This window comes from Streptomyces sp. SP17BM10, from assembly GCF_036322405.1.
Lineage (GTDB): Bacteria > Actinomycetota > Actinomycetes > Streptomycetales > Streptomycetaceae > Kitasatospora.
The window spans coordinates 57,672-115,342 of the sequence record NZ_JAQYXB010000479.1 but is presented as its reverse complement, the minus strand read 5'-3'; the positions used below and the strand labels follow the sequence as shown (position 1 = coordinate 115,342).

Here is a 57,671-nt window from a genome sequence, read left to right as displayed (position 1 = left end):
GATCTGGTCCCGGACCTCCCGGAACGGGCCATCAGAGACCTGGGGAAGTCGACAGGCGATGGCAGGCCGCGCTCGAAGAGGCGCAAAAGCGCGCGGCAGAGCGGAAAGCGGGAGGAGAGACGGTCTGATGACTAGGCGGTGTCCTGGCTATCAAGAGCGCTGGGGCCAGGGACAGCCGGACGTGGCGACGAACACGATCGCTGCCGCTACCGCTCGAACGACGCTTTAACGCGCCGGCCCGGTCCCCTCCGGCAGGACGGCCACCACGAAGGCGACGGCCTCCTCCTGTGTCTCGAAGCGCGCGAGCAACTCGCTCCGGTTCCGGACCCCGTAGAACCCCCTCGTCGTGCGGCCAGATCATGTACCCGACCCGTGTCGTAGTCCCTCGCGCCGTGGTACTGATGGAGAACCAGAGGTTGGGGTGGCTGGTCACCGGCATCAGTTGGCGGAGCACCGGCTGGGCGTACGCGGCCGCCAACAGCGCATGCACCCGCGGGAACCGGTTCATCGGCGGCATGTGGATGCCGTCGAGCTTGAGGCACCACGCCAGCTCGACAGCACCGAGCGGCTCCCGCTCGTACGCGAGGGCCCAAGGGCGGAACTCGATGCACCGGGCCTGCTCCTTGGTCTCCTCGAGCCCCGTTCCACCGGTCCAGGCCACAGCCGCCCTGACCACCTCGGCCAGCTCCGCGGTCCGCCCTCCGGCGAGGCGCTTGCCGTTGCTCTGGAGGTACACCCAGAAGGCCCGACGATGCTCGTCGGCCGGATGCACCGTCACCCGTCGGCCGAGCTCCGCGTCGACGTACACCGCGATGCGGCTCCACTGCCCGTCCGGCTCTGGCAGGACGACCCCGATGCCTTCCGCCGCACGCCCCAACATCTCGTGGAACGTCCCGGCACCCCAGTTGCTCTCGCCGGACCCCACCCCGAAGCTCATCCCGCCAGTATGCCGCCGAGCGCATCGACGGTCCCAGTCGACCAGGTGCCGGTCCTCCCGGCTCCGGGCAAGGCGGCCCGGGAGTTCTGCCCCGACTGCCACATGGTCCCTGATCACCGACAGCGCATGGTTGATGGTCCGCGGCGCATACCCGGCACTGGGGTAGCGCTTGCCTGTGGTCGGGTTGACCCTGCCGGGAGCCGGACGGCCGGGCCTACGCTTGCTCGGCTTGCGGGCATGCTGCATCCACAGGACGAAGTCGCGGACCTCCGCCGGCTGGGCTCGGCGCCAGGGCACGTCGACGGCCGCGAGGAACCGCCACCAGCGCAGAAGATCTATCCCGTAGGAGCGATGACTCAGCGGGCTGCAGTCGCAGGCCCGCATGTTCCTCAAGAACGCGTTCACGACCGTCACCTCCTCCGGGTCTATAAAGAGAACGGTGTAACTCCCGATCAAGGAGAAGCACCTGATGAAGGAAGTGACCGTCTCGGCTGAAGCCGTGGAGGCCGTGCGACCGGTGGAGTTGCAGCCGGACGCGCTGGACGAGCAGTTGATCGGGCAGCTGCTGGACCGGGCCCGCGTGAGCGGACTGCAGCTCACCGGTGCCGGCGGCCTGCTGCAGCAGCTGACGAAGAAGATCCTGGAATCCGCCCTCGAAGGCGAGATGACGGACCACCTCGGCTACGAGAAGCACGATCCGTCCAGGGCCGGCAGTGGGAACTCGCGCAACGGCACCCGGTCCAAGAGCGTGCTCACCGAGGTCGGCCCGGTCGAGATCGAGGTTCCCCGCGACCGCGAGGGCTCGTTGGAGCCGCAGCTGGTCCGCAAGCGCCAGCGGCGCCTTTCCGGCGTGGACGAGATGGTGCTCTCGCTGTCCGCCCGCGGTCTGACACACGGTGAGATCTCCGCGCACCTGGCCGAGGTCTACGGCGCGGAGGTGTCCAAGCAGACCATCTCGACCATCACCGACCAGGTCGTCGAGGGCATGGCCGAGTGGCAGAACCGGCCCCTCGATCCGGTCTACCCGGTGGTGTTCATCGACTGCGTGCACGTGAAGCTGCGTGACGGCCAGGTGTACTGACCACGGAGGTTGGTGACAGGGTTCACGGCGTGGTGATCTTGAAATGAGTGAGGGCCTTCTGGCTCGGTGTGGATTGCGACATCTACCCGGCGACCAGAAAGGCCCTCATGCCACACCGTAACGCACCGCTGACCGAGACCGGACGCCTGCGCCTGGCCCGCTGCGTGGTCGAAGACGGCTGGCCGCTGCGACGGGCCGCGGAGCGCTTCCAGGTCTCACCGACCACGGCCAAGCGCTGGGCGGACCGCTACCGCGCGCTCGGCGAGGCGGGCATGAGCGACCGCTCCAGCCGCCCGCACCACAGCCCGCGCCGCACCCCGACCCCGGACCGAACGCAGGATCATCAAGGTCCGCGTCCTGCGACGATGGGGACCGGCCCGCATCACCTACCTCCTGCGGCTGAACCCGGCCACCGTCCACCGCGTCCTGACCCGCTACAAGCTTGCCCGCCTCGCGCACCTCGACCGCGCCACCGGACGACCGATACGACGCTACGAGCACGGCGCGCCAGGCGAGTTGGTCCACGTGGACATCAAGAAGCTCGGCAACATCCCCGACGGCGGCGGCCACCGGGTGCTGGGCCGCCCCGTCGGGAAGAAGAACAGCTCCGGCGCCGGCTACAGCCACCTGCACAACGCCGTCGACGACCACTCGCGTCTGGCCTACAGCGAGATCCTCGCCGACGAGCGCAAGGAGACCGCTGCCGCGTTCTGGACCCGCGCCCAAGCGTTCTTCGCCCAGGCTGGGATCAGCGTCCAGCGGGTGCTGACCGACAACGGCTCCTGCTACCGCTCCCGGCTATGGCGCGACGCCCTCGCGGCCGGCGGGATCACGCACAAGCGCACCCGTCCCTACCGGCCGCAGACCAACGGCAAAGTCGAACGCTTCAACCGCACCCTGCTCGACGAGTGGGCCTACGCCAGGCTCGCGCACCGGACGTCGCGACGGCCAACGGGCTGGACGTCGGTTCAGCGGGGCTCACCGAACCAACGTCCGAGCGCCGGTTCCAGGTCGTCCGAGCTGCCGGCCCAGCAGACATAGCCGTCCGGCCTGATGAGCATGGGTTCGGTGCAGGCACCTTGCCCCACCCGGTCCACTCGGTCCGACCACGGGCAGGTGACCTCGGCGAGCCCGTCGGCCGGATCGAGCAGGACACCGCGTCCGGACCGCAGCAGTTCGTGCAGCCGGGCCGGGCCGAGGTCCAGGTCCGGCGACGGCAGGCCGATGAGCGGATGCGCCTCGGAGCCCGGCATCGGATAGCGGATACCCATCCCGGACAGCACGTCGTCGAGACGGTACTGGACGTCCCGAAGCCGGGTCATGTCCGCGAAGAGTTCTTTGGCCGCCAGCAGATCCGGTTCGCGAGTGCCCTCCCAGTCCATCAGCAGGCTCTGCGCCTGGACGTTGCGCAGCACAGCGGCCGCGACCGGGTGCCGTTCCGCGTGATACGTGTCCAGCAGCTGCTCCGGTGCCCAGCCACGCACGGCGGCGCCGAGCTTCCATCCGAGATTGAGCGCGTCCTGCATCCCGGTGTTCATGCCCTGGGCACCGATCGGAAGGTGGATGTGGGCGGCATCGCCCGCCAGGAACACCCTGCCGTGTCGGTACTGCGCGACCTGCCGGGCCGCGTTGGTGATGCGGCGGGCGTAGCACAGTTCGAGCAGTTGCACCCGCGATCCGTACACGGTGCGCAAACCGTCGCGGATCTCCTCCTCCGTGACCGGGACCTCCCTGGCCAGCGACCGGCCCGGTCCGCCGAGGGCGAGCCTGCGCAGTGGCCTGCCCTGCGCGTCGGTGCCGAGCGGGAACACCTGCGCCCAGTGCCCGCCCTCACTCCACGCGTGCGTCGTCAACTCCTCGTCGCCGCTCAACCGCACGTCGGCGGCCACCACGGTCACCGTGCCCGGTCGACCGGGGAACTCCGCTCCCAACAGCGACCGCACCGTGCTGTGGGCGCCGTCCGCGGCGGCGAGGTAACGGGAGCGGACGCTTGAGCCGTCGGCGAAGGTCGCGGTGACTCCGCTCTCGTCCTGGGCGAGGCCGACCAGATCGCGGTCCCACCCGACGGCGATGCCGTGTGCGGCGAGGTGCTGCGCGAGAACCCGTTCGATCACCACCTGCGGCACGGACCGCCACGGCAGGCGGTGTCGGCCACGGGTGAGCGGCAGTGGGATACCGGCGAAGTGAGCGGTGCTGTCCTGGTGCATTCCCAGGGCCAGCAGCGGTTCCAGCAGGCCGCGCTGGTCGAGTGCCTCCTGGGTGCGAGACTGCACGCCACCTGCCTTGGACGACTCGCTGCGCCGCGAGAGCTTGTCGACCAGCATGGTCGACACCCCCGCCAGCCGCAGTTCGTTGGCCAGCATCATTCCGGTCGGGCCCGCGCCGACGACGAGCACATCGATGTCCATGGGTTCTTCTCCCTGCGTGTGTGGATCAGGACGGGGTCAACACTCCGCCGGCCGGGCCACTCGAGCCAGAAAAGCACTCGACTGCGTCGGTATCTGACTCTGAGTAGGGTGTTGTCGGTGGAATCCGACTACGACGAGCTGGATCGACACCTCGTGCACGCCCTGCAGATCGACGGTCGCGCCCCGTTCAGCACCATCGCCGGGGTTCTCGGCGTGTCGGATCGCACCATCGCCCGCCGGTACGCCCGGTTGCGGTCAACCGGGGCGGTCCGGGTGATCGGCGGGGTCGACCCGACCGCGCTGGGCGCAGTGGTGTGGTTCCTGCGGGTGCGCTGCGCGCCCGCCGCGGCGCTCCCGGTGGCCGAAGCGCTGGCCAGACGCCCCGACACGTCCTGGGTGAGCGTCACCTCCGGCGGCACCGAGATCACCTGTGCGGTCCGCGCCGAGAGCGAAGCCGACAGCGAGGCGCTGCTGCTAGCTAAGCTCCCCCGCACGCCCCGCGTGGAGGGAGTGACCGCGCACTCCGTGCTGCACACCTTCTACGGCGGCCCGGACAGCCTCATCGCCAGACTCGGCCCGCTGGAGGAGGAGGCGATTGAACGGCTGCGCCCGCCTGCGGTACCTCATCGACCGGGGCCGATGCGGCTCGATGACGGCGACCGGAGGCTGCTCGCCGCACTGGCCGTCGACGGTCGGACCGGGTTCGAGCAGTTGGCTGCGGTGACCGGCTGGTCACCGACGACGGTCCGGCGCCGGATGAGCGAACTGCGCGGGCGCAGGTTGCTGTACTGGGACATCGACGTCGATTGGAGCCTGTTCGGCGTCGGCACCCGCACCCTGCTCTGGCTCTCGGTCACCCCCGCGAAGCTGGCGCAGGCCGGTCAGGCACTGGCCGAGCATCCGCAGGTCGCGTTCGCCGCCGCCACGACCGGGCCGACCAACCTCTACGCGAGCGTGGTGTGCGCGAACCAGCGGGAGCTGTACCGGTACCTGACCACCCGAGTGGCCGCGCTGCCGGCCATCACGCACATCGAAACGGCACCGGTGATCAAGACCCTCAAGCAGGCCGGGAACCAGAGGTAGCCCCTGGGCAAACCGTTGTGAGCCCTGGTGGTTGAGGGAGATCCGGCGTTCGTGGAAGAGCAGTAGGGTCTCGCTCGGCCGTGGGGCCGGTCCGTAGCCGACGAGCCGTTCGAGAAGCTCGGCGACGGCGGCTGCGGCCGTTGCCGTGGTGTAGGCGACGATGGCGGGCTCGACGCCGGGCAGCGCTGGGGCGTAGCCCTCCTTGGCCAGCTGGAGCTATTCCTCGGCGGCGCGTTCTTGGGCGGCTGCCAGCGCGGGAGTGACCCGTCCGCGGCACAGCAGGCAGGCGGCGCCGGGGTGGAGGACGGTGATGTGGCTCGCCTGGCACCGGCACCCCCACTCCCCTGCCCGACGGCTCCTCCATCGCCGAGTACCATCAGCGCGTCGTCGCCGCGGTCCGCGTCGGTGGCGAAGCCGTCGCCCCTTCTACGGCCACCCGAATCCCTGACCCCTCAAGGGGTGCCGGAGCTGACGCTGTGAGACCGGTCCGCCTCCGCTCGGGGGCTCGGGAGCGGACCGGTCTCCCCCTTACTGTGCGGGGCCGTCCACCGTCGCGCCGCCTGGACTGGTCCGGATCGGCGCCGGCCTTCTTCCCCATAGACCGTGCGAGGCCGGGAGTAGCCCGGTCAGGGCGTGTCACCGGACCAGTCCCAGCGGCGCGGGTCGGCGGGCCGCGGCTCGTAGTGGGCTCGGCCGCCGGGTCCGAACGCGCCGATCTCCGTGGACAGTGCGGCTCCGTCGGCGAGGCGCTCGTGGTCCCAGCCGGTGACGTCCAGGAGGAGGCCGTCGAGCGGGCCGCCGACAAGCTCGCGGTATTCGTGTCCCAGGCGAGGGCCGGGGTTGGGGTCGTCGTGGTCGGTCCCGTAGACCCGGCCGCGCAGCAGTTGCTCGTCGTCCATCACGCCAGCGTCCCAGCCGGCACCGACAAAGTGGCCGCGACCGGAACGAAGCCCGTGCGGCCGGTACCGTGACCCGATGACCAGTCAGCCGCGCCGCCGCCCGCTTCACATCCGTCCGTCCGACGGTGTCGACGAACAGGTCCCGGACGCCACCGGCCGGCGCCGGCTGCCGGCCGAAACGCTGCAGGCCGTGACGGCGCCACCACAGCCGATCACGCCCTTCGTATTCGGGGCCCGACGGCCGTTGGCCGCTCCTGCTCGCACCGCCCCGGAGGAGGCAGCGCCGTAGGCCGTGGTCCCGCTCTGGGCCGCTAACGTGCGGACCTGCTCAGAGGCGGCGCAGGACCGCCACGGGGGTGGTCAGCCGGCGCCCGGCGTGGGTCTCCGCCACCCGGCCCGCCCGCCCGGGGACGGCAGTGGTGTCCATGTGCTCTGACGTCCTTTCCGTTGATCTTGACCCTAGCCTCGGGCGCTGACACCGGGCACGGACGGACGGCCGGCACCGCTAGCTGATCGGCACGCCGCGGGCCGGGTCTTGGCGTTCGCGCGCGCGGTGGTCAGCGCGGCGGGGCGCAGTGTGCCGGTGCCCCAGCGGTTGTTGGCCTTGTCGAGGACGGGTTCGAGGCGGCGCTGGTCTTCGATGGTGGGGTCGAGGGTGAGCTGGGTGTGGGCGTGGGTGGCGGGGGTGAGGTGGCCCGCGCGGGAGGTGAGGGCGCGGATGCGGGCGCGTTGGAGGCCGAGGCGGGTGTGGATGGCGCAGAGGGTGTCGCGCAGGGCGGGGGTGTGGTGGGTGGGTTCGTGCAGGGTGCGGGAGCGGGTGGTGGTGGAGCGCCGTGGCAGCCGCCCTGTACCGGTTCCGGATGGCCAGGGCCGAGCAGCTGCCACCGCTGCAGGCTATTCATCCTTTCTCCCGGTATTACGTTCGAAGACCACGAGGAACGGCGATACGTAGCCGCTTGCCTCAACAGGCGTCGCATGGCCCGTGAGGACCAGCGAAACGCCAGCTGCAAGCGCCGAGCAGTACATCACCGCCCGGACGACAGGACCTGACGGAAGCTGACCTCGCCTTGGGCGACGCGCGGGTGAGGTCGACGTCTCAGACATGCTGAACATGGTGTCCCCTCAGCCGGGTTGACGGTGCTGCCCACCTCACTGAACTTCCTGGAACTGCGCACGCGAACCAATGAAGGGTTCCGAGCTGCGCGTGACTCCCGGCGGCCTCACTCAGCAGTGATACCCGCGCGCGCCGGGCGTGACCTCCTGCCTGAGGACCCCACACGTGGCCAAAAGTCGGAGAGGAGCGACGAGACGTACGTAGATTCGACTGGCGTGGCTGGACGGAGTGCAGAGAACGGAGCGCGGGTGCAACGCGTCTTCCGCGTTGCAGCGTTGCACCCGCTCAGGCTCCTGACGTTGCTCCAGTGGTTGGGGTACTTCTCGGCATGGTGCAGCCGGATGCGCCACCAGGGGCGCAGCGGGGCGGTGGATCCGTTCGGGTAGGCCTTCGCGTGGACGAACGCGGTGCGCTGCTTCGGCACCCGCTTCGCCGCCCGCGCTACTTGGTCGTCGGCCTGGCCGTCGCCGTGCTCGCTGTGCTCCTGGCTCACCGTCCCTGCTGGCCCGCGCGGCGCCTGTATGGCGCTGTGACAGGTCATGGTCGTGCGGTGGTCGGGTTGGTGTCTTGAGACGCCTTTGCCCTGGCAGCACTCGCTTCGCGGGTTTGCGACGGGGAGAGGGATACTCCGTACGGGGTCTGCCGGAGCCGGCCAACGGACCCGGCTCCGCGCGTTGACCACGCATCCACGGGCCTTCCCTCACAATCAGGGTGATACATCACTACATGCTCCCAATTCGCACTGAAGGACCCTCGGTTTCCATGGATGTGCGGGGACTTCGGTCCCGGGGCCGCTTCGGGTGCAGCGATGTGCAGCGGGATCGGTCACCGCGCGGATCCGAGGCAACGGTGGTGCTGCATTCCAACCACGGACCGCTCATCACGGTCCGCTCCCCCATCCTCTGATTGCAAGGAGAGCGGTCATGCCCGACACGCCACCGGTAGAGCCATCCGCATGCCGTCCGCGCCCGTATCGACGAGGTCAGCGGGCCGTCGCCTGTGCCGGTGCCGCCGGTCTGGCCCTGGCCGGCCTGGCCGCGGCCGCCCCGGCCCACGCCGACACCCTGCCTCCCGGCTGCATTCAGACCAGCACCACCCCTGTGGCCACCTTCGAATGCACCGCCGGGCTGGCCCGGTACTGGGCCCTTTCCGGCCTCGACACCGTCGTCACCATCACGAACACCACCCAGGGCGCCCCCGGTATCAGCCACACCGGCACCCTCGCCTACACCGGCACCGGCACCTTCACCCTGAACGTCACCGGCGGCGACGGCGGTGCCGGCAGCGACGGCGGTAGCGGTAATGAGGGCCTCATCACCATCGCCGCCAGCGCCAACACCAGCACCATCACCGTCACCGGCGGTCGGGGCGGCGACGGCACCCCCGGCGTCAACGGAACCACCCCCGTCGTGGGCGCCGGCGGTAACGGTACCGCCGGCGGCAACGGCGGCGACGGCGGTCGCGGCAACCTCGGCGACATCATCGTCAACAGCGCCGCCGCCGACACCGCCGTGACCGCCATCGGCGGCAACGGCGGCACTGGCGGCGACGGCGGTGACGGCGGCACTGGCGGCAACGGCGGCAACGGCGGCCGTGGCGGCAACGCAGGCAACGGCGGCACTGGCGGCAATGGCAACAACGGCACCATCAACGCACCCGCCGCCATTGTGACCACCGCCGGTGGCAACAGCAGCGACGGCGGCCGCGGCGGCCACGGCGGCCACGGCGGCGACGGCGGTAGCGGCGGTGACGGCGGCAACGCAGGCAACGGTGCCGGGGGCCTCAGCGGCAACACCCGTACCATCACTGCCACCTCCGTGACCACCACGGGTGGCAACAGCGGCTTCGGCGGCAACGGCGGCACTGGCGGCGGCGTCGGCTTCCGTGGCGCCAACGCAGGCAACGGCGGTAGCGGCGGTAGCGGCGGTAGCGGCGGCAACGGCAGCAGCGGCGGGACGATCAACGCTTCCACCGACAACGCCAACACCGGCGGCATCGGCGGCAATGGCGGCTTCGGCGGCAATGGCGGCATCGGGTCGGTCATTAGCGGAGGCAGCAACGGCGGCAACGGCGGCAATGGCGGCAACGGCGGCAACGGCATCTGCCAGACCACCGTGCCTGCCAACGCAGTCAACGTCGGCGGCGTTGGCGGCGTCGGCGGCGTCGGCGGCTTTCGAAGCTTCACCACTAACGGCACCGATGGTACCGCCGGCACGGACGGCGCACCCGGCAAGCCGACCTGCTGACCTGCTGACCTGCTGATCGACGGCGGGGCCCAGGCCTGGTTCCCGTCCGGTCCTCCGCATCGTCATGTTCCCGGATCGACCCCGCGGGGCACCAGCTTCGGTGCCCCGGACCGGGGCCGGACCACGGCGGCTACCGCGGTTCCTCGTCCGCTGCCGGAAGGACGACGTGGCCGCCGAAGCGGTTGGCCAGGACGGCGTCCCGCTTCGCCTTGAGGACCCACTCCTGACGAGCGGACAGGTTGGGCTTCGAGGCGAGCACACCGCTGAAGCGCGCCGAGGAGGAGCAGCAGGCCGGCGCGGTGTTGAGGTGGGTCTGGAGGATCAGGTTCTGGAGGCGGCGGGCGGTGGGCAGCTCGCCGCGGCAGGTGTTGACGGTGAGGATCTTGCCGGGCAGCGGCTGCTCGCGGGTGGGCTGCCAGCGCACGGCGATGCCCAGGCCGTGTGGGCCGGGTTCCAGCACCGCGCCCGGGCGGCCGTCCCAGGCCCGGACGACCTCGATGTCGGCGGCCGCCAGTGCCTGGACCGTCCGGTCCCACAGCGAGGGGAGGCCCTCGGCAGCGGGGGCGGGCTGGGCGGTGGAGTGGTGGTCGAGCGGCGCAAGCTGGCCCTGGGGCAGTGCGGCCGAGCATACGGAAGCAGCTACGTTCATGAGCACGCCTGCTTGCGATGCGCCATGCTCCGACCCGACCCCGCCGAACGACCCCGGCTCATCGAGATCCGCGACAACCTCATCGACCGCATCGCCGAGGCCAAGCGGGAAGGCTGGCTCGGCGAAGTCGAAGGCCTCGAAACCAGCCTTGCTGGCGCCAACGACAAGCTCGTCCAGATGGACGCCGCCACAGCCCGCGCGCCGTCGGCGGTCGACCTCGGGATGCCCACCTTCGACCAGATCGCGGGGCGCGCCACCGACAGCCGACGGTCGACACCGTTCTCCAGTTCATGAGCGACAGGTCAAGCGTCCCAAGGCCCGCACCATGCGTCGATCGCTTCTCTGGAGCTGCCCGCCCAGGCGGCCGCAGTTCCGCGCGTATGTGGAAGCGCATCGACCCACCGTTCCCAGGGGCCGTCCGGAGAAATGAATTGCTCGGCATGACGTGTGCCCAACTGGGAATCCAGTCTCATGAGAGCCCCAAGGGCGGGTCCCTGGTCATACCGGCATTCCAACTGTGGAAGATAACGGTTCAAATAGGACACAAGGATGTCTGCATCGTCCTGGGTGCCGAACCGAGCGAGCGCAAAGCAGTAGCCCTGACCTGCATGGGTGAGTTCGCTGGCCAGGAGGAGGTCCCCGATGCGTTCACGCCATTCAACCGCCGGGCGACACCGACCAACCACGCTGCGGTCAGTCGGGAACGCCATTCATATCCAAGGAGTGCCCTGATCTCCTGGTCGCTCGCCTGGAGAGAATCAGCTTGCAGCGAATCTACGAAGGCAGCTCTCGCCTCCACCGCAAGGCGGAGGAAATTACCCCCCAGCAGTTCGAGGTATCGCCGTTCGCCAGCGACATATCGGGCCACGACGTGCCCCTGGCCGACTTCCTGAGGATGCTGCATGCTCATCGCCGCATCATGACCTACCCAGGAGACAGCCCCACCAGCGGGGTCCCAGAAGCTCCAGTCCATAGTTCGGAGAATCCGAGTCGCTGATCACCTGGCCGCGATCACTATCATGACCAGGCGCCTCACGCGGCGCTCATCACGCCGGACCGGTCAGCCAGCCTCGCGCGAAGCCCAGCGGGACTGACGGCCGACGCGGTCCCCACCGGGACCGCCCCCCGGGCTCGACCGCAGACCGGATGCCCGCATCTCAACTTTCCCACCGCTGTCACCGGCCCGTCAGCGGATTCGCCTGGTTCCGGGGCCGACACCGGGCACGCGGGCGATCGAGACGCGGCCCTCGGCTTTCACACAGCCGAGGGCCGATTCGTCCGGCGGACCACACACGACGACAGCGCGGCGGACCTCAGGGGCGGGTTCAGCTGTGGAGGTCGCAGCCGCCGCGGGTGCTGTCGGCGCAGGCCGTGCTCGGACTGCGTCTGGACCTCGGCCGGCGCGGTCATCGCGGTCCTCCGTCGCCTTCAGCCTCGAGCGGGCCGTCGGCCGTCGGTGCGGCGGCGGCTTCCTCGGCCTCGGAGGGCGGGAGCGGGCGCAAAGTGACGCCGTCCGCGATCACCCATGCCGAGGCCTTGTCCTCGCCCCAGCGTGCGAGGGCGATCCACGGCAGTCCGGGTCCGGGCCTGCGGCGGGCGGTGACCAGGGCCGAGGCCCATGCGCCGCCCACACGCAGCCAGGCCAGGCGCCAGCAGCGCTCGGTCTCCTCAAGTGAGGGTGGGCCGGCGAGCTCGCGCGGCACCACGACCGCGTCCCGCCACGTGCCGGAGTACGGCGTGGCCGCGGGGGCGGGGCCGGCGGGTTCGGGCAGTGGCCTGATCCGCTCCTCGTCGAACAGGAACCAGGCCCACCCCTCGCTGCCGACACCGAGGCCGTCCTGGGCCCAACACACGGGTGGCGGTTCCGGTGAGCGTGCCGCCCGCCTGGAGGTAGGCGACCACCCTGCGGTGGGTGCGCCTCCACTCCGGGTCGAGCCGCCACATCGGGTCCAGGGCGTCCAGCTTCGCCTGCTGCTCCTCGGCCAGGCCGGGGTCCTTGCGCTGGCGGTCCATCCGGCGGCCGATGTTGTAGTCGTCCAACACCGCCCTCTTGGGCGTGGCCAGGTCACCGTTGAAGTGGTGGTAGGCGGTCGCGTAGGCGAAGCCGCGCTCCCAGGCGTGGGCGGTCTTGCTCCAGATCATGCCGATGGCGTCCAGCTCGGAGCGCCGGGCCGGGCTCATGGCACCGGTCTCGTTGAGGTGGCGCTGGTTGCGCAGCCAGGTGCGCAGCTCGCGGTTGTCCTCGGTGTTCGGGGGGTCGAGGTGACCGTGTCCGCGGTAGAAGTCGGTGGCGACGCCGAGCATGTGCTCGAACTCCTGCTGCCGGGGGAGAACATGCGGAGCTTGAGGCTGCGCAGGATGTCGCCCCGGTGACGGGTGGCGTCGATGCGCAGCCAGGCGAGCGGCTCCTCTTCGGGCGTGGCAGCGTCGCCGCTCTCTGCGTCGTCGGCGTCGGTACGGCGGGAGTCCGTCTTGAGGACGTGGTCCTGCTGGCGGTGGGTGCGCAGGTCAGCGACGCGGCCGACGACCCGGGAGTCGACGCTGGCGAGCGCGCGCAGGACATGCAGCACCGGGGTGTAGGCGGAGGCGCTGACCGCCTGCTCGGCCTCCTCCTGCACCTGGGGGCCGGCCTGGCCGACGATGGCCGGGTCGGCGGTGGGCAGGTCGTCGGCTTCCTCGCCGTCCGCGTCGGGGCTGGGGATGTAGACCGGGATGATGATGTACGCCACCTTGCCCTCTTGGGGCTTCTGGCGGACGGCCCGGCCGAGGGCCTGGACGATGTCGACGACGGAGGTCTTCGGGTCGGCGAACACGACCGCGTCGACTGCCGGCATGTCGATGCCTTCGGCGAGCAGGCGGGCGTTGCACAGGATGCCGCACTCCTCGCCTTCCTCTCCCGGCGGGCTCGGGTGTCGGTGATGTCGGGTTGGATGAGCACGTGACTGTCTATGACGTAGCCCGCCAGCTCCCCAGCATCGCCGACCTGCGGGACAAGTGCCGTTCGCTGGCGATACTCGATGCGATCCTGAGCCCGGACTGGGAGGGCCGGTACTACTCCTTCAACGCCGGTTGGGCCGACGGTGAGGAGATGGCGTCGATGCGCAACGGGTCGGGAGACAAGTACTCGATCGTGTTCTCGGGGGCCGGGGCCTATGTGCGGGGCTTCGATCACGAATCGCCGATGAGCCCCTTCAGAAACGATGGCGAGGTCTGGCCGGGAGTGATCGACGAGGTCCCCGAGCTCTTCAGGCCCTTCGTCGAGGAGCCGGCGTTCACCGACGAGGACGACGTGCCGGTCGTGACGGCCTGCTTGTGGCGGGGGCCGACGGACGAGCGGTGGCATCACGGGACGATCGACTTCCCCGAGGGTGCTGTCGATCCTGACGGGGCGACGAGCCTGTTCGGCCTCCTGGTCGACCGTTCTCCGGAAGCCTTCCAGCGTTTCGCCGAGGACTACTACGAGGTCACCATCAACCTGGGGGCGGTGACCCAGGTCCATGCCTTGCGGCCGCTGAGCCAGGAACTCATATCGTTGCTGAACCCTGAGGTCAGCTTGGCGGACCTGGCCCAGGACATCTCCGAGATCGGCTATCCGCAGCTGGACCAGGAGTCGGTCTGAACGCCCTGCACGACGACAACGGCATCCGTGGCACCCTGGTACGGCAGGAGCCCCTGCGCCAGGTCCCCTTCGGGCCCACCCGCTCAGTCCCGTTCGCCGGCGGGCTGCTCCAGTCCGAACCCCGTCGCGCCCTGGCTGTCGCCGCAGGGGGCACGGTCACTGCGGCCGCCCTCGCCACCCCGGACAGGCTCGGATGGGCCATGGACCGGAACTACCGGGAATCCGGCCGGTTGAACGTGCTCACCCTGCCGAAGATGACCTACGAGTACTACCGCCTGGTGGACCAGCAGATCCTGCCGCGTCCCCGGCCCGTGGCGGCACCGCGTGGCGCCACCATCTTCGGCGGGATTCGCCTGGCCCCCGGTGCCAACCCGGCCTTCCCCCTCCAGGGCTCGCCCCGGGAGACCTCGCAGGACACCTTCAACCTCGACTGGTCGGCCTCGACTCCGGAGGCGGACGCCTATCAGGCGCTCGCCCGGATCTACAGCGCCTTCGGACTCCCCGGCCGCAAGAACCCCTACGTACGCGGTGAACCCGAAACTAGGTGACCATCACCCGAGCTGTGCCGAGGCGGACTTGCAAGCCCTCGGGAATGAATCTCAGGATCTCGTGGCTGTCGATCAAGCCGGGGTGGTCACAGCTGCCCGGCTCCGCTTGTGCAGTTTTGAGGGAGTGCCAGCAATATGACCGTCACACAGCCTGCCGCCGAGCGCGTGCGCGTCTCCGCAGAACCCGACTGGTACGAGTCGGCCGGTATCTCGCTCGGCGTCCGGGTCGGGAACTTGGTTTTCACATCAGGGCAGGCGCCGATCGATGCTCAGGGAGCCACGGTCGGGGCCGGGGACTTCGAGACGCAAGCCCGTCAGGCGCTCGCGAATCTGTCGACGGTCCTCACAAACGCGGGCTCTAGCCTCGCCGAGGTAGTCAAGGCGACCGTGTTCGTCACGGACATAGCGCAGCAGGACATCTTTGCCAAGTTGCGCGCGGAACACTTCCCGGACAAGCCTCACCCCGCGGAGTCGTTCGTAGAGGTCTCCTCACTCGCCAACCCTGAGTGGATGATCGAGATTGAGGCCATCGGACTCGTCCGGTGATGCCGGGTACTCACAGGCTCCTCGGCGGGTTTACTGACATCGGCGCTTCAGGGTGATGGTGGTGGGAGGTCGAGGGAGAGCCCGGTCCCGGCAAGGAAGCCGTCAAGGATGTCGGAGCGGTACTGCAGTCGTTTGAGGCGGTTCCGGACGAGGATTTCGAGTCGGTCGAGGGCGACGCTGGCGAGGTTCGCCAGACTTCGTTTGACGTGGGCCCACAGGTATTCGACCGCGTTCAGCTCGGGGGCGTATGCGGGCAGGACGAACACCGCGAGCCAGTCCCGTGCGCCGATCAGGTCGCGCATGGCGTGGGAGACATGGGTGTTCAGGCGATCCCACAGCAGCACGATCGGTGCCCTGACCAGGTGGTGTATCCCATCGATCAGGCTGATGTAGTCGTGTTCGGACAGGCATCGGCGTTCGCCCTTGCGGCCGCTGTGTCGCAGGACGCGGTGGCACAACCGGGTCCGCGAGCCCGGTCGCATCGCGAGCAGCCCGGCGACCGAGATCCGGCCGGAGCCCCGCCCGCAGACCTTCACGACCGGGGTGATGCCGCGCCGTCCCCACGTGCGTCCTGTGGGCGGTCTGCGGGTGAACCCGGCTTCGTCCTCGAAGCAGAGCCATCCGTCGCAGGCCGCCCGGGCGCTTTTACCTCCGCCCAAGTCGCCTCCCTCCACGCGGTGACGGCCCGCTCGTCGCGTTCCGCGGCCCGCCGCACGGGGACCTGCGAGGTGAAGCCGAGCCGACGCATCAGACGGGTGGCCCCCGAGGCGCTGTAGGACACGTGGAACTTGCGGCCGATCAGCGTCGCCACCCGCGCGCCGGTCCACACCTGGTCCTGGTCCCAGCCGTGCGCGGCCGGCCCCTGCCCGAGGTACTCGGCAAGCTTCTCCCGGCACCGGGCCGACAGCTTGCACCGCTGTCCACCCGGCCCCCGTGAAGCCAGCGCCCCGGCCCCGTCCTCCCGCCAGGCTTGGTGCCACTGGTAGGCCGACTTCGCGGTCACCCGCAACCTGCGGGCCACCTCCCCCGGCGGGACACCTTCGTCGAACAACGCGGCGGCCTCCAGTCGCAACGCCTCGCGGCACTGACGTGCCTTCGCCGTCAGCCCGCCCCCACCCGCATAGCGCATACCAACGGCATAACACTCAAATGATGGTCAGTCAGCTACACAAACAGGCCAATCACCTTGAAGCACCGAGGTCAGTAAACGCCAAGGTCAGAGGACGAGGGTGCGCCAGCCGCGGGTGATCTGGTCGTCCAGGGCAGTACGTTCGACGGCCTGTCCGGCCAGCAGGGCGAGCAACGCACCGCCGTCCGCCGGACGGGCACTCGCATCCCGGGCGAGAGCGCGCTCCACGACCGCCGCCAGACCGGGGTCGAGCGCCCGGACGGCCGCGAGCGAGTGGTCCTCCGGGCCGAACTCGACGATCTTCCGGATCACCGCCGGGCTGCTGGTCGCCGCGAACGGGCTCGCGCCGTGGGCCGCGCACACCACGCAGCAGCCCCAGGCCCAGACGTCCGCCGCAGGACCGATCGGTCCGTCGCCGAACTGCTCCGGTGCCATGTAGGTCAGCGTCCCCGGTCCACCGCCTGTCCGGGTCAGCCGAGTCGCGTCGACGATCATGGCGATGCCGAAGTCCAGCAGCTTCGGGCCCGCCGTCGTCATCATGATGTTGGCGGGCTTGAGGTCCCGGTGCACCAGACCACTGCGGTGCACCCCGTCGAGGGCGACGGCGAGCGCGAGGGCGAGCGCTCGCAGCGCCTCCGGTGAGCGGATCGGGCCCTGTTCACGCAGGTACGCCTCCAGCGGGCGGCCGTCCAGCAGTTCCATCGCGATGAACGGCGTGCCGTCCGCGAGCCCGGTGTCCAGGACCCGCGCCGTGTACACGCCCGGGACCATCGCCAGCACCTGCGCCTCGCGTTCGAAACGCAGCCGCAGGTCGTCGTCGTCCACCAGCTCCGGGTTGAGGGTCTTCAGCGCCACCTGCGTGGCGGACCCCTGGCGCCGGGCCAGGAAGACGGTGCCCATCCCGCCCGCCCCGATGCGTCCGAGCAGCTGGTACAGCCCGATCGCTCGCGGCTCGTGCGCCCGCAGCGGCTGGCAGGGGATCACCGGCACCACCGGCGCGGCGGCGTGAGCGTCCGGCTGCGTCGGGAAGGGAACAGGGACGGGCGCCTGTGCGCCGAGCGGAACGGTCTGCGGGGAAACGGCGGGACGGACCCGCGCGGGCGCGCGCAGCAGGGCACCGGTCGCGATCAGCGACACCAACTGCCAGGCGATCAGGCAGGCCAGCACCAGGAACGGCAGCACCAGGCAGACCGCCACCCGCGCCGCCAGCTGCCACACCAGCTCCCAACGCGACCGGGCGCTCTCCTGCGCGGTCAGCGGCATGCGCACGCGGACGGCGATCCACTGGGTGAGGAGCCAAGGAAGGAGCCACCCGATCGCCAGCACGACCCCGAGCTCCTGCGCGATCTCGGTGCTCGACGCAGGCATGGGCGTGAACAGCCTGGCCTTGTAGATCGTCGAGAACGGCCACGGCGCGTTCTCGACGAAGTTCATGGCATGGCAGTGCTGGCCGCCGAAGAGTCCCGGGATGAGGTTCTTGTAGGCCAGGGCCAGGAAGCCGGTGACGGCAATGGTCAGCAGCACGGGCAGCAACGGCTCGAAGCGAGCGGCCCCCTTCGGCCGTGGCAGTTCGGCGCCCGGCGGTGTGAACACCCGAGCCCGCCGACTGCGCAGGTGCGCCATGAACACCGGGATCGTCAGCACACGCAAGAGTAGCGCCGCGACCACGACCAGCAGCAACGGAACGACCAGGTACGGATTGTGGCTCCAGTCCGCCCACGCCGGCCCGAGTCCAGCCGGTATGGGCCCGCTGGTCCACTTCTCGTACTGGCACACGTCGTCCATCGCGACCTCCCCGTTCGTCGAGCTCCCCGGCCCGGGCCGGTCGGATCATACCGATGGCCTGATGTCCCGTCAGCGCGTCTCCGACGCCTCGGCAAGGCGGGATGGTCCGGGTAGTACGAGAGCGCGGCCAGAGACGGACCGTCCGGACCTGCTGCGCCCCGCTCCAGCCTGGTGTGGATTGTCGTGGGGATAGCAGTGGGGTATGCCTTGGAGTGGCAGTGGGTTGGTCAGGAGATGCGTCAGTTGGAATGACGAGGGCGAGAGTTGGGGTCACGGACCGCGACCGTCTCGGCGAGGAGACGGTCTGCCAGCTCCCGGCTCGCCGGGGAGAAGATCACGGCCGCGGCCGATGGTCGATGGTCAGTCAGAAGCCGTTGCTCTATCGATCTTGGCGGGAGTGAGTTCGAGTTCGCCGACTCGGTCGGGTGATCCTCTGGTCAGCTGGGCATGAAAGTGGGACCTCCCGCACAGCTCGTGGGTGTCGAATCCAACCGAGCAACAGGAGGCCCCCTGGGGCTGCAGTCTTCCGTGTCTGCCTCTTGTCGTTCAACTCTGCACCCCTGCCGTGCGATTGTCTCGCTCACCGGTTCGGGAATGCCGGGGACCGCCCGTACCCCTCCGACATGAGCGACGCGGAGTGGGCGGTCGTGCGTGACTCGATTCCCGTCCCTGCCTGGCCGGAGGGCCGGGGCGGGCAGCCGGACCGGCGACTACGAAGGCCGCACCGACCCCTCCGAGGCGGTGATCCGGTGGTCGATGAGCATGGTCATGAGTCGCCGGCTCGCCCGGCGAGCACGCTGAACATCCCCGGGCGTTCCTCCGCGAGCCAGCCGCGTGCGGCAAGGCGCTTCGCCTTCGACCGCACTCCCTCGACCTTCGCCGCGATCACCTCCAGCCCCAGTGCCGCCGCGAGCTGCCGACAATCCATCACCTCCCCGCTCTCCGCCAGGATCGCCACGAGCCGCCGGTAGTCCGGCGCCAGGCGAATCGAGACCGAGCCCTTCCCGCCACGTCTGCACAATCGATCCGGGCACCGCGCCGGCGACAGCGACCCGCGCCATCCGTTCACCGGCGGCCACGGCTGGCGGCGCCTCGCCGCCGGCGCGGGGCCCAGACAGGACTTCGGCCACCTTCTCGCGGGCGACCACCAGCCGCTCCCACACGGCCTCCGCCTCCCACAACTCGGTCGGAAGAGCCTCCACTTGCTGCTGAGCGGCACGCTCGCGCTCCTCCAACAAGCCCCATCACCGACGGCATCCAGCACCTCCACCGAAGAGACGACACGACACACGGTCTCTCCCGCCGAGGCGCCGATCTCATGCCTGACCAGCGGAAACGCACTTCTGACTATCGGAAAGGAAACGGCTTCTCAGTGTGCCCTCTCGCAATTGCAAGTGCCCGCTGTCCTGTTGCCGGACGGCTGCCTGACCCCCTGCCAGCGGGATGACAGCGGTCTGCCGGCGAGGTGCGGAACCGTCTGACATGTCGGGCGGTACACCGCGACCGAGGAGCGCGGACGACCGCCCGGCCCGTTGACGAAAGGGCTCTCGCGTGACTCGTACCTCCCCTCCCACCGGCCCGGTCGCAGGACGGCGCCGGCCCAGGGCCTTCTGCACCACAAACCGACGGGAGGTAGGCTCCTGGCGGCTCGTCGCCAGTGCCGCCGCGACCGCGCTGCTGGCCGCGGTGTGCCCGGCAACTGCGGTGGCTGCGCCGGACACCGTCCCGGTGCCGCGACTCGCCTGGGCGGCGTGCGCGGACGACTTCGAGTGCGCGACGGCCCGCGTCCCGCTGGATCACCACGACCCGCACGGCGCCGGGATAGACCTCGCCGGCACCCGGCGCAGGACCGGGCCCACCGGATCGGCTCACTGTTCTACAACCCCGGCGGCCCGGCCGCGGCCGGCACCACGGCCTTGCCCATGATGCTCGGGCAGTTCCCCGAAGAGGTGCGCCGGCGCTTCGACATCGTCAGCTTCGACCCGCGCGGCACCGGTGGCAGCGCTCCCGTCCGGTGCTTCGACGACCCGGCGGACGAGCAGGCCCTGCTGGCGGGCACGGCCGCCGGCTACCCCGAGGGCGCGGACCAGCAGCACGCCTGGGCCGACGCCTACCAGCGCCTGGCCCGGCAGTGCGCGGCCCGCAACCCCGATCTGCTGGCGCACATCTCCACCGCGAACGTGGCCCGGGACATGGACCTGCTCCGCCGGGCGGTCGGCGACCGGCAGCTCAGCTACCTGGGCACCTCGTACGGCAGCTACCTCGGCGCCACCTACGCCAACCTGTTTCCCGGCCGGGTCCGCGCGATGGTCCTCGACAGTGCCCCGGACCCGGTCGCCTGGTCGACCGGCCGCGGAGACCAGGCCGCCACCACGGGCGCCCTGCTGCGCAACGGCAGCGACGTGGCCACCGCCCGCGTCCTGGACGCCTTCCTCGACCAGTGCGGCCAGGCCGGCCCCCAGACCTGCGCCTTCTCCACCGGAACGGCCGCCGCGACCCGGGCCAGGTACGGCGAGCTGCTGCAGCGGCTGCGCACCCGGCCGGTCGCGTTCAATGGGGGGACCTTCACCGCCGGCTCGGCCGTGGAGGCGACGATCATCGCGCTGTACGCCACCAATCCCGTCGCGAAGCTGCCCATCGGCTGGACCGGGCTCGGCGCCACGCTCCAGGGACTCTGGAGCGCCACCGATGCGTCCGCCACGCAGACCGCACCGCTGCCGCCCGTCCTGCGCCAGTCTCCGGACCAGGCGCTCGCGGTGGTCTGCTCGGACAGCGCCAACCCGCCCGCCGCCGCCGACTGGGCCGCCCTGGCCGAGCACGCCCGAACCCGCTCCGGCGAGACCGGCCCGTACTTCGCCTGGGCCGACGAGCGGTGCGCCGACTGGCCCGCCCGCGACCGCGACCGCTACGACGGCCCGTGGGACCGCCGCACCTCCGCGCCGAGTACGCGGCCGAACGCGCCGGGGAGGAGGAGACGCCCGAGGACCGCGACGCGGCCCGGATCCGGCTCATGGTCTGGTACCTCGCGGCGCAGGAGAACTGCAGGACGGCTTCCTTCTTTGGCCATGCACTCGAAGGCGTGCTGGAGGAGACGCCGCCCGCGCCCGTCTTCGACGGGGCGAAGGCGGCCAAGTGGTGGTGCACCCGGGAGCTGGCGAACATCAAGGAGGTGGTCCGGCAGGCCACCCGGTCGTCCCATCCCGACCTCGCCTGGCGGATCACTGTCGGCCTGGCCGGATACGACACCCTGTGCTTCTGGACCGGGGAGACCGACGATCTCAGGGCCATGGCCCTGGACTCGGCCCGTGAACACGGGGACCTGCTCGGCCAGGCCTGGATGTTGCAACGGGTCGGCGTGGCCCACGGGATGGCCTACCGCAACCAGGAGGCGATCGCGGCGCTGCAGGCCGCCCTTGAGGTGGCCGAGAAGATCAGCCGCAGGGACATCGCCCTCGGCGCCCTGAGGAACCTCGCGGTCGCCCACAACCACGCGCGGGACGGTGCGGCAAGTCTCGCCTACGTGCGCAAGGCCGTCGAGCTTGAGCCCACGATCGCAGACGAGGGCCTCATCGTGGTGACCATGGCGGTCCCCCACCTGCTCAAGGAGGACTTCCTGAGGGCCGAGCCGATGTTCCGACGCGCGCTGCGGATCTGGCGCGACCACCGCAATCTCCACAACTGCGCGGTCACGCTCTCGAGCCTCGGCGACACGCTGCGGGGCCTGGGGCGTCGGGAGGAAGCCCTCGCCGCTCTCGCGGAGGCTCACGGCATCCAGGAGCAGCTGGGCAACAGCGGCGACCTTGCCGGCTGCCTCGTGACCACCGGCCGCACCCATCTCCACTTCGGCGATTGGAACGAAGCCCGGACCTGCTTCCAGCAGGCCTTCGACATCGCCTGCGAGTACGACCTCGGCGCGCTGATCGCCCAGGCTGGCGAAGGCCTCGCCGAAGTCGACCGGCTGCGCGCCGCCGCCGACTGCGCCGGGGGCTGACGCGAGCAGCCGCTCGGCACCGGCCGGGACCCGCACCCGGCGGTCGGGTGCGGGCCCCGGCTGACGGCGGGAGACCTCCCTCGGCGCCGGAGGGACGGGTCAGGACCCGTCGGACGGGCCTGAGCGCGCTCAGTCGCCGATGGGCCCGTCGGGGAGGCGGTCGGCGAGGTACGCCGCCAGGTCGGGGGCGTCCGGGGGCGAGGAGGTGACGGACCCAGACGCGGCGTTCGTATTCCATGGTCGGCAGTTCCCACACGCAGCCGGCGTACGGCGTGGTGTTGACGGCCCAGTGGGTGAGGTCGTCGTCGGGGCAGCCGAGGTAGGGCTCGCCGGCCGCGGCCGTGCGGGCGTGGACGACGTTGCCCCAGACCGAGGCGTACACGCAGAGGTAGAGGGCGCCCTTGCCCTCGTGGAGGACCAGCCAGCCGGCGGGCGGCATCTCGCCGTCGGCATCGGGGAGCATCGTCGCGGCGGTGGCGTAGGCGGCCTCGACGAGCGGGGCGGCCAGCGGGCGGCCGGCGTCGCGGGTGACGTGGTACGGCTTGAGCTGCCAGGCGCCGATCGTCAGGGGCGGCTGGGCCTGGACGTGCTTGTGGTGGAATGCCATACGGGGAACGTAGAGCGGACCGGCTGACATCCTGTGTCAGTCGTAGGGGAACGGGGGCACTTGCCGTGCGGGCGAGCCGACTGCTGTCGATCGTGCTGCTGTTGCAGAGCCGGGGACTGATGACCGCGGCCGCGCTGGCCGAGGAACTGGAGTGTCGATCAGGACGGTCTACCGCGACATCGAGGCACTGTCCGCCTCGGGCGTGCCGGTCTACGGCGAGGGCGGCCGCGACGGCGGGTACCGGCTGCTGGACGGCTACCGCACGCGGCTGATCGGGCTGACCCCGTGCGAGGCCGAGACGCTCTTCCTGCTGGCACTGCCCGGCCCGGCCGCGGACCTCGGGCTGACCTCCTACGCCGCGTCCGCCCAGCTCAAGATCGCCGCCGCGCTGCCCGCCGCGCTGCCCGCCGCGGTGGGCGACCACGCGGCGCGCATCGGCGCCCGGTTCCTGATCGACGGCGAATCCTGGCGCCCAGCCGCACCCGGCAGCGGGCAACTCCCGTTCCTCGCGCAGGCGGTGAAGGACGAGCAGGCGGTCGGGTGCGGTTCCGGGACCCCGGTGCCGACGCGGACAAGGTGTAGTCGCTGTCCCCGTACGGGATGGTCCTGGACGCGGGCGCCTGGCACCTCGTGGCGGCCCGGACACCGGGCGACGAGCCCGGCGTACTCCCGGTGGGCCCCCGGACGGGGCCCGGCACGTGGGTTGATCAGCCCTGCTGGGCGGCCTTGACCTTGTCGAGCTGGGCCTTAACCCACTTCCGGTCCGGCAATCGAGGTGTCGGCGAGGGCCGAGTCGGCCACCAGGGTGAAGGTGTCGCCAGTGCGGACGGCCGGGGACAGTAGTCCAGGCCTGCGGCGCGGTCGCCGGCGGCATGCCGGCCTTGGCGACCCGGCCGTGGCAGTAACTGCTGTCCACCGGGAATTCGGGCACCTGGAGGATCGCGCGCGTGCTGCCGGGCGTCGATGCGCGGCCACTCGAGGACATCGCGGCACTGGCTCGCCCGCTGATGCCCGCCGTCTTCCAGCCGTCCCGCTTGGAGGCGCCGGTGCCGGACGCCCGGGCCGTTGCTGTCACCGTCGACCCGGGCCCCTCCGATGGGTCGCTCCCGCAGGCGTGAAGGCGGTCGTCGCGGCCGGCGGAAAGCTGCGGTCATGCGGCGTGTTCGACGTACTCGAAGGTGACTCCACCAGGGTGACGCACGATGGCGTTGCGTCCGGTCGGCACCTGGTTGGGGCCGGAGAGGATTTCGCCTCCGTGGGTATCGACGAGTTCCTGCAGGCCGTCGAGGTTGTCGACGAGCACGGTGCTCTGCACGTCTCGGAACGGCGCGAGGGCCTCATCGGTGCCGGCGACGACGAGGAAGCCCCCGATGCCTGCCACCTCGACGCCGCTGTACGGGAACCGCATGCGGGTGTCCTCGCCCGTCAGTTCGCGCAGGGCGGGCAGCGCCCGGTCCATGTCGTCCACATAAAGCCGGGCCAGCGTGGCCAGTGTCTTCATCGTTCCACCCCTCAAAGATCAATTCGACTTTCTCGAACTGTCGAACTGTGGGGCATCATAGGCCGAGATCCCCAGGAGGAGGAAACGCATGCGCCCGCTGCCCCAGCCCCAGCTCGACGACGTCGAGATGGCGACCGTGCTGCACGCCCTCGGCGACCCCGTGCGACTGGAACTACTGAGGCGCCTGGCCGCGGACGGCGAGTCCACGTGCAGCCCGGAGGGCATCGCCGTGCCCCGCTCGACCCTGTCGAACCACTGGCGCATCCTGCGCGAGGCCGGCGTCATCTCCGTCCGCACGAGCGGCAAGACCCGGCTGGTCACGCTGCGCCGCGACGAACTCGACACCCGCTTCCCCCGCCTGCTCGACGCCGTGCTGGACGAACCCGCCCACGCGACAGCGTGACCCTCATGGACGAGAGTTGATCAGGAGCGGAGCCAGAGGCGGATCGCGGCGAGGGTGACCGCGCCGTGAAAGACGTAGCCCCTCTTTACTGACTTCGGCACGTCAGGGTGAACCGTCCAGAATCGCCTGACGGGCCCGTTGTGGTGGCTGTGTCCGATGGTGTGTGAGATATGCGGATGGGGGCGGTCTGACCGCCGCGGGACGGCTGCGCCGGGAGACGGTGCGGATGCAGGCGGCCGAGCTGTTCGAGCAGGAGGTCAAGCCGCCGGAGGTGGCCCGGCGTCTGCGGGTGAGTCCGAAGTCGGCTTACATCTGTTCCTGGTCGGCCTGGCTGGCTCCGGCGTCGCGGGCGTCGTAGAGGCGGCGGGCGACGTTGCCGGGCATCATATGGCTGATCATGCCGGGCGCGGGTCGTCGGTGGAGCCGCCGGCGGCGGTGTAGCCGAAGGTGGCGGACAGGTGGAGGGTGAAGCCGTTCTGTTCGGCGGCCTTGCGGACGCGCTCCTTGACCTTGGGCTGCCACTTATGCCGGACCTTGGTCTCGATGGCTTTGGCGGCGGCGGGTTTGGGGGCTGCCTGGCCCTTGAGCCAGCGCTGCACGGTGCGCTGGGAGACGCCGAGGTCAGCGCCGAGCTGTACGCCGACGAGCACTGGGCGACGGCGGGCAACCGGCACAAGGTCGGGATGAAGCTCAAGCAGGCCGCCCGCCCGGACGGCTCCGAGGCACCGACGGCCTGACTGGCATCGTCCGGTCTTCGTCCCCGGGCCTACAGGTGCGGGCCGACGCGCAGCGTGATCCGGCCCGGCGAGCCCGGCTGCTGGTCGGGTCGCCCGGGGTATCGCGCCCCGGGCGATGGCGCCGTGGCCGGGTTTCAGCGCTGGGTGATCTGGAGCAGTTGCTGCTTGGTCCATCCGTCGCCAGTCGGGGTCAGCGCGGTGATCCGGTCGTTGGCGAGGTCGACGAGAAGCCTCGGCTTGGCTGCCTCTTCGAGAAGGAGGACCTGGGGGTTCCCGTTGGTCTCCACGACGGTGCTCGCGCCGCATTGCAACAGGTGGTCGCGGAAACGGTTGACCGCCGTGGTGGCGTCGGCCAGGCGGAGTTTGAGGATCTGCTGGGTGAGGCCCTGGCCGGCACCACCTCCGGTGATGGTCGACTTGATCCAGGTGTCCACACCGGCCGCGCGCACACGTGCGGCGTTCAGGTCGTCGGATGCGCTCCACGGGAACTGTGCCGGGTCGCATGAGGTCGAGGGCGCGGCAGGGGCCTGCGGGCAGCCCGCAGACAGGGTGAGGGAGGCCTCGGAGCGCGTGTACGGGGCCGTGGACCAGACGCTCTCGGGGTGGAGCAGGTCTCCGTCCGGTGCGTGGTACTCGGCCGAGCACGCGATGGCCTGGGTGGTGGCGGGCTTTGCCCCGCCGGCGGGGTCGTCGTTGTCGCACGCGACGAGGACGGTGAGGGCTGCCAGGGTGACGAGTGCGGCCGGTGCGGTGCGGTGGTTCATCGGTCTCCCCGTGACGGGTTCGGGCATCGGTGGTGGTTGGTACGGCCCGAATGCGGCCGCACCCCGCACACGGGGTCATCAGGCGTTGTAGACCTCGGAGTAGCGCTCCGGTGCGGTGGCAGTGCCCCAGGACGTGCTGGTCTGACAGTTGCTGTAGGTGTGGACGATGCGGACGCCGAACCGGCGGTTGATGATGCCGTCGTTGTAGCGGACGGTCGTCCATGCCGGAACGTTCACCGTGAACGTATCCGTACTCGAGACCGTCGCCGACGCGGTCACGGATAGGCCGAGCGTGGCCTGGATCTCGGTCACCAGGACGTTTCCGCTCACCGAAACCTCGGCGCTGACGGTGGCGCTCAGCGTGCCGGTGTTGGTCCTGGCGATGGCACGGCTGATCGAGGCGCCTGAGTTGTTCGACACGGTGCCGCTGTCGTGGGTGCTCCAGTCCCAGCCGGTCTGCTCGTAGTAGCGGTTCGTCACCGGCTCGCAGTAAACACTGCTCTGGCCCGGGTCCACCCCGGTCGCGCTCGCCGGAGCAGCCCCCACGACCCCGGCCAGGACCGCACCCGCGAACACGCCGGCAACAGCCTTCTTCATCATCAAAATTTCCCCTCCCGATTTCCGCCCCTGGTTGGGGCGGACACATAGGACCCTAGGCAGCCGGGGATGCTCCGAGGGCAAAACTTGAGGAGCTTCTGAGATTGACATGCCAAGTAGCGTTCCGCCCTCCGTTTCAGTCACGGGGGATGCCGGTGACCGTGAACCCTCCGGGCGGGCACAATCGACCCAGGCACAGGCGAGAAAACGGCGGCCCGCACCAGGGGACGTCGTGGTACGCGAGACCTACATCGCGAGCGTCCCCCAGCGGCTCCCGGCGCTGCCAGCAGGCGCGGGCGGCGCGTCACTGTGACCGAAACCGGCTTCGGCGAGGAACCCGGCACCGCGCAGGGCCGGGCCCGGACGGGTGCCTGGTCGGGGCGTGGCGGGCGCTGGTGGCCCTCTCGGCGACGGGTGAAAACTGACCGCTGAACGGCGGATCAACGGTGACCCACCTCGCGATCGTCTGATCATCCTGATCTTCATTGAGGGTCAGGAGGAGAGGGTGATTTCCGTGGAGGACTGGGCTGAGATCCGCCGGCTGCACCGGGCGGAGCACATGCCGATCCGGGGGATCGCCCGGCACCTGGGTATCTCGAAGAACACGGTGAAACGGGCCCTGCCCACCGACCGGCCGCCGGTCTACCAGCGGCCGCTGAAGGGCTCGGCGGTGGACGCCGTGGAACCCGCAGTTGCTCAAGCAGACCCCCACGATGCCCGCCACCGTGATCGCCGAGCGCATCGGCTGGGAGCGCGGGATGACCATCCTCAAGGAGCGCGTGCGCGAACTGCGTCCCGCCTACCTGCCGGTCGACCCGGTCTCGCGGACCGTCTACCAGCCCGGTGAGCTCGCCCAGTGCGACCTGTGGTTCCCACCGGTCGACATCCCGCTCGGTTACGGCCAGTCGGGCCGCCCACCGGTGCTCGTGATCGTCTCCGGCTACTCGCGCGTGATCACCGCCCGGATGCTGCCCTCGCGGAGCACCGGTGATCTCATCGACGGACACTGGCGCCTGCTCTCCAATTGGGGAGCTGTCCCCAAGACGCTGGTCTGGGACAACGAAACCGGCGTCGGCAAGGGCAGGCTGACCAGCGAGTTCGCCGCGTTCGCCGGCCTGCTCGCCACCCGGGTGCACCTCTGCCGGCCCCGTGACCCGGAGTACGCGAGGCGGCTCAGGCCGTGGCGGGTCAGGACCCGGTGGACGGTTGAGGGTGCCAGTCCGAGGATCGGGCCGATCCGGGCGGGGCCGAGCTTGCGCTCGCGCCGCAGCCCGCAGATCGCACTCTCGGTCGAGGCCGTGTGCGGTGCGGTGTCGAGTGCGGTCGGCTGGAGCGGTCGTGCAGGCCCGCCTCGCCCTCCTGGCGCCACCGGCGGACCCACTTGTGGGCGGTGGCCCGGGAGATGCCCATCTCGGCGGCCACATGAGCCACCGGCCGGCCGGACCGGACCCGCTCGACCAGCAGCCGCCTACCGTGCACGGTCAGCCGGGCATTACGGTGTGACACGAAGACCTCCGTGTGTGGTGTGGAGCCTAGACACCTCCACCACACCGGAGGTCTTCGCCATGATCAAGCCCTACGGCCGTCAACAACGCTCGTGGTCAATACACCTAGGGCGCGGGTCCGCGCGGGCCCGCCGTCAGCGGAAACGACCCCGCCGCTCGAGTCCTGCTCCTGAAGCCGGCCGTCCCTGCGAGCGCCGCCTCTGCCCGGTCGACCGGCTGTGGCGGTGTGGGTCACGGGCTGAGTTTGGTGATCAGGTGCGTGAGTGCTTTTCCGGAGAGGTGGCGGCGGTGGGAGAGCTCGTTCCTGGCTTCACGCAGGGTGAGCAGGGTGGAGGTCTGCGGCGGGGTAAAGGCGAGGTGAGCGTTTGTCTTCGCCGAGTACAGGGCGCCGAGTTCGAGGGCCTGAAGCCGGGCGTCGAGGGGGGCGGATCCGCCAACGGTCCGGTCGGTGGCGTACATGCTGAGCAGTTGCTGGGGGGTGCAGCTCGCGGTGGGCAGGACCTGGGTGACCAGGGCGTCGCGGGCGTCGTCGATGAGCGGCAGGAGGGTGCGGCTCTGTGCCACCCACAGGAGCCTGTTCAGTTCGGTGTCGCCGCCTGGGGTGCACAGTTCGGCGGGGTGGGTGCGCAGTTGGCCTTCCCAGGCGTCGATGGTGCCGTTGTTCCAGCGCAGACGCAGGGCGTCGGGGGGTTGGTGGGCGTGCGCGCCGGTTCGGCGGGCGGGGGTGCGTTGTGCGGGCAGTACGAGGGGGCCTGGTGAGCACAGGGCGGTGAGGGTGGCGCGGAGGGTTTCGGGTTGCCCGTCCCAGCGGGCGGCGAGGGCTGCGGCGAGATCGAGGTAGGGGCCGCAGACTTCCACGATGGTGGCCTGGGTGAGGGCTTCGCCGATGCGGGTGCGGCCGGTGTCGCTGTGGGTGACGGTGCGGGCGGGCAGGGGCCGGTTGACGGCGGTGACGGAGGCGGTGTCGACGCGGCCGAGTGCTCCCCACCACCAGTGGACGGCCACGTCTGTGCGGGCGAGGTCGTCGGGGGCGGTGGCGGGCAGGCGGTCGGTGGTGGCGACGACGAGGAGTTTGGGGCGCTGCTCGGGTGCCAGACCGAGTGCTTTAGCGGTGGCGGGCAGGCGCTGCAGCAACCGGGCGAGGTCGTCGGGGTCGTCGTCGCTGGCGGCGTGGAGGACATAGGTACAGCCGTCGGCGTGGTGGGCGCTTAGGCGCCGGTAGACGTCGTCGGTGGGGTCGCTGTCGGCGGGGCGTGGGGGCAGGAGGCTCTCGAGTCGGGCTTCGAGGCTTTTGATGCGGTCGGGCGCGTGGCGGGGCCGGGGTGGGGCGGGTGCGGGGGATAAGGCGGCGGCGTCGCCGAAGGCGGCGGTCATGGCGTCGAGGAGGAAGGTGTCGTCGAGGTCGAGCTGCGGCGGCTGACCGGACCACAGGGGCGCGACGGGCTCGTCGTTCGGGTGCGCGGGATCGGGTGCTGGCAGGGCGCCGGGGGCAGGGATGCGCTTGTGGGGGGTGTGGTCGCTGAGGGCGGCGCGCAGCAGGTCGTCGCCGGTGGCGCTGGCACAGGTGGGGAGGATGAGCAGGCAGGAGTGGCCGGCGGCGAGGTCCTCGGCGATGCGCCGGGCCAGGTGGCGCACGCCCGGCAGTGCGGTCAGGTCGTGGGTGGCGGGTGCGGTGGCGTGGGGGCGGCTGGTGGTCACGCGCCGTCCGTGAGGGTGGCCAGTGCGCGGAAGGTGACGGGGTCGAGGGCGATGCCCTGGGGGTGCTCGTCGAGGACGCCGAGGCCGGTCAAGCGGGCGACGAGGTCGAGGATTCGGGATTCGGGCACGCCGATGATGCTGGCGATCCGGGCGGGGGTGTCGGGCTCGGGCTCGTCGAGGAGCTGGGTCCAGCCGGTCAGGAGCCGGGCGAGGTCCGCGTCGAGGCCGATGCGCCGCAGGTGGCCGCGGCTCCACTCGAGGCTTTCCGTCAGCGCCCGGACCTTCTCCAGGGCGGTTTCCAGCGGGGTGCCGGTGCGGGTGACCTGGTGGACGGTCATCTCGACGAGGCTGGGCCACCCACCGGTGGCCTCGACGAGCTGCCGGCGCTGCTGGGGGGTGTCGAACGGGCACTCCGGCCAGGCGCGCAGGCTGTCGGCGCTCCAGCGCTGCGGCCGGATCGCGTTGCCGATAACGTCGTTGCGGCCCAGTGCGGCGTCCGGGTGGACCAGCACGACGGCGCGGCGGGCGCCGGCGCCGGGCCCTTGCGTACCGCCTGCGGCGCCCAGGAGCTCTAGCGCCGCGCTCAGCTCGTCCTGGTCCCGGCCCCGCAGGTCCACCAGGAGCAGCTGGTCGTCCTGCTGCGGCGCGGCGAGGAGCTTCGCGTGGTTCGCGCCGCTCGCACGGACCACGACCGTGTTCCGCGCCGCCGCATAGGCCTCCACCGCGCTCACCACAAGGGCGGGTTCGAAGATGTCGCTCACGGACACGGCGCTCACCCCGGGCCCGGTGACGGCGGACAGCTGCTCCTCCGTCAGCGGGCTGTAGCGCTGGATGGCGGACCGGCCCTCGCCGACCATGCGGCGCGAGAACCTGGGGTTGTACTCGTAGGGGAGACGGAATTCGGTCTCCGTCAGCTCCAGTTCCAGCGCCTCCGGGGTCCCGAGCATGCTGACCACGTTGGGGCTGCGCACTGCGTACGACGGGTCGTCGCCGGGCTGGCGCACCAGCAGACCCAGGCCGACCATCTCCTGCAGGTAGATCTGCATCTGGCTGGCCGTCAGCTCGCGGAAGCCCTCGGGCCAGCGCTCGCGCGCCTCCTGGAGCAGCTCGGCGGGGCCGTAGCTGTTACGGTAGCCGTCCTCGAGGCTGCGCAGGGCGATCACGAGCGCCAGGACCCGGTAGCGGTCCTCCAGGTTGATCGTGATCCGCATGCGGTCCGCGATCTGGGCCCGCACGTGCGCGGAGGCGCTGACGCTGCGCAGGTCCGCCTCGGTCACCACGATCGGCCAGGTGGTGTCCTCCACCGGAGCGGAGCGGAGCGCGGAGACGAGCTGCTCGCAGAAGATCTGCACCAGCGACGCGAGGAAGTTCGTCGCGGCCAGCACCCTCCACACCAGCTCCGGGCGCTCGAAGACGAACCCGAGTGCGGCCATCGGCTCGACCACCAGGCGCTGCGCCTCGGCCGGGCTGAGCGGGCCGACGAGGACGTCGGGGCCGCCGTGGACGAGCGGCACGTTGGACAGGTGGCTGAAGCGCTGGACCTGGTGCAGGCCGGCGAAGACGACCTTGAAGCGGCGCTCCGTACTCTCCATGAGCCGCTTGAGGCGCAGCACGTTGGGGAAGGTGCCCTCGCCGCCGAGGCCGTTCACGGAACGCGAGTCGGCGGTGAGGAACGCGTCGGACTCGTCAAGCAGGACCAGCAGCCGGCGCTCCGGGTCGCCGGCGAGCCAGCGCTCGATGTGGCCGACGACCACATCTGGCGCGTCGTCGGGACGCTTGGCCCTGTCCGGCAGCACGCCGACGCGGCGCAGTTCTGCGGCCAACACCGGCCACAGGCGCTCGGCGGGCTCGGCCTGGCCGACGCCGTAGGCATTGAGGTCGAGGTAGACGGCCTTGTGGCGCTCGGTGGGGTAGGTCGCCTCGACGCGGCGCAGCAGAGCGGACTTGCCCAGTTGGCGGCCGCCGTAGAGGAACAGCCCGCCCAGCGGGTCGACGACCTGGGTCATCTCCTCGCGCCGGCCGTAGAACACCTCGGGCGGCACCAGGCCGGCGACGAACGGCGTGTAGGTGTTGAACGCGCTCCAGGGCAGGGTGACGCGCTGGGTGGCGCGGAAACTGCGCGGGTAGCGGGCGGCGATCCAGCCGATGACGGCGGGATCGACGACCAGGGCCTGGCGCATGCCGGTGCGGGCCCGGGCGACCAGGGCGCGCCGCGCGGCCAGGTCCATGGGGTACAGGTACAGGATGATCGTGGCGGTGCTGTCGTTGTCGTCGAGCAGGTCCAGGACGGTGCGCCCGACCTGCCGGTCGGAGACGATGACGACGTTGTAGCGGCCCTGGGCGCGCGAGCCGAGGGAGGCGACGTAGCCGGGGCGGGACTCGGTGACCCCGGCGGCGCGCAGGGTGGCGCGGATCTGACCCAGGGCGCCGTCGGCGTGGGCGAGTCGGGAGGGCTCCGCCTCCAGGCCGAGCAGCCGCAGCACCCGCGGCAGGTGCCGCTGCCACTCCTGGTTGCGGGTTGAAGAGTCGCACAGCGCCTCCCACGCCTCCAGCGCGGGCTGCACGCCCTCCGTCAGCTCGCTCCCGCCCGCGTAGTGCCGCGCCCAGGGACGGGCGCTGTAGCCCTGCTGGAGACGGCCGTCCTTGGGGTCGAGGCCCAGGCCGGTGGAGAACGCGGCCAGGTCCGCCCCCCAGTCCACGGTGCCCCAGTCGGGCAGCGGCTCACCGTGCTTGATCAGCGCCAGGTACTCCTCGGCGGTGGCGGTGTCGTGCAGCTCCAGGAGCTTGTCCACCTCCGCGCGCGTCGCCTCGTCAAGGTCGAGAGCGGCGAACTCCTCGTGGAGCTTGACCGCGTAGGCGCGCACCGCGGTGTGCATCCGCTCGGTCAGGGCGCCGATGTCCTCGATCGCCGGCCGGTACGCCCCGGCCGGACGGGGCTGCTCCAGGCGGGCGAGTTCGCCGGTGAGCTCGCGCTCGGTGGCGGGGTCCAGGGTCCGCTGGATGCGCAGCTCGGCCAGCAGCCCGGACGCGGCGGCGTGGTCGGCGCGCAGGCGCGCGCTCCACTCGCCATGGGCGGTGTCGATCGCCGCGGCGAGGTCGTGCGCGGGCAGCGTGTCGGAGGGCACCGCGGGAACGGCGCCCTGCGCGACGGCTGCGGCCAGGGCCTCGGCGAGGTGGACGTCGCCGAGGGCGCAGTGGGCCAGGGCGGTGACGTGCGCGTCGACGTCGTCGAGCAGCGGGAGCAGCGCGGCGGCGAATCCGGGCGCGTCGGGGTCGGGGCTGCCGTCCGGGTGGCGCGGCAGGCCGGTCAGGGCGAGCAGGGGCCGGCTGTCGGGCCGGTAGTCGCCGAGATCCTCGGGCAGGCCGTCCGCCCGGGCGGTGAACTGGTGCTCGCGGACGGGGGCGTCGCCGCGGAGCCACTGGCACAGCAGTTCCAACAGGGTGCCCTCCACACCGGGCAGTGGCTGGGCGGCCGAAGCGGCCGCGAGCGCCGAGCGCAGGGTCGCCGCGACGTCGAGCCGCGTGCCGGCCTGGGACGCCGCGATGTTGCGTGCCTGGTCGAGAAGGTCGCTGACGCTGGTGATCGCCCGCAGCAGCGACCGGCGCGCCTTGGCCTCGATGGGCTCGCGGGCCTGCCTAGGGTTGCGCACCAGCAGGTCGGCGTCGATGATCAGCCGGTCCGGCTCCAGCCAGGGGACCGCGGCGGCGGCGTCCTCGAGGGCGCCAGCGGCGGCTGCTCCATCCGCCCAGTCCGCGATCACCTGCAGGGTGCGGCCCAGCGGCTGGTCGGCGGCCGCGAGACGGGCCAGCACCTGGGTGGCCCGCTCGTAGCTGGTCCGGCGCCGGGGAAGGTCGGCCAGCAGCTCGCGGGCCAGGTCGCCAATCTGCTCCCGCGTCACCCCGGGGCTGGTGTGGACGAGCCAGCCCGGGGCCGGGCTGACCCGCTGGCAGTGCCGCACGGTGTTCACCGCGGCGTCGACGAACGCGGTCCAGTCCTCCGGCATGCCTGCGGCGTAGTCGGGCTGGTTGAGGATGTCGTTGGGCCAGCCCGCCGCGAGCCCGGCCCGCAGGGACGCGACCAGGGCAGCGATCTGCGCGCCCCGGTCGTCGCGGAACTCGGCCGCGGTGCGGTTGAAAGCGGACAGCACTGCGGTGCCGGACGGCTCGCTGGCGCACGCGAACGCCGCCTCCACGAACGCCATCGTCTCGGCACGCAGATCCGACTCGTCAGACCCTCGCGTGAACCAGTACGCCTCGGCCAGGCGCCGCTGGGAGATCAGGTCGGCCACCGGACCCGCCCCACCGCCGCTGCCGGACCACGGCAGGACCACCGGACGGGCGATGTCCCGCTCGGGCTGCTGGGTCGCCGCTCCGCTCTCGGCGGGCCCGAACGCCCCGTCCGCCGCGGCGCCGTCGACCGCCCCGGTCTGCGGGGCGGCCTCCCCGCTGGGCAGAGTGTCGGTTGCGGGTTCCGAAGCTGCACCAGCGTCCGCAGCGCCGGCCGCGGCACGCGCGTCGTCGCCAGCAGAGGGCGCTTCGTCCACCGGCCCGTCGGCGCTCTCAGCGGCCGGTGCGCTCTGCGTCCCGTCGCTGACCGCCAGCCTCTCGCCGCACGGCACCTCCGCCTGGGGGGCGAGCCCGGACAGCTCCTCCACCACTCCCACGCCCGCCGAGTCCGCCACATCCGCCATGTCTTTCGAGGACGCTGGGTGGTGAGCAGGGGCGTTCGGGGGAGCGGCCTGTGCCGGCACGACGCCCAGCGCCGCCAGCTGCTCGAGATAGTTGTCGCGGACCATCACGAGGGCCGCTCTGGCCTCCTCGTCGTCCTCGTCCGCCAGCAGCGCGTCGTACTTCGCGACGCGTCCGCTCAGGTCCGCGAGCCGCTGCTTGCGCAGCTCGGCCTCCCGCTGGGCCGACTCGACTATGGCCACCTCGCGGTCGAAGTCCTCGAACGTCCAGTCCTCGGACCCCGCAGCCGCATGTCCGACGATCTCGGCGAGCCGGCCCACCAGCACGCCCAGGGCCTCGTTGTGCGAGGCGAGAGCATGCGCCACATCGACCCGGACGGGCCGACCGGACTCAACCCTCTCAGCCGCCGCCCGCAGTGCGGCCGCAGTGTCGGCTGCCGTCCGCCGTAGCGCTGCCACATCGCCAGCGAGATCCCCTGCGGTCTCCACACGCACCCCTTCGTCACACCCCACGCGCTGGCGGCCCGCACCTGACATGCCAACAAAATCGCCCCAGTATCGCCAAGTTGTACCTGCGGACGTGCACCTTTTGACGATTCGCGCACGCTAGCAGCTCCCCGCCGGCGACGTGCCGAACTTCCGCGAACGTAGATCCTCGCCAACCACGCCGCGACCGTGGCCGAGTGTCACGAGCACGCCACCACCGTCGCCGAGCTCTACCGAGCCGCCTACGCGGCGGTGAACGCGTGACCTGGAGCTGGGAATACGTCCCCAGCGAGCAGCACGTCACCGTCAGCGCCCCGGCCGACTTCCTTGCCGTCGTCGAGCAACGGGCCGCCGAACTCGTCCGCGCTGCTGGGGTGCTCTACCTGGACGGCGCCTCCTACCAGGGCAGCGGCGAGCCGATGCGCTACCTCGACGTTGCCGGCGGCCTGCTCGCCTACTACGTCGTCCCGCGTCTGGAGCTTGTCGTCGTGTGCCAGCTCACGCCGCCCGTGTGACCCGGTAGGTCCTGCCACGACGACCAATGGCCGGGCCCTTCACGCTCGTCGACGTGAAGGGCCCGGCCATCAGCCTACGCACGCTTTTCAGCCCTCATACAGATTCCGCCCCCCTCTCGGCCCGGGAACCACGACCCTGGATAGAGGCAGGGGCGCCGATGGACCTCGCAGCCGGGCTGGACCATGCCGAGCACCGGGTCCCACCCGTCGAACCTGGCGGGTCGTGGAGCCGGCGCTGGGAAGCCGCAATCGGCGTGGCGCTGGCCCACCTCGTGGCGGCCACCGGCAACCGACCCGTGACCCTTCCCGCCGGCCCCGTCGCCGAACTGCTTGGCCACGCCGTCGGCCGGTACCTGCCAACCGGGCCCGAATCCCCTATCCGTGGGCCTGGTCGGTCCCGGGCTCCGCGGGCCACGCCCCCGCCCCGACGTCCGCCGTCCCGACGAGGACGAGTACAACCGCCCCCACCAGAGGCGCTGAAAGCTCCTCCTCCACCTTTAGCTGGTCGTCCAGGACGATGACCGGGCCAACCGCGTCCGGATCTGCGCAGGCCCGACATCGGCTGCAGGCTCTCGTCCGGCCCCTCCCCCAGGCCATCCTTGTCTTCGAAAATCCGGTCTCTCTCCGCCTCCGTCGTGGCCGGCGCCTCAATGTCCGCCCCGGGAACGTAAACGCCGTTTATGCACCGCGGATGACCGCGGACCGTGGACCCCCGGGTACTCCCCCACCAGGGCCTGGAGTCCTTCGCGCTGGCCATGGTGGGAGGTGCAGAGGTCGGCGCGCCCCGTGATCCTCCGCGCTGGCCCGTCGCCGAGCAGTTCGGCCACGCCATCGACCTGTACGAGCCCGCCGGGCCCGGTCCACTCTCCGTAGGGCTGGCCGGTCCCGGATCCCGCCAGCCCTCCCCCACCCCAGCATCTTCCTCGTCCCCCGCCACCTCCTCACCGGCGCGTCGTGGCGCCCGCCCGGCGATGAGTCGGCCGTGGTCCCCCTGGACAGCGGCGCCCGGTTCTACCTCACCCACCCAGCGAGATCCCGCAGAGACCCGTCTTCGGGATGCTCCTCCACGACGTCCTGCGCGACGACTACCCCCTGCCCAGCGCCCCCGGCACCCCCTGGAACCTCACGACGGCGCATTCAGGGACACTCTGGTCAGGTTGCCCGCGATCCGTGGCCCCCGATTGCGCCGGTATCACAACGCTGCGTGCTGCTCGTGAATGCGATGCGTGCCGACGGAACCACGTCGGTCTCCTCCGGCTACGCCGCCATCGCGGCCGGCGGCGGTTGACGCAGCGAGCAGCGGACCTTCCGCTTTTCCTGAGACGGCACGGTTGCGCGGGTCCGATGTCGGAGCCCACGGTTGCCGGTCATCCCGCGGCATAAACGGCGTTTACGTTCCCAGGGCGGTCGTCGCGGAGGCGGAGAGAGACCGGCTTCCCTGCGACGATGATCACGGCCTGGGGGATAGGCCGTACGAGAGCCTGCATCGGATGCTGGCGTGGGAGGGGAGCGGCCGAAGGGCGCCTCCTTGGATCCGCCGGCTGCCGCGGCCTGTGGCGATTCGTCAGCGATCGCGATGAGTAGACCTTTCCCTCCTAGCCCACGAAACCGCAGTAGCCCTCGGCGAGACTCCGCACGGCGTACATCCACGGCGACCGTCGGCGTCGGCCTCGCATCGCCGACTCCGGGACGACCAGGGTCAGAACGAGCCGGCGGCCTCCTCGCCTGCGTCACCCTGGATGCGCTCACCGGACCCCTGAGTCCGGCTCGGCGGAACCCCTATTGATCGGTTGCGTACCGTCCCGCCGGAATTGGGCTCGTCTATACACACCCGTTGAGGCACAGCACGGCCGCGCCCCGTCCCTCTCCGACCACGGCTTCGCGTTCCGTTCCCGACGCGTCGGCGACACCCACCTGACCCAGCCGCTCTTCCTGATCCACGACTGGCTGGACCTCTGGGAGTCGCTTCCCAGGAGAAGCGGAACCTTCAATGAGACCCCGTCTAGGCATGCTCCTCCCGCCCGCCCTCGGGCATAAGCGGCCGACTCCGTGCTCGGAAGGCGGGATGCGTGCGCGCGTCTCAGGCCGTGCCGCCTCTGCCGGCTCAGCGACTCGTACGGCACGGGTTCCACCGTGCCAACGCCCCAGAACGGCAGTCCCGCGCCTCAGACTAGTTGTCCTTCTGCGTTTCGGGTGCGCCGCTTTCGCTGGGCGCTGACCGACACCCGGGGGTGGCGACTGGCGCCTCTCGCGCCACAAGGCGGATACCCCGCGGTTGGCCACCGCTTGTACCTCCTCTGGGATCTGGCTGTCCTGTCCGCGCGACCTGTACATAAACGGCGTTCACGTTCACCGGATCCCGAAGTCGTTGACCACCGCTCCCGCGCCATGTAGAGGCCGTCAAGTCCACACTGCGGCCCGCACCGCTGAGGCGGTTCAGTTCAGCGGGGAAACCGACTCTTGAACCTGCCCCTTGGCCCGCCGGATGCGGCTGACCTTGGCGGCCTGACGCTGCGCGCCACCCGCTCCGCGCCGACCGCTTCGCCAACATCGGCCGCCGCTGGGCATCACGCCCGGCTCTCTGGGCCCGGGGCCGAGCCGGCGCATGGCGTCGGGGCACTGGGCGCTGGTCACGGCGGTGGCGGCCCGGACTTCTCCAGCCGTGACGGGATCGGTCACCGCCTGGTGCCTGGCGGCTTCCGGAGCGGCTGAGCCCGCGTCTGCTCGGCCATCGTTGATCGCTGGGGCATAAACGCCGTTTACGTGGACCTGCCCCGGGACGGCCGTGCACGGTCGGTGCCTGGCGGCAATCGGCAGGTCAACTCCACGTTCGGATACCCGGAGCATCGTCCTCCGTCGTGACGGCGACGGGCGGCGTGTCAGCTCGCCACGCTCGCGCGCCGCTCCCACGCGCCTCGACATAAACGCCGTTTACGTGCAGTGGGATCAGGTTGTGGATGACACACCGGCCCTGGTGTCACCAAATCAGCCACTAGCAACTAAGGTGACGCCATGGCATCTCCATACTCTGGTGGCGGCAGGGAAAAGGTGGCATCCAAGCTGCCGCCCTCGCTTCGTCAAGAACTCAAGACCCGGGCGGCCCAGCTCGGCATCGACATGCAGGTCGCCGTCACCGACGCCATCGAGCAGTGGCGCGCCCGCCCGGCCGACGACAACCCCGTGGTCGATACCGCCGGCGCCGAGAGCTGGAACACCTGGCTTCCCACCGGCCTCCCCGACGCGTTCAAGGCCGACTGCGCAGACCGCGACATCTCCTTCGTCCAGGGCCTCGCCCAGGCGATCCGTGTCTGGATCGACTCACACGGTGTCCCGCTCACCGACCTGACGATCCCGCAGTACACGCGTCGCTTCGTCGTGTGCAACCAGAAGGGCGGAGTCGGCAAGACCACCGTCGCCGCCGGCGTCGGCCAGGCCATAGCGCTGGGCCTTCCCCGCACCACCGGCGCCTCCGGCCTGCCCGAACTCGCCGGACTGCGCACCCTCCTCGTCGACTACGACCCGCAGGGTCACCTCACCTCTCAGCTCGGCGCCAAGCAGATCGCCCCCGGTACCGAGAGCCTGGTGACGCACATGGTCGAACGGGAGAGGACCACCGGGAGTCTTCTCGACCAGGTCGTCCCGATCGCGCCGGAGCTCTTCCAGGGCCGGCTGAGCCTGTTGCCTTCCAGCTTCGACGCCTTCCTGCTCGACTCGCGGCTCGGCTCGGTCCGCGGTCCCCGTGAGACCAGCCTCCAGCGCGCACTCGCCCCGCTCGAGCAGCACTTCGACGTCATCGTCGTCGACGCGCCCCCCAACCTCGGCCTCGCGATGGATGCCGGCCTCTACTACGCCCATCGCCGCAAGAACGAACCCGCCGGAGCATCCGGCGTAATCATCCCCGTCGAGGCCGAGGACTCCTCGGCCGACGCCTACGCCATGCTCGACAGCCAGATCCGCACCGTCAGCCTGGACTACGAGGTCGACATCGACCGCCTCGGACTTGTCGTCAACAAGTACGACAAGCGCAAGGGCTACGTGGCCACCCACTCCCTCGAGGAGTGGCGCTCGCTCGGCACACCGCCCGTCGTCGCCGTCGTCCCCGACCTCAAAGAGCAGCGCGAGGCCGTGCACCTCAAGCAGCCGCTGCTGATGTACGCACCCACGTCCGTCCAGGCGCAGCGCATGCGCGAGATCCGCAGGAGGCTCGGATGAGCATCGCCAAGAAGCTCGCCGGTGGCGGAGGCTCGTTCGGCTCGCTGGCGCAGGGCGAGCGCCGCCAGGACGAGGTCGTCGCGCGCAGCGAGGCCCTGGACGCGACGGGGCGGGTCCGCCGGTCCTCGGTCGCCCCCGTGGCCTCGGTCGTCTTCAACCCGCTCAACCCGCGTAAGACAATCAACGACGAGACGATCGACGAGCTGGCCGAGAGCATGAGCCGCGGCCAGATCGTCCCGGTGACCGTGGTCAGCCGGGGAGCCTTCCTCGATGCGCATCCGGAGCAGGCCGGGGCGATCGGCGACGCCGACTTCGTCGCGCTGGATGGCAATCGCCGTTTGAGGGCTGCGCAGCGGGCCGGGCTGGAGGTGCTGCGTGTCGACCTGAACGACGACCTCGCGGCCAGTGCGTCTGACCTGGTGGAGGCGGCGCTGGTCGCCAACATCCACCGGGAGGACGTGGCGCCGTTCGAGGAGGCGCAGGCGATCGAGCAGCTGGTGACCGACGTGTACGGCGGAAATCAGGCCGCGGTGGCGCGCAAGCTTGGCAAGTCTGCGGCCTGGGTCGGCCAGCGGCTGGCGCTGCTTCACCTGACGCCCGAGCTGCAGGAGCAGGCGAGCGCGGGGGAGTTGGCGATCGAGGAGGCCCGCAAGATCGGTGCGGCGGCGCGTGCAGGAAAGCTCACGGCCAGCGGCCAGCTGGAGCGGGCGGAGGCGGCGAAGAAGGCCGCGGCCCACAAGCAGGCGGTGAAGGCCGAAGCCAAGGCCAAGCGTGCGGCTCCGGCGCGACCGGGAGCCGCGTCCGATGCCCGGGCCGAGGCGTCGCCGTCGCCGCGGGCCGCCGGCGATGTAAACGCCGTTTACGCTGCCGGTGCGGAGACCGCGACTTCCGACGGCGGCCAGGAACGGGAGCGCGACGTAAACGCCGTTTATGCGCCCGCTGTCCCGGACCAGCGTGAGGCCCGGCCCGAGGGAGGAACGGGAGGCGGGCTCGGTCTCCCCAATTGGCAGGACCTGAACGGTGTCGCCGGATGGATTTGCAGATTCCTGACGCCGGACGAAGCGCGCGTTGTCGCCCAGACCGTGCTCAGCAAGGTCGAGGAGATCGAACAGAGCAGCGCAAGGGGCCACTGAGGTTCACGCTCGGGCAGGAGCCCGGTACCTGCCCTCATTGGTGGGTGCCGGGCTTCTGTCGTGCCTGGCGCTGTGGGCTTCGTCATTGCCACCACGGCCCGGGTGCTGCCGGCCGGGCTGGGCCACCAAGATCAGAGCCCCGTGCCGGCATGCCCGGCGGTGCAGGCACAGTGACGGCAGCCTTGTCACACGGCGTGTCTAGAGTGACCGGCAAGATCATTGGCACGTCGGACCGGGTTCTGCCCGGACGGATTGTGGGGGGATGACCTGGTGGAGCCGGGAGCCGGGGGAGCGGGCACAGTGGGTGATCCGTTGGCGGGGGTGGGGCCGCTGCGGTTCGGGATGAGCCCGCAGCAGGTCGCGGACGCCCTGCAGGGCGAGACCCCGGCCATCGCCGGGGACATCACCCGTTCCCGAAGGGCACCCCCTGGGAACGGGACGGGGACCCCGAGGAGTGGCGCGTCAACGAGGAACGCTTCGCCCGAGCTGGAGTCACCGCGCACGACTGGCACAAGGCCAACGGTCCCGAGCTGGCCGCGGTCACCGTCCATGGACGGACCGGGCCCCAGGTGCTGCTTGACGGCATCCCTCTGATCGGCAGGGCCCCGTCCAGCGCCGAGACCGACCTGATCCGGTACCTCGAGGACCACGGACCCGACCTCCGCTTCACTTGCGCCGGAGACTCGGGATCGAAGGGGCTCAACCTGTGGGTGCGCGCGGAGAGAGCCGGCGACGCCAGCGTCAGCGCCGCCCGGTTCTGCTTCGCGCACTGGGAGGAAGACAGCTGACCTCGAGAGGCCGTCCACCGACAGCACCGCCCCGCTGTCCCTGTACCTGGCGCTGAGCACCGTCCGGCGTATGCGCCTGTCGCAACACGCTCCGGGTACGCCAGCGTCAGCGAGCGTCCCGACGAAGCTCTCATGCGGCGGCGGAATCGGCCACCTGAGGCAAATGTGTCCTGGACGCGACAAGAAATTGGCCCCCGGAACGGGCCCTTCTGGCGCCTCGCAGGAGGTGGCCGGTATGCCGGGCTTCTCGACCCACTGGCAGGCCGCCAGCGAGGCCCACAGGGATTTTGATCATGCAGGCCGTTGCCGATCGATCAGGTGAGGGCCCGGAAACCGCCGACCCGGCACTCGTCGCACCGCCGCTGTCATCCTGGGCGTGATCTCATCGCCCCCCGCTGTCCGCCGCTGCTGACCTCGTCCTCCCGCGTTCCAGTCAGCGCCGGGCGAGCACCACGGCCGCAAAGGGCGGGCGATGTCAGGAGACCATCGGCGAGATCGAGGCGCTGCCCGCCGACGAGGTCGACGACCGGGACATCACCGTCGCGAGGCTGCTCGCCCAGGACGGCCGCCTCGACGATGCCATCACCGTCCTTCGGAAGATCCCAGGCCGTCAGGTCGCGACCGACCTCGCCACGCTGCTCATCCAGCAAGGCCACTGCGACGAGGTGATCGCCGTCATCCCCGGGCATCCAGGGACAGTGGGAGGAGGACCGGCGGTTCTGGGACGGGTTTTGGCAGCGCGGCCGGGCCGCCGAGGACGACGGCGGGTGCACCGACGACCCACCCTTTTGAGCCCGGCCGGGTGTGGTCCGTGCCCTGGTGCGCCGCGGTCCGGCCGACGGCACGCCGTCATGACGCGCCCGCTCGGACCTGCGGCTCCGTCAGCTGATGACGGGTCCGGCAAATCGCTTTCAATCGTGTTGTCCGCACCGATAGCGTGCGGGCCTGCATTCGCACACGTTTTCATTTCTCGGGGGACTCTTGTCTACGCCACCGCCCGCCCACCCCGTGACCGCCCCCGCACCGGCGGGGCAGCCGTATTACGGCCCGTCGTGCCGGTTCTGCGGCTCGGTGCCCGCCGTCGAGGCGACTTTCCGGGGGCATCAGGGGTTCCTGGTGATCATGCGGTTCCTGAAGCTGCAGGGCCCGTTCTGCCGTTCCTGCGGCATCGCTGTGCACCGAAAGATGACCGCGGACAGCGCCTGGCAGGGCTGGTGGGGCATCGCGTCCATGCTGATCAACCCGATCACGATGCTGGTCAACTTGCCCCACCGGGCCAAGGTCAACAAGCTGGGCGTGCCCGTCCCCGGCGCTCCCGGACAGCCAGCGGACCCGGGCAAGCCCCTGTTCCAGCGGGCAGCGGCCCTCGGGCTCCTGGTGCCGGTGCTCGTGGCCGGATTCATCTTCTACCAGGCCGGGAGTTCCCCCTCCTACGCCTCCACCGGTGACTGCGTGTACAACCGACACGTATCCACCGGCACGACCGACTCCCACGCGGACGTGGTGGTCGTGGGCTGCTCCGACCCGAAGGCCGAGGCCAGGGTCATCGCGCGGGAGAACGGCACCAGCGACGGCGAGGCCGCCTGCCGCACGTACGACGACGCCGACGCCTACTACACGCAAGAGGGCCCGGACCCGTACACCCTCTGCCTGCATTCCCTTCGCTGAACCACAGCTCGCCCCCGGCCGCCTTCAAGCGCGGCCGGCCACGGTGCGCGTTGGTGGGACGGCGTGGCTGCTGCCCGCAGATCGCGCCGACCACGGCCCTTTGCAGGCCCTCACGAAATACGTCACCGAGGACGGGGACAAGCTCGGCGCATGGATCGGACAGCAGCGCAAGTACTACACGAAGGGGTGGCTGCGCGAGCAGCACGTCACCGAGTTGGAAAAGCTGGGCGTGATTCGGGACGTCTACGACGCCCGCTTCTCCGGTGACCTAGCCGCCGCCCGCGCGTACAGGCCGAGCGTGGGCACCTGCGGAGCGCGTGGTTCACGGCGCGGCGCAAGGAGTACCGTGAGGGCAGCTTGCCGGACGAACGGATTCGGCGCTGCCGGTCATCGGCATGGAGTGGACGGTCCGCAAGAGGCCGCACGGCCGTCCCACCGAGAAGCCCCCAGGGCGGCGAACGGACAATCCTGATGCCCGTTACCTGGTCAGGACACCCTGCGCGGCCGGCTCTGTCTCGCCTCTACGCCTGGACCGCAAACGGCCAGCTGCGCTCCCGGATCTCCACCACGGGCAGCACTGCAACGCCCTGCAAAGCTTCGAGACTGCGGGCGGAACGGTGCAGCGGCTGTCCTTACCGGAGGCCGATGAGGCCCCAGCCGCGCACCTTAGCTCCGGCGACGACGTCGCCCTACTCGTGCAGGAGCGCGGCGGCGTCGTCGAAGGTGGAGGGCCGGCCGGCCCAGCCAGCGCACTCGGCGTCGAAGGGCGCGCGGAGTTCCTCCAGCCGTGGTGCGGCCGTCTCCCAGGCGCGGGCAAGGCCGGGAATCTCGTCCGGGGCGCAGAGCAGGAGCACCTGCGGGCGCCAGGGTGAGGGGTCGTCAGGGAAGCCGGCGGCCGGTGCGGGGCCGACATCTGGTGCCTCGGGGACGAGGGCGCCAAGGAAGTGGTCGAGGGCCGCCCGTAGGTCGGGAGCCGCTGATTGCCTGATGTCTTTCCAGGCGGCGGCCAGGCGCCAGTGAAAGCTGTAGGAGCCGGTGGTCCCGTACTGGTAGCGGGCGCACCACGCCGACTCCGACGGCCACACCCAGCCGTGGGGCTCAGCGACGGCGAGGGCGGGCGGGTCCGCATCGCTCCAGGGGACGGGAACGCGGTGTCGTCCAGCACGTCCAGGCGCTCTTGCGCTGGTATCCGGGCCAGCCGGTTCCAGTCGGCCATGACCACGGTGATGTCCAGTCCCATCCGCGCAGGTTAACAACCCGGTACGTGCGCCCGCGGCGGACATGTCGTGGACCCGAGACTTGCGCGCGACCCACACTGAGCTGACGGCGATGCCCTGCCGGACGTCCGCAGAGCCTCAGAAAGTGTTGGGTAATTGATCAACTGCCCGGCGTGAGGCTTGGACAGTGATCTTCGCGGTCACGTCGACAGGTGAGCGAGCCGCTCCTGCCGAAGCGGGACCTGCACCGGGCGGGCGGCTGTGGTGTCGGACGGTGTTGTAGCGGTGGGCCCAGCGGAAGACCGCCAGGCGAGCCTCACGCTCGGTGCTCTGGACTTGGCGGCCTTGAAGCAACTCTTGCGCGGCGCTCACCGCGCTGTTCCCGAGCCGACGGTGCCGCTGAGTCCTCGCACGCGAGCAAATGCATCAGGCCATTACGGGCAGCTTCCCTCCGGAACGGGCGCTGCTGGAACCACCGACGTCGAATCACCGGGCACGCCCGGCCACGATGCCGCCGAAATCGCTGGCACGTCACCCCCCCCGGACCGGTCAAGCCTTCGGGAGCGTTATCCCCAGCTCGAGCATGGCCGGCGAGGCTGGGCCGCCCTCGGAGCGCTCGGTCTTGTAGCCCTTGACACCCGGGGCGACGGTGCGTGGGTCGACAGCCTCGGAGGGGGCACCGGTGGAATAGAGGCCTTCGGGATCCTGGTCGCGATCGTGGGGCAGAAGCCAGAAGACGCGTCGGCGGAAGGTACCGGAGGCGCGGGAGGACTTGGCGTCGGGGCCGAGAGTCGCGTAGCCAACCATGCGGCCGTCGCGGTGGTAAGCGGGGCGGCCGCGGCGGGTGGTGAGCCGGTCAAGCGACTGGCGGACGTAGTCGAGGCAGGCGGTGTCTTCAAGCCAGACGAGGTCGGTTTCGTGGGCGAGCTCGGCCGGGTCGATCAGCGCGCTCACGCGTTCTGCTCCTCTGTTTCGTCGGTGATCAGGCCAATGCCCGGGTAGTACTTGCGGCTGTTGGACAGGACCATCTCCTTGGGAGAGGTCATACCCAGTGTCTCCCGAACTCGTGCGGCGAACGCACGGCCGGATACGGGATTGGCGCCTTCGAAGCCGCACCAGCGGGTGTAGGCGCCGAAGAGCTGGGACTGCTCGGCGCGCATGCCCTCACCGGTGGCGCAAGACTCCTTGAGGAAGCGGCCGACGTGGTCCTCGGTCTCGGCGTAGGCAGTGGTGGCGGTCTGGACGCGCTGGGGACCGGCTAGGTCCTTCTCGCCGGCAAAGTAGCGGCGGGCGCCGTCGATCAGCCAGGCGAGGATGCCCGGGCCCTCCTCGGCGACCAGGACGTGGGCCAGGTTGTCGATCTTGCGTTCCTCGGGGACGACCCGTTCGAACGGAATCAGCCGCATGCGGCGCCAGAAGGCAAATCCGCCGGTGCCCACCTCGGGACGGTGGTTGCCGAGCAGCCAGAGCTTGTGGGTCGGCTCGAAGGAGAAGAAGTCCTGGCGCATCCGACGGGCCTTGATCTTGTCGCCGCCGGTGAGGAGCTTGACCCGGGCCTCGTCGAAGCGATCGCCAGGCTTGAGCTCGGAGCAGACGATGATGCGGCGGCCGTGGAGTTCGGCGAGGTCGGTGGGGTGACCGTCGAAGGTCTTGGCCATGAGGAAGCCGGGCGGAGCCGCGTCCGCGTAGTCGCCGAGGAGCTGGATCATGACGTCCAGGAGGACGGACTTACCGTTCTTGCCCTGGCCGTAGAGGAAAGGCATGACCTGGGCGCCGACGTCGCCGCTGATCGAGTAGCCGAGCAGCAAGTGCAGGAAGTCGCGGGTCTGGCGCCCTTCCTTGTCGTCGCCGAAGGTGTCGGTGAGAAAGCGGTCCCAGCGTGGGGTGGGCATGCGGGCGGGGGCCAAAGTGGTGGATCGGGAGTGGTGATGGACCTTGGGGTCAGGCGCAACGACCGCACCGGTCCGCAGGTCGACGACCCCACCTGGGGTGCACAGGGCGTAGGCGTCGGCGTCCAGGAGAGCAGCGTTAAGGACCATTCCGGGGGCGGACTTGGCCTGGGCGAGCATGGCGTTCATGCCCGAGGTGGACAGGGCTCGCCGGCGGTGTCGGCGAAGGTCGGTGTTGGTATAGAGGCCGCGGGGGTCGTGGGTGGCGATGTTCTCGGCCATCTCACCGGCGGCCCACACGACGGTGTCGTCCTCGTCGAGCTGCCAGCGGTGGGTGGCCCAGCGGTACCAACCGATGCCGGGTACGTGGCGGTAGTCGCGTCCGTAGAGGTGGACGAAGAGCTTGGCGTTGCCGCGGTCGGAGAGGGAGTCAGGCAGAAGGCCGAGCGGGGTCGCCTCGGGGCTGCCGGTGGCCTGTACAGCCGCCTTCAGGGCTGGCTGGAACACACTGGCGGGCGCGGCGTCGAGGAGGCTCTCCTGGACGACCGTGCCGGGCCTGGGCGGCGGGGAGGGGCTGGGGACCGGGGGGTACTCCAGGATCTGCTGGGCTGCGACCACGGGATCGAAGACCGTCCTCTTGCCGGTGCTGTCGTTCATCCGCGCGCCTCCCTGACGTGCAGGGGCTGCCGGATGCCCGCGGCAAGGCCTGAGCGGATGACGGCGGAGCTGTGCCTGTACTGAGCGGGACGGGCCGTGCGGGCGGCGTCCAGAAGGAGCTGCTCAGCGGTGTCGTGGTTGAGGTGGCCAGCCGAGACGAGGCCTCCTGCGGTGAAGGCGGCACGGTTGAGCTTGGTGGTGAAGGCGGCTCCCTCCGGGGTGCTGGCGCAGTCGGTCACGTCCTGGAGGACGGTGTCGAGGATGCGCTCGACTCCTCGCTTCCCGCCTCCTGATGCCACGACGGCCTGTCGGCCACGGGCAGGGATGGCCGTCTGAAGGGCCTGGAGGGGCCTAGGAGGGCACTTGAGATGTCCGGTGCGAGTGAGCTCCTCACTGAGCCACTGAGGCAGCGGAGCGGGCGTTCTGGCCCCTGGGAGGACCTCGTACGTGCCGGCAGCTGTGACCGTGCCGGGGGCGACGATGTAACCGCCGTGCGCGCGGACGTCGACCTGCCAGGCAAGGGCTCTACCGCTAGAAGAGCCGGTGGAACAGGCGAACTGACGGTGGGTGTGGTCCTGGTACCAGATGTGCAGGCCGCCGGAGGGGGTCCGCACGCGCAGGGTGTTGGCATCAGCGGCCGGGTCCGGGGCACCGCGGAGAGCCGCCAACAGGGCGAGCGTGTGGTAGCCGTTCTCCAGGCCATCGAGGCTGACACCTTCGTGGATCGGGATGCCGGGCAGGATCCGGTCACGGGCCGGGACGGCGCTGGTGTGGCTGTCCACGTCGATAACGACCAGGCCTGCCGGGCCGCAGGCGACACCGGCCCCGAAGTCGGGGTTGGCGTGCCACCAGGCGGTGATGACGTCCTGGTCGAGGGTGGCGGCGTGGAAGCCGTGGCACCAGCGACCGGCCGCAGGGCAGGCACAGTCCGTGGGGGAGTGGGGGGAGTCCTGGCAGGGGGCACAGTTAGCGGGCGGCGTCTTGCGCCCCGGGGTCAGCGGGTGGACGGGCCAGCCCTGGGCGGCACACCAGCGGGCCACAGCCAGCGAGTCTGGCTGGCGGACCGTTCGGTCGCTCCCCACGGCCTTCGGCGCCGTCACGCTGGTCCCTTTCCCCACGATCGGTAGCTGCTCAAAAACTTGGGTCGCTCGCTGCGTCGCTTGGGGCAAACAGCCAGGTCAGAGTGCCGGTGAGTGCCCGATCAGCGACTGAAGCGACCGAAGTTCAGAAGATAGCTCACACAGACTAGCCGAGCGAGCACGCAGCGGCCGGGATCGGCTGGAGTCGCTGGCACCCCCCAGCGACCAAAGCCGGGGGCAGCGACCGAACAGTTCAGTCGCTGGTTTTGGGTGCTGAGCATTTTCGCAGGTCAGAGCCACTTTCCAAAGAACACAGCGACTGAAGCGACTGAAGCTCGGGTCTATAACGCACACACGCACACGCACGCACGCGGGAATGTCGTCATATACCTGACCTTGAGTCGCTTCGGTCGCTGATCCAGGGGCTACATGGGCTCTGACCTGGTCTTTTATCCAGCGACCGAAGCTCAGCTACTGAAGCGACTCAGTCTCTCCGCGGATCCTCTTCCGGCGTGTCGCGCCGGCTGCGGCTCCCTCGAGCGTCCCGACCTCAGTCGCTGAGTCGCTTCAGTAGCTCCGGTCGCGCGCCGCGTGAGGATGCTTTGGATGGCGTGTGAAGATGTCAGACAGCGACCGAAGCGACCGAACTTCCAGGGTCCGTTGTGCTCAACAGCCGCCAAAGGCCCGGCCCTACAGTGGCCGTCGCTTTTGCCCCTGGGACGCTGCTGGCCAGCGCCCTCAAGGTCCGCTACTTCAAGGGACGGCGAGCCTTCAGCTCCAGGCATCCCGTTTTCGCCGCAGACCGCCTCTAATAACGAGTAGTCGCACGATAGTGACGCGATCTTGATCGTGTGGGAGCCCCGCGTTTTGCGCGCTGGTATGTGGCGATGCTGGCCTGGCAGGATCGGCTCGTGATGAAAGCCTCGGTGACTATGCGCGAGCTTGTTGTCGGTGACTGTCACGCTGTACATGCCTTCGCCAGCCGGCCGGAGGCTTGCCGCTACCAGGCGTGGGGGCCGAACACCGAGGAACAGACGCGGAACTTCGTCCAACGCGCGGTGGATGCCCGGTTGCAGTCCCCGCGGACGCGATTCGTCTACGCGGCCTGCCTCGACGGTGAACCCGTCGGTATCGGCGAGTTGAAGGTTCGCAGCCTGGCCCACCGTCAGGGCGAGATCTCCTATCTCGTCCATCCTCGGGTGTGGGGTCGAGGCGTGGGCACAGCCATCGGTGGGGAACTTCTCGGCAGAGGGTTCGGGCTGATAGGACTGCACCGGATCTATGCGACCTGCGATCCTCGCAACGTCGCATCGGCCCGGGTGCTGGGCAAGCTCGGCATGACCCACGAGGGCCGGCACCGGCACACCGCGCGGATCCGGGACGGCTGGCGTGACTCCGACGTCTTCAGCATCCTCGACCAGGAATGGGCGCACCGGCTCGGGCCTGAATGATCGGGGTATCGGTGGCCAGGCTCCGGCAGCGGCCCTGGTGCCGGAGGGCGAAGAGCCGCGCGGGGTCATCTGGCGTGTGAAGTCAAGCTGGGCCCGCGCGGCCCGTTTCTGATTCTGCTCTGTGCGGGATCTCGAAGGAACACCTGGGTGCGCTGATCACCAAGTTGGCCGGGCCGTGGACCGCCGCCCGAGACTCTGAGCTTGCCAAACGGCGTGGCCATGGTCGACTGCGGGCGGCCGGGGCTGGGCCGGATCACCAGTTTGTCTTCGTGGACCGGGTGCTGGTGACCTTGGTGGTGCTGCGCTGGGCGCTGTCGCACAGGGTGCTCGCGGCGCTGTTCGGAGTCTCGCCCTCCATGATCGACCGGGCGGTCGGAGAGGTGCGCCCGCTGCGGGCCGCTCGCGGCTTCGCGGTGCCGGATCGGCCTGGGATCAGGCTCAGGACCCTCGCGGACGTGTTCGCCTATGCCCAGGCCGAGGGGATCACGCTGCGGATCGACGGTACCGAGGTGCAGGTACGCCGCCCGAAGGCGGGGCGGCTGGGCCGTAAGGCGTTCGTGTCGGGCAAGAAGAGGCAGAACACCGAGAAGGCCACGATGATCAGCGACGAGCAGGGGCGGGAGCTGTGGCTCGGGGCGATCCGCCCGGGCCGGATGCCCGCTGCCACCGCAGTACGCACCGAGGGCATCGAGGAGCAGCTGCGGCTGCACCCGACGGTGAAGGCCGAAGTCGATGCCGGCTATGCCGGCCTGGCCCGCGACTTCCCCGGCCAGGTCAGCGCCCCGCCGAAGAAACCATCGGCGGACGCCGGGTCGTCCGAGCGCAACTTCTACGACCGCGCGCCGCCGCCAATCCCAACGGCGGATCATGGTCGGGCACGCCAACGCAGAGATCAAGCAGTGGCGGTCGCTGCAACGCTGGACCGGCGAGCGCGACGACCTGCCTGAGGTCATCGCCGCAATCGGCGCCCTGGTCTCCGACCGCAGCGCCAAGCGCCCGACCCGCAGCAGGCCGAGCACGGAACTCGACCTCGTCCGCGCGACGGCCTGCTGATCCACCTCGAGCCGAACCGCCGTCTGCCGGATGCCCCCTTGGGGACACGGCCGTGCCTAAGGTCGAGGACTTCCTGAGGAGCCCGGCGGACCAATCGGGCGATGAGCCTGCGCCGCCCCGGTCCTGAGCCGACCCACCCATACACTGACGGTCTGTCGCACTCGAAGCTGCGACAGACCCTGCCGGCTTTCCCAAGTGCTGCCGCCGTACAGGGGCCGACAGCTCGGAATCCAGCTCTTCAGTCTGTGCGGCCAGCGACATCCCTTCCGTGACCGTGACAGGCGGCGTTCTGCGCCCAGGAAGCCCTCGAGGGTCTGCCGGTATCGGTGCCGTGATCTCGGACCCGCCGACCGGGGCGTCGGCGGGCGCTGCACTGCGAAGCCTGCCGTGTGGATGGGAGTCCTTTTCGCCCCGGATGGGAACCGGGGTGACCACGCTTGCGTCAAGATCTTTCGGAGTTGCCCCAGAGGACCGCCCTAGTGCGTCCTGGGGATGACGAGGCCCATGAGGCCAGCTGTAAATACTTTTGAATAATCGTCACTTCATGGGCACATGGGGCAGTGTCTGGATCTCGTGCCCGCGTTTTGACGACTGGAGGTCAACACAAGAGCAACACGACTCCCGCCTGATGGCCTGGACAACTCGTGGTCTTGTCGACAAATCGCAGGTGCCTGGCCTCTCGCCTGGCTAAAGGGACTGGCGTTCACCAGGGGGAGCGCGTCAGAATCACAGGGCACTGTGATGATCTAATGATCAATCAACTGGGCATGCGGAAGGCGCAAGGGGGACGTGGTGCGCGGCAGGATCTACCAAATCAGGACAGAAATGATCAAGCGATCGCATCGCACTACCGTGCAGGCCTTCGCCCTCGCGGGTGTCCTGGCGTTGGCGGCGACCGCTACCGCGTGCAGCAGCGGGTCCGACAAGCCCGTCGCGGCTGCAACGCCCTCGTCGGCCAGCCCGACCGCCGCGACTACGACGTCCGCAGCCCCGTCCCCGACGGCGGATCCGACAGCGAAGGCGACCACCGATGTCCTGGCCGCGTACAAGGCGTTCACCGACTATCAGGTGACGGCGATGACCACGGGCCACGCAGACATCAACAAGCAGAGCGCGGTGGCCTCCGGGGCTGCCTACCAGCAGCTGGGAGCCGAACTCTTCAAGCTCCAGCAGGCTGGGATCATCTTTAAGGGCACGCCTGTCAACCACCCGGAGATGACGGCGGTGGATCTGTCGGGAGCTGCGGGGAAGGCCACCTTGACGGACTGTGTTGACAGCTCCGGCTGGACTGCAGTCTTTTCCGCGACTGGCAACAGCGCTATGCCATCCGGCGCACCTACTCGCGTTCCTGTAGCTGTTTCGGCGGAGCAGATGCCTGATCACTCATGGCGGATCAGTCAGTACTCGCCGGACCGAGGGCGGACATGCTGAGGCGTCGGCTCGCGGCGGGCAGCATGACCCTGGGTGTGTCTGCTGCTGCCTTGATTTCGGCCCCCGCAGTCGCTGATGGCGGGCAATGCCCTCCAGGGATGGCGCCTGCAGGTGTGGCGTGCGTCTGGGTCGCAGACCCGGGCGCCCCCCCTGGGGGCAGTTCGGGAGGCGGGAACGGTGGGGGCAGTGGCGGGGGCTCTGGGGGAGGCGGCAGTGGTGGAGGCCCTGCCACCTGTACCTGGCAGGGGCAGACCGTCCCGTGTAACTCGCCTGACTGGGGCTGGTTCAACGCCCAGGACGGGTGTTACTACAATCTGATGAATCCACAGCCGGATCCCACCAACTGGGTGTGGGTGGGCCACCAGCCCGGTGACGGGGCCATCTACGGCCGTACCTGCCCGTTCGGTTACGAAGGTGACTCGGCGCCCAACGGTCCGGTATGGCTGCAGAACCCGCCTCCTGGCTTCGGCGGCGGCCCGACTCCAGCGCAGCTTGCGCAGGAGATCTTCGCCACGATGAAGTTCGACGTTCCCGACATCGGCACCGCGCCGGAGAAGGACGCGAAGGGCGTGATCGGGATGCCGGTTTGGCTCTGGGCGAAGTCGTCCCAGAAGAGCTGGGGTCCGTGGGTCGAATCGAAGTCTGCCGGCGGTCTGTCGGTCACGCTCACGGCGAAGGTGACGCAGATCGACTGGGCGATGGGCGACGGCGGCTCGCGTACCTGCACGGTGCCTGGTACCCCGTACACGCCGGACAGGGGGGCCGCGCAGTCGCCGGACTGTGGCTACCGCTACACCACGACCAGCGCGGGCAAGCCCGACGGCAAGTTCCAGGTCAGTGCTACGACGACGTGGGCTGTCCACTGGGAAGGCGGTGGCCAGCAAGGCGATCTGCCGGCGATCAAGAAGACCGCGAACACGGCGCTGACCGTGGGCGAGGTCCAGGTCCTCAACTAGTTCAGGTCCTCTCTGAGAGGTCCGCTCAGCTCCTCGGGTCGTAGGCCGTTCGTCGGCCCAGGCTCGGATTCTCTTACTCGTTACTCCTCGGGGGATGTAGCTCTTGAGCAGCACCGTCACCCGGCCTGATGGCGCAGGCGCGCCGGCCGGTCCTTCCGTTGTCGCTCCGGCGGCTCCGCCGCGCGCGCTGACGGCCCGGCGCCGTCGTCCGGCGCTGATTGGCCTGTCGGTGGCCTTGATCGCCGCTGGTGGTCTCCTTGGCGCCTTCGCCGTACTGACGACCGGGCAGCACAAAGCGGTCGTCGCGCTGGCGAAGCCGGTGGCCGAGGGCGCGGTGATCACCGACGCGGACCTGACCGAGGCGTCGATCACGCTGGACCCCGCCGCGATCAAGCCGATTCTCGCGGTCAACCGCGATGCGGTGGTCGGCAAGCGGGCGGCGAACAACCTGCACGCCGGCGCCCTGGTGACCAAGGAGGATCTGACCGACGCGCCGCTGATCGCCGCCGGGCAGCAGCTCGTGGGTGTGCTGCTCAAGCCGGGGCAGCTGCCGTCGACGCCGCTGACCCCAGGCACGGCGGTCTTGGTGGTGTCCACCCCGGGTGAGGACTCTGCCGCGGCGGCTGCGGCGAACGCCGCGAACGCCGCGCCGCCGTTCACAATGAAGGCCAAGGTGGTGCGGGTTGGCGACTCGGAGACCACCGGGAACCGCACGGTGGACCTCGCGGTGGCCGGCACCGACGGGCCTGCGCTGGCCGCCCGTGCGGCGACGGGGCGCATCGCGGTCATCGTCGCGGCAAAGGGCCAGGGCTGATGGCGGTCGTCACGGTCTCCGGCTGCACGGGTTCCCCGGGCGCCACGACCACCGCGCTGGCGCTGCTGCTTTCGTGGCCGCTGGAGCCGGGGCGGCGGGCGATCCTCGCGGAGTGCGACCCGGACGGCGGTTCTGTGGTGCTGGGGGCGCTGTCCGGGCGGACCCCCGGGTCGTACGGGCTGCGCAACCTCGCGGTGGCCGACCGGCAGGGGCAGCTGGGCGAGGCGTTCTGGCGTCAGCTGGTCGACCTGTCGGACCGCGGTACAGACCGGCTGCTTCTGCCGGGGATCACCGACCCGGCGCAGGCGGCCGGTCTGGCGTACACATGGGAGCGGCTGGCGGATTTGTTCACGTCGATCGAGAACGTTCTGCCCAGTCACGACGTGATCGTGGACCTCGGACGTTCCGGGGCGTTCGGCCTGGCATCGCCGCTGGTGCGCAAGGCGGACGTGCAGTTGGTGGTGGTGCGCGGCACCCTACGCGGCGTGCAGTCCGCGCAAGTGCGGGTGCGCGCGCTGCGCGAGGACCTGGAGGCCCACTCACCGGGGTCGGACGGCCTGGGTGCCGTACTGGTCGAGGCGGGACCCTATGGCGCCGACGAGGTGTCGCGCGAGCTGGGTGTGCCGGTGGTCATGACGCTGCCGCATTCGCCGAAGGCGGCAGCCGTGCTGTCGGACGGCGAGGAGGGCGGGCGCGGGTTCAAGCGCTCGGACCTGATGCGCGCGGCACGTACAGGGGCCGAGCGGGTCAGCGGCCTGGTCACCCAGCGTCGTGCGCGGCTGGCCCCCGTTCCCCGTTCAGATGCTCGGGGAGGACAGCCGAATGCTCAGCGGTAAGCCTCTCCACCCTGATCCGAGCGTGCAGCCGGTGCCGCAGGAGAGCGCAGCGGCGGCTGGTCCGTCCGCGCTGCCTTCAGGGCTGCGCTACGGGCCCGTGACAGCCGCTCCGGCGGCGACTGCCACGGCGACGCCGACACTGGTCACCCGCGCCCCTGCTGCCGCCCCGTCATTGCCCAGCTCACCCACGCCGACCGCGACGGCACCAACTGTCACCGCACCGGGTGCCGCCCGGCGTCCCGCACAGTCCGCCCCCCAGGCGCGCCGTGCCGCTCCGGTCGACGCCGTCGACCACGCTGTCGCGGCCCAGCTCAAGCGGCAGGTCGCCGACCGGCTCTCCCGGGAGCTGGAGCGCGACCCGTCGATGGACCAGGCGACTCAGATGCAGCGCGGCCGCGCGCTGATCAACGAGGCCGTGGCCGTGTGGGCGACCGCCGCCGCGGTCGACAGCGGGCTGCCCGTGCCGCCGGAGACCGCCCGGCGGATGTCCGGCGCCATCTACGACCTGCTGTTCCGCGCCGGCCGCCTCCAGCAGTACCTGGACGACGACCGCGTGGAGAACATCCTCGTGAACGGGTACGACCGGGTCTACATCGACTATGGCGACTCCCGGCGCGTCAAGGTGCCGCCGGTGGCGGAAAGCGAGGAGGACCTGCGGGAACTCCTGCGCGACCTCGCGCGTCGCAGCGGCTCGGGCGAGCGCACACTCTCCACCGCCAACCCCTTCCTGGCCCTGCGCCTGGAGGACGGCTCCCGCATGCAGGTGATCAGCGAAGTCACCCCGCGCACCTACGTGACGATCCGCCGTCACCGGGTACGAGACATGGACCTGAACGGCATGGTCGGACTCGGGTCGATCGACACCACCCTCGCCGCGTTCCTGGCCGCCCTGATCCGCGCGAAGAAGAACGTCATGGTGGTCGGCACCCAGGGTGTCGGCAAGACCAGTTTGCTGCGGGCGATGGCCCGCGAGATCCCCCCGGAGGAGCGGATCGGTACGCTGGAGACCGAGTTCGAGCTCTTTCTCCACGAGGACGACGGGCAGGAACGCCAGATCGTCCCGATGGAGGCCCGCGAAGGCAACGGCGAACGCGTCAACGGCCGCGCGGCCGGCGAGATCACGGTCGGCGACCTGATCTACCCGGCGCTGCGCATGAGCCTGCGCCGCATGGTCGTCGGCGAGGTCCGCGGCGCCGAGGTCGTGCCGATGCTGCGCGTCATGACCAACGGCGAGGGCGGGTCGCTGTGCACCCTGCACGCCCGCGAGCCGCACATGACCTTCGACCGCATCGCCGAGCTGTTCCTCGAGTACGGGCACGGCATGACCGAGAACCTGGCCTACCGCCAGTGCGCCAACGGCCTGGACTTCGTGGTGTTCGTGAAGATGATCGACGAGACCGGCATCGGCGGGCGGCGCCACCGCTTCGTCAGCCACGTGCTGGAGGTGACGGGCATGGGCGAGAACGGCCGCCCGTCCACCAACACGGTCTTCGGCCCGCGCCCAGAAATCGGCGAGGAGCGCGCGGTGCCCCTGATGCACCCCAGCTGCCTCGGAGACCTGATGCGCGTCGGTTTCCCCGCCGTCCTGCTGGACAACCCAGCTGGCACCTGGACCCGGCCGCTCGACCTGATGGTGAGGATGCCGTGACGCGTCTTCTGTTCGGCCTGGTCGCCGGCATGCTCCTCGTCGGTGGCCTGGTGGGCGCCGTCGTCGGCATCGTCGGCACCACGGCCCCACCCATGCCCGGCCCGGCCTCGCGCTTCCGTGCCGCCCTGACGTCCGGCGAGCGCGACGAACGCGCCCGCGCCCGAGCTCGCGCCCGGCTGCTCGCCTCGGCGGTGGGCGGTGTGCTGCTGTGGGTCGTCACCGGCTGGTTCATCCTCGGCCTGATCCTGGTGCTCGTGGTGGCGGGCCTGCCCTGGCTGCTCGCGTCCACGAGCAACAACAAGGCCCAGATCGAGAAACTGGACGCGCTCGCCGAGTGGACCCGGCGGCTGTCCGACGTGCTGATGCTGGGCATGGGCCTGGAACAGGCGATCATCTCCAGCCGCAAGACCGCTCCCGTGGTGCTGCAGGAGCCGGTGGGCGAACTGGCGGCACGTCTGCTGTCCGGGTGGCGCCCGGCCGATGCCCTGCGGGCGTTTGCCAACACCCTCGGCGACGCGACGGCCGACAAGGTCATCTCGGCGCTCATCCTCAAGGTGAGCGACCGCGGCCCCGGTCTCGCGCAGGCCCTCAACGACCTCGCAGACACCATCCGCGAAGAGGTGCGTCAGCGCCGCGACGTCGAGGCCGAGCGAGCCAAACCCCGCACCACTGTGAAGTGGCTGACGTGGATGACCGTCGGCATCGTCGTCCTCGGCAGCTTCGCCACCGACTATGTGCAGCCGTACGGGACGTTCCTGGGGCAGGTTGTTCTGGCGGTCTTGCTGCTCGGTTTCGTCGGCGTGCTGAGCTGGATGCGTTCGCTGGCCTCCTACAAGCCCACCCCGCGCTTCCTGATCGCGGACCCGCGTTCCAGCGTCAAGTTTCAGCAAGCCGCGGCTCCGACCGCCGGGCAGCCAGGTCCAGTTCAGGAGGTGTCCGCCCGATGATGATCAATCCGATAGCCGTGATCGGCGGCGCACTGGCCGGCGGCGGAGTGGCCCTATTCGTCCGAGCTATGGTGCGGCCCCAGCCGCACCTGGCCGCCACACTGGACGCCGTCAACAACCCGCGCGTCGTCGACACGACCGAGCTGACCCAGGACGAGCGCGTCGGCGCCTGGCTGGAGACACACCTCCAGCAGGTTCCCGGAGTGAGCATCCCCCGGACGAACCTGGCCCTGGTCGGCCAGAGCCCGGGCCGCTTCCTGCTGACCAAGGCGGCGCTCGCCTTCATGGGCCTGCTGATCCCGTCCATGCTGTGCGCCATGTGGGCCATTGTTGGGCTGACCATGCCGATAGCCGTG

General features: G+C 70.4%; 48 protein-coding genes and 7 pseudogenes (1 of these 55 only partly in view). 29 read left to right on the top strand and 26 right to left on the bottom strand.

Annotated features, from left to right (window positions below):
- Positions 1–31 precede the first annotated feature (31 nt).
- On the bottom strand, positions 32–1,342 hold the full coding sequence (locus PUR71_RS07435; RefSeq protein WP_329925541.1) for a DUF6193 family natural product biosynthesis protein: 1,311 nt from the start codon (positions 1,340–1,342) through the stop codon (positions 32–34).
- Between the two features lie 64 nt (positions 1,343–1,406).
- Between PUR71_RS07435 and PUR71_RS07430 the strand changes: the two are divergent.
- Positions 1,407–2,012, top strand: a pseudogene (locus tag PUR71_RS07430) (transposase); the annotation flags it as partial.
- Between the two features lie 113 nt (positions 2,013–2,125).
- A pseudogene (locus PUR71_RS07425) lies at positions 2,126–3,059 on the top strand (IS481 family transposase).
- On the opposite strand, the gene PUR71_RS07420 reads toward PUR71_RS07425, so the two are convergent.
- Positions 2,987–4,426: an FAD-dependent monooxygenase gene (locus PUR71_RS07420; RefSeq protein ID WP_329925540.1), complete on the bottom strand. Its 1,440-nt coding sequence runs from the start codon at positions 4,424–4,426 to the stop codon at positions 2,987–2,989. The pseudogene PUR71_RS07425 and the gene PUR71_RS07420 overlap by 73 nt on opposite strands.
- Positions 4,427–4,543: 117 nt before the next feature.
- On the opposite strand from PUR71_RS07420, the gene PUR71_RS07415 reads away from it, so the two are divergent.
- A complete protein-coding gene (locus tag PUR71_RS07415) occupies positions 4,544–5,509 on the top strand; it encodes an Lrp/AsnC family transcriptional regulator (RefSeq protein WP_329925539.1) in 966 nt (321 codons plus the stop codon).
- A gap of 626 nt (positions 5,510–6,135) precedes the next feature.
- Here the strand turns inward: PUR71_RS07415 and PUR71_RS07410 are convergent.
- The gene (locus PUR71_RS07410) at positions 6,136–6,408 is read right to left on the bottom strand and encodes a hypothetical protein (protein ID WP_329925538.1); all 273 of its coding nucleotides are present in this window, start codon (positions 6,406–6,408) and stop codon (positions 6,136–6,138) included.
- 76 nt (positions 6,409–6,484) lie between these two features.
- On the opposite strand from PUR71_RS07410, the gene PUR71_RS07405 reads away from it, so the two are divergent.
- The gene (locus PUR71_RS07405) at positions 6,485–6,697 is read left to right on the top strand and encodes a hypothetical protein (protein WP_329925537.1); all 213 of its coding nucleotides are present in this window, start codon (positions 6,485–6,487) and stop codon (positions 6,695–6,697) included.
- Between the two features lie 170 nt (positions 6,698–6,867).
- On the opposite strand, the gene PUR71_RS07400 is transcribed toward PUR71_RS07405, so the two are convergent.
- Complete coding sequence (locus PUR71_RS07400) at positions 6,868–7,293, bottom strand: DinB/UmuC family translesion DNA polymerase (protein ID WP_329925536.1); 426 nt, start codon at positions 7,291–7,293, stop codon at positions 6,868–6,870.
- Positions 7,294–8,445: 1,152 nt separating this feature from the next.
- On the opposite strand from PUR71_RS07400, the gene PUR71_RS07395 reads away from it, so the two are divergent.
- Positions 8,446–9,768, top strand: coding sequence for a hypothetical protein (locus PUR71_RS07395; RefSeq protein WP_329925535.1), 1,323 nt, complete (start codon positions 8,446–8,448; stop codon positions 9,766–9,768).
- A 130-nt stretch (positions 9,769–9,898) separates the two neighbouring features.
- Here the strand turns inward: PUR71_RS07395 and PUR71_RS07390 are convergent, their stop codons facing one another.
- Positions 9,899–10,417, bottom strand: coding sequence for a hypothetical protein (locus PUR71_RS07390; protein WP_329925534.1), 519 nt, complete (start codon positions 10,415–10,417; stop codon positions 9,899–9,901).
- 24 nt (positions 10,418–10,441) lie between these two features.
- On the opposite strand from PUR71_RS07390, the gene PUR71_RS07385 reads away from it, so the two are divergent.
- The gene (locus tag PUR71_RS07385) at positions 10,442–10,711 is read left to right on the top strand and encodes a hypothetical protein (protein WP_329925533.1); all 270 of its coding nucleotides are present in this window, start codon (positions 10,442–10,444) and stop codon (positions 10,709–10,711) included.
- Positions 10,712–10,719: 8 nt separating this feature from the next.
- Here PUR71_RS07385 and PUR71_RS07380 read toward each other — a convergent pair whose 3' ends face one another.
- From PUR71_RS07380 to PUR71_RS07365, 5 genes and pseudogenes are all read right to left on the bottom strand, one after another.
- Entirely contained in the window at positions 10,720–11,046 is a 327-nt protein-coding gene (locus PUR71_RS07380) for a DUF6000 family protein (RefSeq protein ID WP_329925572.1), read from the bottom strand.
- Entirely contained in the window at positions 10,950–11,321 is a 372-nt protein-coding gene (locus tag PUR71_RS07375; protein ID WP_329925571.1) for a DUF6000 family protein, read from the bottom strand. Before PUR71_RS07375 ends, PUR71_RS07380 begins: the two co-directional genes overlap by 97 nt.
- 502 nt (positions 11,322–11,823) lie before the next feature.
- Positions 11,824–12,270, bottom strand: a complete 447-nt coding sequence (locus tag PUR71_RS07370; RefSeq protein ID WP_329925532.1) for a hypothetical protein — start codon at positions 12,268–12,270, stop codon at positions 11,824–11,826.
- A gap of 106 nt (positions 12,271–12,376) precedes the next feature.
- Positions 12,377–12,679: pseudogene (locus PUR71_RS41175) on the bottom strand (helicase associated domain-containing protein); the annotation flags it as partial.
- The gene (locus tag PUR71_RS07365) at positions 12,595–13,287 is read right to left on the bottom strand and encodes a helicase-related protein (RefSeq protein ID WP_329925570.1); all 693 of its coding nucleotides are present in this window, start codon (positions 13,285–13,287) and stop codon (positions 12,595–12,597) included. The pseudogene PUR71_RS41175 and the gene PUR71_RS07365, both read right to left, overlap by 85 nt.
- A 68-nt stretch (positions 13,288–13,355) precedes the next feature.
- Here PUR71_RS07365 and PUR71_RS07360 point away from each other — a divergent pair, with 68 nt between their 5' ends.
- From PUR71_RS07360 to PUR71_RS07350, 3 genes are all read left to right on the top strand, one after another.
- Positions 13,356–14,036 carry a hypothetical protein gene (locus tag PUR71_RS07360; protein WP_329925531.1) on the top strand — a complete coding sequence of 227 codons (681 nt, stop codon included), beginning with the start codon at positions 13,356–13,358 and terminating at the stop codon, positions 14,034–14,036.
- A gap of 200 nt (positions 14,037–14,236) precedes the next feature.
- Positions 14,237–14,584 carry a hypothetical protein gene (locus PUR71_RS07355; protein ID WP_329925530.1) on the top strand — a complete coding sequence of 116 codons (348 nt, stop codon included), beginning with the start codon at positions 14,237–14,239 and terminating at the stop codon, positions 14,582–14,584.
- Positions 14,585–14,719: 135 nt separating this feature from the next.
- Positions 14,720–15,130, top strand: coding sequence for a RidA family protein (locus PUR71_RS07350; protein WP_329925529.1), 411 nt, complete (start codon positions 14,720–14,722; stop codon positions 15,128–15,130).
- Between the two features lie 47 nt (positions 15,131–15,177).
- On the opposite strand, the gene PUR71_RS41170 is transcribed toward PUR71_RS07350, so the two are convergent.
- From PUR71_RS41170 to PUR71_RS07330, 3 genes are all read right to left on the bottom strand, one after another.
- A protein-coding gene (locus PUR71_RS41170; protein ID WP_443077405.1) for an IS630 family transposase occupies positions 15,178–16,259 on the bottom strand; the annotation gives its coding sequence in 2 pieces (ribosomal slippage) (positions 15,178–15,771 and positions 15,774–16,259; 1,080 coding nt in all).
- 87 nt (positions 16,260–16,346) lie between these two features.
- A complete protein-coding gene (locus tag PUR71_RS07335) occupies positions 16,347–18,044 on the bottom strand; it encodes a serine/threonine-protein kinase (protein ID WP_329925527.1) in 1,698 nt (565 codons plus the stop codon).
- A gap of 766 nt (positions 18,045–18,810) precedes the next feature.
- Positions 18,811–19,002 (bottom strand): hypothetical protein, encoded by a 192-nt coding sequence (locus tag PUR71_RS07330; RefSeq protein ID WP_329925526.1) that lies wholly within the window; start codon positions 19,000–19,002, stop codon positions 18,811–18,813.
- A 964-nt stretch (positions 19,003–19,966) separates the two neighbouring features.
- On the opposite strand from PUR71_RS07330, the pseudogene PUR71_RS41165 reads away from it, so the two are divergent.
- Positions 19,967–20,350, top strand: a pseudogene (locus PUR71_RS41165) (alpha/beta fold hydrolase); the annotation flags it as partial.
- Here the strand turns inward: PUR71_RS41165 and PUR71_RS07320 are convergent.
- Positions 20,317–20,823, bottom strand: coding sequence for a hypothetical protein (locus PUR71_RS07320; RefSeq protein ID WP_329925524.1), 507 nt, complete (start codon positions 20,821–20,823; stop codon positions 20,317–20,319). The pseudogene PUR71_RS41165 and the gene PUR71_RS07320 sit on opposite strands and share 34 nt — an antisense overlap.
- A gap of 138 nt (positions 20,824–20,961) precedes the next feature.
- Between PUR71_RS07320 and PUR71_RS07315 the strand changes: the two genes are divergently transcribed.
- Together PUR71_RS07315 and PUR71_RS07310 are read left to right on the top strand one after the other, a co-directional pair.
- Entirely contained in the window at positions 20,962–22,035 is a 1,074-nt protein-coding gene (locus PUR71_RS07315) for a tetratricopeptide repeat protein (RefSeq protein ID WP_329925523.1), read from the top strand.
- 758 nt (positions 22,036–22,793) lie between these two features.
- Positions 22,794–23,372 (top strand): helix-turn-helix transcriptional regulator, encoded by a 579-nt coding sequence (locus PUR71_RS07310; RefSeq protein ID WP_329925522.1) that lies wholly within the window; start codon positions 22,794–22,796, stop codon positions 23,370–23,372.
- Positions 23,373–23,792: 420 nt separating this feature from the next.
- Here PUR71_RS07310 and PUR71_RS07305 read toward each other — a convergent pair whose 3' ends face one another.
- Positions 23,793–24,143 carry a VOC family protein gene (locus PUR71_RS07305; protein ID WP_329925521.1) on the bottom strand — a complete coding sequence of 117 codons (351 nt, stop codon included), beginning with the start codon at positions 24,141–24,143 and terminating at the stop codon, positions 23,793–23,795.
- Positions 24,144–24,231: 88 nt separating this feature from the next.
- On the opposite strand from PUR71_RS07305, the gene PUR71_RS07300 reads away from it, so the two are divergent.
- On the top strand, positions 24,232–24,546 hold the full coding sequence (locus PUR71_RS07300; protein WP_329925520.1) for an ArsR/SmtB family transcription factor: 315 nt from the start codon (positions 24,232–24,234) through the stop codon (positions 24,544–24,546).
- Positions 24,547–24,709: 163 nt separating this feature from the next.
- Positions 24,710–24,874: pseudogene (locus tag PUR71_RS41160) on the top strand (helix-turn-helix domain-containing protein); the annotation flags it as partial.
- Between the two features lie 67 nt (positions 24,875–24,941).
- On the opposite strand, the gene PUR71_RS07295 reads toward PUR71_RS41160, so the two are convergent.
- From PUR71_RS07295 to PUR71_RS07285, 3 genes are all read right to left on the bottom strand, one after another.
- Positions 24,942–25,196 (bottom strand): helix-turn-helix domain-containing protein, encoded by a 255-nt coding sequence (locus PUR71_RS07295; RefSeq protein ID WP_329925519.1) that lies wholly within the window; start codon positions 25,194–25,196, stop codon positions 24,942–24,944.
- A 221-nt stretch (positions 25,197–25,417) separates the two neighbouring features.
- Entirely contained in the window at positions 25,418–26,047 is a 630-nt protein-coding gene (locus PUR71_RS07290; protein WP_329925518.1) for a hypothetical protein, read from the bottom strand.
- A gap of 78 nt (positions 26,048–26,125) precedes the next feature.
- Positions 26,126–26,644 (bottom strand): hypothetical protein, encoded by a 519-nt coding sequence (locus PUR71_RS07285; RefSeq protein WP_329925517.1) that lies wholly within the window; start codon positions 26,642–26,644, stop codon positions 26,126–26,128.
- Between the two features lie 505 nt (positions 26,645–27,149).
- Between PUR71_RS07285 and PUR71_RS07280 the strand changes: the two are divergent.
- A pseudogene (locus tag PUR71_RS07280) lies at positions 27,150–27,804 on the top strand (DDE-type integrase/transposase/recombinase); the annotation flags it as partial.
- Here the strand turns inward: PUR71_RS07280 and PUR71_RS07275 are convergent.
- The 3 genes and pseudogenes from PUR71_RS07275 to PUR71_RS07265 form a co-directional block, all read right to left on the bottom strand.
- Positions 27,804–28,150: pseudogene (locus PUR71_RS07275) on the bottom strand (helix-turn-helix domain-containing protein); the annotation flags it as partial. The pseudogenes PUR71_RS07280 and PUR71_RS07275 overlap by 1 nt on opposite strands.
- 230 nt (positions 28,151–28,380) lie before the next feature.
- Complete coding sequence (locus PUR71_RS07270; protein ID WP_329925516.1) at positions 28,381–29,847, bottom strand: hypothetical protein; 1,467 nt, start codon at positions 29,845–29,847, stop codon at positions 28,381–28,383.
- Positions 29,844–34,901, bottom strand: coding sequence for a hypothetical protein (locus tag PUR71_RS07265; RefSeq protein WP_329925515.1), 5,058 nt, complete (start codon positions 34,899–34,901; stop codon positions 29,844–29,846). The genes PUR71_RS07270 and PUR71_RS07265 overlap by 4 nt, the downstream gene beginning before the upstream one ends.
- A 380-nt stretch (positions 34,902–35,281) precedes the next feature.
- On the opposite strand from PUR71_RS07265, the gene PUR71_RS07260 reads away from it, so the two are divergent.
- The 3 genes from PUR71_RS07260 to PUR71_RS07250 all read left to right on the top strand — a co-directional run bounded on the left by PUR71_RS07260 (position 35,282) and on the right by PUR71_RS07250 (position 40,881).
- Positions 35,282–35,536, top strand: a complete 255-nt coding sequence (locus tag PUR71_RS07260; protein ID WP_329925514.1) for a hypothetical protein — start codon at positions 35,282–35,284, stop codon at positions 35,534–35,536.
- A gap of 3,012 nt (positions 35,537–38,548) precedes the next feature.
- Positions 38,549–39,748: a ParA family protein gene (locus tag PUR71_RS07255; RefSeq protein WP_329925513.1), complete on the top strand. Its 1,200-nt coding sequence runs from the start codon at positions 38,549–38,551 to the stop codon at positions 39,746–39,748.
- A complete protein-coding gene (locus tag PUR71_RS07250; RefSeq protein ID WP_329925512.1) occupies positions 39,745–40,881 on the top strand; it encodes a ParB/RepB/Spo0J family partition protein in 1,137 nt (378 codons plus the stop codon). The genes PUR71_RS07255 and PUR71_RS07250 overlap by 4 nt, the downstream gene beginning before the upstream one ends.
- Positions 40,882–42,034: 1,153 nt before the next feature.
- Here the strand turns inward: PUR71_RS07250 and PUR71_RS07245 are convergent.
- Entirely contained in the window at positions 42,035–42,358 is a 324-nt protein-coding gene (locus PUR71_RS07245; protein ID WP_329925511.1) for a hypothetical protein, read from the bottom strand.
- A 496-nt stretch (positions 42,359–42,854) separates the two neighbouring features.
- On the opposite strand from PUR71_RS07245, the gene PUR71_RS07240 reads away from it, so the two are divergent.
- Both PUR71_RS07240 and PUR71_RS41155 read left to right on the top strand, forming a co-directional pair.
- Positions 42,855–43,337, top strand: coding sequence for an LppU/SCO3897 family protein (locus PUR71_RS07240; RefSeq protein WP_329925510.1), 483 nt, complete (start codon positions 42,855–42,857; stop codon positions 43,335–43,337).
- A 43-nt stretch (positions 43,338–43,380) separates the two neighbouring features.
- Positions 43,381–43,809: a helicase associated domain-containing protein gene (locus PUR71_RS41155; RefSeq protein ID WP_443077404.1), complete on the top strand. Its 429-nt coding sequence runs from the start codon at positions 43,381–43,383 to the stop codon at positions 43,807–43,809.
- Between the two features lie 217 nt (positions 43,810–44,026).
- Here the strand turns inward: PUR71_RS41155 and PUR71_RS07235 are convergent, their stop codons facing one another.
- From PUR71_RS07235 to PUR71_RS07220, 4 genes are all read right to left on the bottom strand, one after another.
- Positions 44,027–44,422 carry a hypothetical protein gene (locus PUR71_RS07235; protein ID WP_329925509.1) on the bottom strand — a complete coding sequence of 132 codons (396 nt, stop codon included), beginning with the start codon at positions 44,420–44,422 and terminating at the stop codon, positions 44,027–44,029.
- A gap of 681 nt (positions 44,423–45,103) precedes the next feature.
- The gene (locus PUR71_RS07230) at positions 45,104–45,508 is read right to left on the bottom strand and encodes a DUF6009 family protein (protein WP_329925508.1); all 405 of its coding nucleotides are present in this window, start codon (positions 45,506–45,508) and stop codon (positions 45,104–45,106) included.
- Positions 45,505–47,100, bottom strand: coding sequence for a DNA primase family protein (locus tag PUR71_RS07225; protein WP_329925507.1), 1,596 nt, complete (start codon positions 47,098–47,100; stop codon positions 45,505–45,507). Before PUR71_RS07225 ends, PUR71_RS07230 begins: the two co-directional genes overlap by 4 nt.
- Entirely contained in the window at positions 47,097–48,140 is a 1,044-nt protein-coding gene (locus tag PUR71_RS07220; RefSeq protein ID WP_329925506.1) for a bifunctional DNA primase/polymerase, read from the bottom strand. Before PUR71_RS07220 ends, PUR71_RS07225 begins: the two co-directional genes overlap by 4 nt.
- A gap of 926 nt (positions 48,141–49,066) precedes the next feature.
- Between PUR71_RS07220 and PUR71_RS07215 the strand changes: the two genes are divergently transcribed.
- The 9 genes from PUR71_RS07215 to PUR71_RS07175 all read left to right on the top strand — a co-directional run.
- Positions 49,067–49,630, top strand: a complete 564-nt coding sequence (locus tag PUR71_RS07215; RefSeq protein ID WP_329925505.1) for a GNAT family N-acetyltransferase — start codon at positions 49,067–49,069, stop codon at positions 49,628–49,630.
- Between the two features lie 269 nt (positions 49,631–49,899).
- Positions 49,900–50,577, top strand: a complete 678-nt coding sequence (locus PUR71_RS07210) for a transposase family protein (protein WP_329925504.1) — start codon at positions 49,900–49,902, stop codon at positions 50,575–50,577.
- 898 nt (positions 50,578–51,475) lie between these two features.
- Complete coding sequence (locus PUR71_RS07205; protein WP_329925503.1) at positions 51,476–52,114, top strand: hypothetical protein; 639 nt, start codon at positions 51,476–51,478, stop codon at positions 52,112–52,114.
- Positions 52,115–52,431: 317 nt separating this feature from the next.
- Positions 52,432–53,070 (top strand): ATP/GTP-binding protein, encoded by a 639-nt coding sequence (locus PUR71_RS07200; protein ID WP_329925502.1) that lies wholly within the window; start codon positions 52,432–52,434, stop codon positions 53,068–53,070.
- Positions 53,071–53,173: 103 nt separating this feature from the next.
- Positions 53,174–53,884 carry an SAF domain-containing protein gene (locus tag PUR71_RS07195; RefSeq protein ID WP_329925501.1) on the top strand — a complete coding sequence of 237 codons (711 nt, stop codon included), beginning with the start codon at positions 53,174–53,176 and terminating at the stop codon, positions 53,882–53,884.
- Positions 53,884–54,720 (top strand): hypothetical protein, encoded by an 837-nt coding sequence (locus tag PUR71_RS07190; protein WP_329925500.1) that lies wholly within the window; start codon positions 53,884–53,886, stop codon positions 54,718–54,720. Before PUR71_RS07195 ends, PUR71_RS07190 begins: the two co-directional genes overlap by 1 nt.
- A 172-nt stretch (positions 54,721–54,892) precedes the next feature.
- Positions 54,893–56,368 carry a CpaF family protein gene (locus PUR71_RS07185; protein ID WP_329925499.1) on the top strand — a complete coding sequence of 492 codons (1,476 nt, stop codon included), beginning with the start codon at positions 54,893–54,895 and terminating at the stop codon, positions 56,366–56,368.
- Positions 56,365–57,315: a type II secretion system F family protein gene (locus PUR71_RS07180; RefSeq protein WP_329925498.1), complete on the top strand. Its 951-nt coding sequence runs from the start codon at positions 56,365–56,367 to the stop codon at positions 57,313–57,315. The genes PUR71_RS07185 and PUR71_RS07180 overlap by 4 nt, the downstream gene beginning before the upstream one ends.
- Positions 57,312–57,671, top strand: partial view of a hypothetical protein gene (locus PUR71_RS07175; protein ID WP_329925497.1) — the 5' end (the start) only. 525 nt of this gene lie beyond the right edge of the window; only the first 360 of its 885 coding nucleotides appear in the window; its start codon is at positions 57,312–57,314; the stop codon falls past the right edge of the window. Before PUR71_RS07180 ends, PUR71_RS07175 begins: the two co-directional genes overlap by 4 nt.

What these genes read in the sequence shown, in the direction of transcription:
- PUR71_RS07375 (WP_329925571.1), bottom strand. Translation starts at nt 11,321, where the DNA reads ATGCAGCATCCTCAGGAAGTCGGCCAGGGGCACGTCGTGGCCCGATAT.
- PUR71_RS07290 (WP_329925518.1), bottom strand. Translation starts at nt 26,047, where the DNA reads ATGAACCACCGCACCGCACCGGCCGCACTCGTCACCCTGGCAGCCCTC.
- PUR71_RS07255 (WP_329925513.1), top strand. Translation starts at nt 38,549, where the DNA reads ATGGCATCTCCATACTCTGGTGGCGGCAGGGAAAAGGTGGCATCCAAG.
- PUR71_RS07240 (WP_329925510.1), top strand. Translation starts at nt 42,855, where the DNA reads ATGACCGCGGACAGCGCCTGGCAGGGCTGGTGGGGCATCGCGTCCATG.
- PUR71_RS07215 (WP_329925505.1), top strand. Translation starts at nt 49,067, where the DNA reads ATGCTGGCCTGGCAGGATCGGCTCGTGATGAAAGCCTCGGTGACTATG.
- PUR71_RS07385 (WP_329925533.1), top strand. Translation starts at nt 10,442, where the DNA reads ATGCTCCGACCCGACCCCGCCGAACGACCCCGGCTCATCGAGATCCGC.
- PUR71_RS07225 (WP_329925507.1), bottom strand. Translation starts at nt 47,100, where the DNA reads ATGAACGACAGCACCGGCAAGAGGACGGTCTTCGATCCCGTGGTCGCA.
- PUR71_RS07305 (WP_329925521.1), bottom strand. Translation starts at nt 24,143, where the DNA reads ATGAAGACACTGGCCACGCTGGCCCGGCTTTATGTGGACGACATGGAC.
- PUR71_RS07420 (WP_329925540.1), bottom strand. Translation starts at nt 4,426, where the DNA reads ATGGACATCGATGTGCTCGTCGTCGGCGCGGGCCCGACCGGAATGATG.
- PUR71_RS07200 (WP_329925502.1), top strand. Translation starts at nt 52,432, where the DNA reads ATGAATCCACAGCCGGATCCCACCAACTGGGTGTGGGTGGGCCACCAG.
- PUR71_RS07355 (WP_329925530.1), top strand. Translation starts at nt 14,237, where the DNA reads ATGGACCGGAACTACCGGGAATCCGGCCGGTTGAACGTGCTCACCCTG.
- PUR71_RS07405 (WP_329925537.1), top strand. Translation starts at nt 6,485, where the DNA reads ATGACCAGTCAGCCGCGCCGCCGCCCGCTTCACATCCGTCCGTCCGAC.
- PUR71_RS07300 (WP_329925520.1), top strand. Translation starts at nt 24,232, where the DNA reads ATGCGCCCGCTGCCCCAGCCCCAGCTCGACGACGTCGAGATGGCGACC.
- PUR71_RS07245 (WP_329925511.1), bottom strand. Translation starts at nt 42,358, where the DNA reads ATGCCCGGGGATGACGGCGATCACCTCGTCGCAGTGGCCTTGCTGGAT.
- PUR71_RS07335 (WP_329925527.1), bottom strand. Translation starts at nt 18,044, where the DNA reads ATGGACGACGTGTGCCAGTACGAGAAGTGGACCAGCGGGCCCATACCG.
- PUR71_RS07395 (WP_329925535.1), top strand. Translation starts at nt 8,446, where the DNA reads ATGCCCGACACGCCACCGGTAGAGCCATCCGCATGCCGTCCGCGCCCG.
- PUR71_RS07350 (WP_329925529.1), top strand. Translation starts at nt 14,720, where the DNA reads ATGACCGTCACACAGCCTGCCGCCGAGCGCGTGCGCGTCTCCGCAGAA.
- PUR71_RS07410 (WP_329925538.1), bottom strand. Translation starts at nt 6,408, where the DNA reads ATGGACGACGAGCAACTGCTGCGCGGCCGGGTCTACGGGACCGACCAC.
- PUR71_RS07285 (WP_329925517.1), bottom strand. Translation starts at nt 26,644, where the DNA reads ATGAAGAAGGCTGTTGCCGGCGTGTTCGCGGGTGCGGTCCTGGCCGGG.
- PUR71_RS07190 (WP_329925500.1), top strand. Translation starts at nt 53,884, where the DNA reads ATGGCGGTCGTCACGGTCTCCGGCTGCACGGGTTCCCCGGGCGCCACG.
- PUR71_RS07250 (WP_329925512.1), top strand. Translation starts at nt 39,745, where the DNA reads ATGAGCATCGCCAAGAAGCTCGCCGGTGGCGGAGGCTCGTTCGGCTCG.
- PUR71_RS07390 (WP_329925534.1), bottom strand. Translation starts at nt 10,417, where the DNA reads ATGAACGTAGCTGCTTCCGTATGCTCGGCCGCACTGCCCCAGGGCCAG.